The following is a 57,671-nucleotide window of genomic DNA, read 5'->3' on the forward strand; positions in this document are numbered from 1 at the left end:
ACACGCACCGCTTCCCCCTCATCCACCAGACGTGACTTGACCCGCCCGGGCACCTTGAAACTGGCCTCCACGGAAACGACCTCAATGGTGCCGGACACAGCCAACCTGCCAGTGTCGGGCTCTCTTCGCAAGACAAGGTAGCCAATTGCGGCAACAACTACTGCCAGTGCGGCAATCATGGCAATCTTCTTTTTCAAAATGTGCTCCTGAAGAATTTGTGCAATGGTTCGAATTGCTTATGTATATACCACCTATTTTTCGCCTTTGGAATGCTTTGTGCTTTTTCACAGAGGTAGGACAATAATTCAGCAGCCAATACCATGGCAAGGTGGTGATTTCATTGAGAAGTGTTCTGATATGCGACGACGAGCCCGTTGTGAGGATGAGCCTAAAAAATAAGCTGAAGGAACTGGGCTTTGCCGAAATAATGGAATGCAGTGACGGGGAGGCGGCGGTTGCCTCGGCCACGAGCCGCCTGCCTGACATGATCATACTGGATGTTTCCATGCCGAAACTGGACGGCATCAGCGCAGCCAAGACAATACGCAGGAAACTGAAAGTGCCGATCCTGCTCCTGACCGCCTGCCTGGATCAACAGACGGTAACCCGGGCAAAGGAAGCAGGGGTGGCGGGTTTCCTGACCAAGCCGCTCCGCGAGCAGGATCTGTGGCCGACCATCGAACTCGCCTTCGCCCACGCCCACGAGGTGGATGAGCTTAAGGAGCAGGTGGAAGATCTTAAAGAAACCATCGAAAGCAGAAAGGTCATTGAAAAGGCAAAGGGAGTACTCATGCGCAGCCAGGGACTGACCGAGCCGGAGGCCTTTCGCAAGATGCAGAAGCTGGCCATGGACAAGCGAAAGTCGTTGCGCCAGATTGCCGATGCCATCCTCCTGACCGAGTCATGACCGGCACGGCAAGGTGTCACAACCCTTGACATAGCCACATGCTTTGCATATATTTATAGCAATAAAGGGGAGTAGCAATCGGCCGGAAACATGGCCGACCCTCAGTTCGTCAAGACGGCCACCAGGTTGTTGAAACATCGCAATTTTTTTCAACATCCTGCTACAGGCCCGGACCAGGGGCAGCGACTATACGTCAACGCATGCAAGACCTTTATCCAAACGATTCTACACGTCTGGGTAAAGGTCTTTTCTGTTTGGCCCGGACGAAACCAATGGAGGTATCAACATGAACCGATTGAAAACAACCCTGCTTCTGACCTGTCTGACCCTGCTGATGGTCGCCATGGGCAGCGCCATCGGCGGAAGAAGCGGCATGGTCTTCGCCTTCTTCATGGCCTGCGCCATGAACGTCTTCTCCTACTGGTTTTCCGACAAGATCGTCCTTCGCATGTACGGAGCCCAGGAGATCACGGAGATGGACAACCCTACCTTTTACGGTATGGTCCGCCGGTTGGCCATCCAGGCACAATTACCCATGCCCAAGGTGTACATTATTCCGTCCCAGAGCCCAAATGCCTTCGCCACCGGGCGTAACCCCGAACATGCCGCTGTGGCTGCCACTGAAGGAATCCTGCGCATCCTCACCCCCCAGGAACTGGAAGGGGTCATGGCCCATGAGCTGTCCCACGTGAAGAACCGGGACATCCTCATCTCCACCATTGCCGCCACCATTGCCGGCGCCATCTCCATGCTCGGGAACATGCTGCAATGGGCGGCAATCTTCGGCGGCGGACGCCACGACGACGAAGAAGGCGGAGGAGGCGTCATTGGCGGTCTGGCCATGGCCATTCTCGCACCAATTGCGGCAATGCTGATCCAGATGGCCGTTTCCCGCTCTAGGGAATATATGGCCGATGAGTCAGGGGCGAAAATCTGCGGCAATCCCCTCTCCCTGGCCAATGCCCTGCGCAAACTGCAGAGCGCGTCCCAGATGCTTCCCATGGAGGAGGCCCGGCCGGCCACGGCCCACCTCTTCATCGTCAACCCGCTGACCGGCGGAGCGCTGCTCAATCTGTTCTCCACCCATCCCCCCATGGAAGAGCGGATCGCCAAGCTGGAGGCGATGGCCTACCGCCCCAGGTAACCCCAATCGGGGAGAGCCGAAATTGAAGGCTCTCCCCGATCTTCTTCTCAAAACTATCATTTCTGCAAAAGTCAGGAGTTCTTGTGTCCAATCAGACCATTATGTGGGTGGCCTTTGCCGCTGTAATGACCGTGATGTTCGTTCTCGACCTGGGGGTTTTCAGCCGCAAATCCCATGAGGTCAAATTTCGGGAAGCGCTTACCTGGACCCTGGTCTGGGTTTCGCTGGCTATACTGTTCAATGCCGGCATCTACTACTTCATGGGACCGGCCAAGGCGCTTGAGTTCCTGACGGGCTACGTGATCGAAGAATCCTTGTCGGTGGACAATCTCTTCGTCTTCATCATGATATTCTCCTATTTCCATGTGGCAAAACATCATCAACCCAAAATTCTTAAATGGGGCATCCTGGGTGCCCTTGTCATGCGCGCCCTCTTTATCCTTCTGGGGATCGAACTGATCGAGCGGTTCCACTGGATGATCTATGTCTTCGGTATCCTCCTGGTCATCACCGGCATAAAAATGGCCTTCGGCGGCGAGGAGCACATCGAGCCGGAGAAAAACCTGCTGGTGCGCCTGGCAAGAAAATTCGTCCCCATTACCAAGCGGGTCCCCGGCGACCGATTCTTCATTCGTAAATGCGGCAAACTGGCAGCGACCCCCCTGTTCCTCACCCTGCTGGTGGTTGAATCCAGCGACGTCATCTTTGCCGTCGATTCCATCCCCGCGGTACTGGCGGTCACCCACGACCCGTTCATCGTCTATACGTCCAACGTCTTCGCCATCATGGGGCTCAGGTCCCTCTACTATCTCCTTGCCCACGTCATGGGCATGTTCGTCTACCTGAAGCTCGGCGTCTCCTTCATCCTCTGCTTCGTCGGGGCGAAAATGCTCCTTACAGACGTCATCGAAACGCCCATCTACTTTTCACTGGGGGTCATCGTCGGCTCCCTGACCATTGCCATTCTCATCTCGGTAATGGTCGGCAACAAAAGGAAAAGCAGGCACGCCTGAAAAAGAAAGGGGCGCCACCCAGCGCCCCTTCCTCACTCCTCACTCCTCACTCCTCACTCTTGGTCCTTACGATCCTCACCTTGACGATGGAGGTCTTTTTCACCTCTTCGCAAACCAGGGTATATTCGTTCCACACCACCCGCTCCCCTTTTTCGGGGAACCGCCCCAGCTGATCGAGAATCAACCCGGCCAGGGTATCGTAGGGAATATCCTCCGGCAGTTTGATGTCGAGAAGATCCTCCACGTCGTTGATGGATATGAGCGCATCCACCAGGAGACTGCCGTCGGGCATGGTCTGCACCCGTCGAGGCTCGCCTATATCGTGTTCATCCTCGATCTCCCCCACCAGTTCCTCCAGCAGGTCTTCCGTGGTCACCAAACCGCTCAACCCGCCGTATTCGTCAACCACCATGGCCATATGGCTTCTCTTACGCTGCATCTCCTTGAGCAGATCATTGACCATCTTTCCTTCGGGGACAAAAAACGGCGGGCGGATGATCGCTTTGATATCGAAATCAGGTTCGGAGACGATTCTGCCCAGAAAATCCTTGGTGTGAATGACGCCTGAGATGTTTTCCATGTTGCCGTGAAAGACCGGATAGCGGGAATATTCATTCTCCAGGACAAACTCCAGCAGTTCCCGGCGGGAAAGGTCCAGATCCAGAGCAGCCATCCTGGTGCGCGGCACCATTACCTCTCGGACGCTGGTATGGGTAAAGTCGAAGATATTGCGAATATATTCCGTTTCGGCGGCGCTGAACACACCGGTTTCATGCCCTTCGGCGACGATATGCTGCACTTCTTCCCGGGTGATGAAGGCACGCCCTTCCCCCCGGATGCGCATCAGCTTGAATACGGCCTTGCTGGAGATGGTCAGAAAGGATACAGCGACGTTGCTAACCCGTGCCAGGTAGTTGAGTGGCTTTGCGATGTGGAGGGCCATGGTATCGGCATATTGCAGGCCGATGGTTTTGGGCACCAGCTCGCCGATGATCAGGCTCAGATAGGAAACGACGACGACAACGATGGATACGGCAAGAGGCTCCGCCGCATTCCGTACAAACTCGTAAGGCGCCTGCTGCAATAATGGCTTCAGGTGCTCGGCGGCGACTATCCCCCCCACTGCCGAAGCAGTCGAGCCGACCACCGTGACACCGATCTGAACGATGGCCAGCAGGCGGTGAGGGTCCTTCTGCAGATCCTCGATTATTTTTGCCCTTGCATCGCCGGCAGCGACGAGATGGGCAACTCGACTTTTTCTTATGGAGATGATTGCGAATTCAGAACAGGAAAAAAAGCCGTTTATCACAATTAAAACTGCAATTACAATCAATTCCAGTGAAACCGCGTCCAAAAATTCCTCCATTTATAAAATGATTTCTCATTTTCCCTGCAACGAACCGGTTTGTCAACCACCATGTTCGGCAAACATCCCATATAGCGCGGCATTGATAAATACGCATATAAAAAAAGGAGGCATCCGCCCCCTGTCCCCTCTTTTCCCCAGATTAAGCCGCCTAACATGATATTCTTCACCTGGATCGTCTTCGCCAATGCCCCAAACTTTATGTTGACTCCCACGATCCGATGCTTTATCTATACAGAAACAAAGGGGAAGCACGACCGTCGCTGGTGGGCGGCCCGGTCTTCAAAACCGGTGAGGGGGATGAGAAATCTCCCTGGTGAGTTCGATTCTCATGTGCTTCCGCCATTAGCTCTGCGGTACGCCTACTTGCCCCCATTACAGGCTGGAGCGGATTTCTTCACATTCTGCTCCGCCTGCCGGAGCTGCGCATTGATCCTTCCTGCTGAAACAGCCATGGCAACAGCCTGAGCCGCTCCGATCTCTTCATCGGTCACACCTTCCTTCTGCTGTTGCTTCAGGTAATACTCCATGCACGGGACGCAACCAATCGCCATCGCCGCTGCAATGTGAAGCAGATAGGAGGTCTTCGGATCCAGGATGGTGTTCTCCCGAGCTGTATCATAGAAATTTACATAGGCCTTCTGCTGTTTTTCCGGAAGCATCTGATCTCTCCTTTCGCTCTATTTTCATTCCACTACCATCATCCGCAGCATTCTCCGCCCCATCCGCGGATGTTTCGCTCCCGGAGCCATTCATGGATCAAGCCCGATGCACACCCGACACCGGCATCGACTTCTGTGGCCCCGGCAGGGCAATTCCTGGCACACGCGCCACATTCCATGCAGGCATCCAGATTCGCAACGGCTGAAATCCCGTCGGTCAAAGAAAAGACCTGATGTGGGCACACCTCAACGCATCTCCCACATCCTGAGCATAGCTCCCGTTCCAGTTTCAGCGTGGTTACCTTTCGCAGGTACGCAAAATTTTTCATGAATATTCCTCCTTCAGACGAACAGGTTGACGACTAGGAGCAGAAGACTGACGCCGACTGCAGAGCCCATTACCGGCAAAGCGAGCCCCATCTCTTTCTTCACCCCTGAGCGGGAGGTAAAGGTGGTACAGCCGGTGAAATTCAGCGTGTAGAATGCGCTTATGGCAGGCAGCCCCAGCATGATGGCACCTGTGACGAGAGGTGCGCCCTTCGCTACGACAGCGGCAAAAGGGATGGCCCACATGGCGCCGGTGATCGCTCCTTTGATGGAGAAGCTCCGAGCGGGCAACCAGGGAAGAAGGAGCGGGGCAATTGCCAGCCCAGCCAGCACCGCTCCGAAGTAGGCAACCATTGCCACTAGCCCAGCTTGCAGTCCTCCACCGGCAAAACCAAACAAAACACCAAGGACAGCCATGATCATGGCTGTCGGTTTTGCCGCCATAACCAGCTCAACGGGGACAAGAACCAGGCGTTCATAGGTGGTAAAGGTCAACTCCCGCATTGCCCCTGTCGTGATCATTCCGTTGTCGAGAAACTCCGGTAGGTCGGTGGCCCTGATCGTGCCGTACTGGACGGAGAAGCCGGTACGTTTCGCCACTTCGTGGGCGGCAACGCCTGGGGCGCCAAGGATCGGCAGGATCAGGCGCCTATGGGATACAACTTTTGCCAGCCCGGATACCTGTACACGCCGGACCAGCTCATCGGTACCGAAGGTCCCTTTCCCCGCCGCACACCAGACATTGATACCGAAGGTTTCGAGTACGAGGAGCCAGACGTTCCGTGCCGCAAGGTTCTGTCGGACGAGGTCATAGCTCATCTTATAATTGGCTGTAACCACTACCGGGTCGCCGGCGGTCGGAGAACCTATGGCGTACAATCCGGGGGGCACCTTGTAGTTCATCCGCCCGATGCCCCAGCGTGCTTTGCAGGCACCGAGGTGGTCCTGCAGCAAGAACTCGGTCGAGATCCGGGCAATTCGCCCCACAGCCGTGGTTATCCAGCCCTGGAAACCGGGTACGTTCTCATCGATGTCTCCGCCGCCGGCGGAGGTCGGAGGGCCTCAGCAGGGGGGCTTGTCAGGATCGTCCACGGTGGATGAACTGCAGCCACTTTGTGGCGCCTTCAGTTGGGCCGGTTCCAGCTTCCTGATCGACTGGATTTTCATGTCAGCCTCTCCTTATTGCGCACGGTTGTGCCGGTGCCTGAAACATCCGTCTCTGGAACCAGAATGCCACATTGACCAGAGCAATCATGACCGGTACCTCGACAAGAGGGCCGATGACGGCAGCGAACGCGGCACCCGAGTTGAGGCCGTAAACGGCGACGGCGACGGCAATAGCCAGCTCGAAATTGTTACTTGCCGCAGTAAACGCAAGAGTCGTCGTTTTGCCATAATCGGCACCGAGCTTCTTTCCCATGAAGAAGGAAATCAGGAACATGACCACGAAGTAAATGAGAAGCGGAATCGCAATGCGGAGCACATCGAGGGGGATGGTAACGATCAGCTTTCCTTTCAGGCTGAACATGACGACGATGGTGAAAAGCAAGGCGATAAGAGTGAGAGGAGCGATTTTCGGCACGAACTGCTGATGATATCTTTCTTTACCGACGGCCTTTACGCCGATCAAACGGGTAAGAGCGCCGGCAATACAGGGGATGCCGAGATAAATGAAGACGCTTTCAGCAATCTGCCTGATGCTGACGTCGACGGTGCTGCCGGAAAGGCCGACCATGGGGGGAAGAATGGCGATGAATATCCAGGCATAGATGCTGTAGAAAAGGACCTGGAAGACGCTGTTGAAGGCCACGAGCCCTGCGGCGTATTCGGTGTTGCCTTTTGCAAGCTCGTTCCAGACGATGACCATGGCGATGCACCGGGCAAGGCCGATCATGATCAGACCTACCATGTACTCCGGCTTGTCAGGGAGAAACACCACCGCCAGCACGAACATCAACACGGGGCCGATCAGCCAGTTCTGGACAAGGGACAGACCGAGGACCTTCTTGTTGTGGAACACCTCCGGCATCTCCTCGTACTTTACTTTGGCGAATGGAGGATACATCATCAGGATCAGACCGACGGCAATGGGGATATTGGTCGTTCCCGCCTGAAATCGGTTGATGAAGGTCTCGGCACCAGGGAGGAAATACCCGATTCCTACCCCAAGCGCCATCGCGCCGAAGATCCAGAGGGTCAGCCACCGGTCGATGAAAGAAAGATTCTTTGTCACTCCGCTCATTTTATTTCCTCCAGAAAATACACCAACAACAGACGTTAGACGCGCACGAATTGTAGCGCAGGGGGAGAAGGAGTTTTGACAGCTTTTCCTTAAATCCGGATTTACGGATTTAAACATCCAAAAAAAAGATCAGGCGCAGCAGTTCTTTGTGCCAAAGCTTCTCAAGCGCTCCAGATCGGCTCGTGCGTCAGGGCTGTCATGGAGGAAGTGCCTGAGGATCGGCAGCAGCGTCTGCTGGAGCGGATCGAGTTGCTTCACGATCGAGTAATATACCCACAGCCCTACCCGGCGGTCCTGCAACCAGCCGATGTTCTTGAGGTGGGAGAGATGCCGGGAAGCCGTTGACTGGGGCAATTGCAGCACGGCCATAATATCGCAGACGCAGAGCTCCTGTTCATGGAGCAGGAGGGCGAGGATGCGCAGACGGGTTTCTTCGTCAAGGGATTGAAATATCTTGGCTATGTCCTTCATGGCCTTTCTTATATCCTAGAAAGCGGATATAGTCAAGTCAGAATCTTCAGATAGCTGTGAATTGAATCCATGCCGTCCATGCCGCCGCATCTTACTCCTCTTCCGGCGGCACGATCAGTTCTGCTGCCGTCTGCATGCCCGTTGCCACCTCGGGGATGATCCCGAGACGCCGGTATATGGGGCGTACCAGGTTCCTTATGGCCGGCAGCTGGCGGGCGAAATACAGCCCCCCCGCAAAGCAGGCCGCTCCCCCAAACAACAAAGTGTCCTCCACCCCCAGCCGTTCGGCGACCACACCGACCAAAAGGCTTCCGAAGGGGGTCATCCCCATAAACGACATGGTGAAAAAGCTCATGACGCGCCCGCGCTTGTCGTCATCGACGATGGTCTGAAGGATGGTGTTGCTGGAGGCAATGACAACCATGGCGCCGAATCCGCTCAGACAAAGAAAAAGGAGGGAAATCACCATAACGTGGGAAAAGGCAAAGGCCGCGATGCCGGCGCCGAAGATGCAGGCGGCGGTAGCGATGATGCGGCCAAGACCGAGGACGCTCCTGCGGGAAGCAAGAAAGAGGGTGCCGGCCAGGGACCCCACCCCTGCGGCGCCCATAAGAAATCCATAGGTATGGGCGCCACCGTGGAGGATATCCTTGGCAAAGACCGGCAACAGCACCGCATAGGGCATGCCCATGAGACTGATAAGGCTGATGAGCAGGAGGATCGAGCGGATCGGCCCGAAACCAAAGGCATATAGGAATCCCTCTTTCAACTCAAGTATCACGTGTTGCCGCTGTGCCCGGATCTCCATGGGCTGTATCCGCATTGCCCCGATGGCGAATATCACCGCAAGATAACTGGCGCCGTTCAGCAGGAAGCAGAACCCTTCGCCGACGGCGGCGATGAGGAGACCTGCAATGGATGGACCTATTAGCCGGGCGCCGTTGACCATGGAGGAATTAAGGGCGATGGCATTCGGCAGATCGTTCTTATTCTCCACCATCTCAACCACGAAGGACTGCCTGACCGGAATATCGAAGGCGTTGACGATGCCGAGAATTACGCTTAAGAAGATTATCTGCCAGACCTGGATAACGCTGGTAAAAACAAGCAGTGCCAGAGCAATGGCCTGGAGCATGGCAAAGCTCTGGGTCCAGAGGATCAGCCGCCGCCGGTTCAGGCGATCCGCCAGGACGCCGGCCAGAGGGGCCAGGAGAAAGGTGGGAATCTGGCCGGCAAAACCGACGGTTCCCAATAAAACCATGGAACCGGTCAGCCGGTAGACCAGCCAGCTCATGGCCACCTGCTGCATCCAGGTACCGACCAGTGATATGCTCTGGCCGGCAAAGAAAAGGCGGTAATTTCTCGAAGAGAGAGCGCGCAGCAGAAATTGCAGCCGCGCCGCCTTTCCCGAAGAATTGGCCTCGCGTCCCGTGGCATGCCCCTTACTGGACATGAAGGTCCCTTCGGTTCGGGTGCCTGAAGCTGTCCATCACCCTATCAATCATGATTCTCCGCCAGTTGATATACCACGGCCAGCGTACGGTGGCGGTAATAGTGGCAAATGTGACTGAAACCGTAGGGAATGACCAGCTTGTCCAGCTCCTCGTGGGAATAGGTCTTTACGCAGCTGCTGCACTTCATGTAATGGGTACAGTTGCTGCCGCAAGGGACCAGATTCTGGCGGCAGCGCACCTCCACCAGCAGGTATCCGCCCCGGTGCAGGTTCCTGACTGTGTTTTTCAGGTAATGCTGTTTCTCCCGGCCGTCGGGAATGATGTTGAACACATAGTTTGAAATAACCAGGTCCACATTGAGCCGGGTCCGTTCCAATTGAGTAGCCTCGATCAGTCCGGCGAGCCGCCCCACGGCCGGCTCCCCCTTTATCCGTTCGATCTGCTCCGGGAGATCAGCGGCGAATACGTCGAATCCTTCCCCAGAAAGGAAGAGTGCATTCCGCAACTTGCCCGCCCCATAATCCAGGACGGTACTGGCATTTCGCTGCCGGAAAAATTTGTAGTAACGCAAAATGCTTGTTGCTGCCTGCATAACGACCTCCCCCATTGTGCCCCGTAGGCGTGCATTTAATATAAGCATTATACAAGCAAATTAATCAAGAAAAAAACTTATTACACTATGAATTTGATAGACATTACCACTTGCCGATCAATCGCAGTTGGCGGCCGGATGCCGAAAGCCAGAGCTGACCGTTGATCAGTTCGGCAGCAACGGCTCCGGTAACGGCACCGACCCCGTCGGCAAGCAGGTCACCCCAGCCGAACCGGTTTCCCGGCTGGTAGGCGTCTATTATCTCGACAGCAATTCCCGGAATCAGCGCTATTGATGAGGCGATAACGATTCTTTCAGCCGGCCCGGGTCTTTCCGCAAGTTTGTAGAGCCCGGTTCCTGCTGCCAGTCCATATGCCGTACTGGACAAAAAATGAGCCATCTTGTCCGAAGTTATTGCCGTCGCCATATTTAGTGGCGCTAACACCAACGCCACAACAAGAATGAGTTGTTTCATGGCACCCCTGTAAACTTGTTTTTGAAGTTCAGCCCGACCTGTCGCGCTGTTGAAAGCGTCGGGATCGCTGTGGGTTGCATGGTTTTTCAACAGCCTGATAGAATCAATCCTAGCTGATAGGTTTCCATCCGCAACACCTCCTTGTTTTCCTGCATCATGCCTTGACTTTCTTTTCTCCCCATGCATAATGTCGGGCATAAATACCCCTGGTGGTAGACGATAATACTCAACCATCCGCGAGGATGGGGCGGAAAGCCTAAAGGGTCTCAATGAGACAGCCGGGTTGCCGAAATGTCATCGATATTTCTGCCCCGGCTTTTCTTTTTTCGAAAGGCCGGGAACAAGGGGAAATTCGCTACTAGGAGGTTGTCATGCTGAAAAAGGTAAGAAGTTTGTGGGGTTTGGCATTGGCGGTTTTGCTGGCACTGGCGGTTTCGCAGTTGCCGGGCTGTGGCGGTGGTGGCAGTTCCCCCCCCACCGGCACGCTAAAGGTAGGGCTGACTGATGCCCAGAGTGACAATTTTGCTCATGTCTTCATTACCATCAAAGAGGTACGCGTTGTCCCCGCCGGTCTGGAAAGTGCAGAAGATAGCGACCCTCGGCTGCCGGTTATAGCCACCTTCGCCGTTCCACTACAGGTCGACATTCTCCAACTCCGTTTCTTACAGAAGACATTGGGTGAGGCCGTTCTTCCCGCAGGAAACTACAACCAGGTCCGTCTTGTGCTGATACCCAACGAAGGGAACAATCTCGCCAACTATGTGGAACTGAACACTGGTGGGAAATTTGCTCTGGATACCAATAGTGGAGTTAAGTCCGGGCTCAAGGTGGTAGGGAAAATCAATGTGCGGGCCGGGGTCATCAATGCCATCGCCGTTGATTTTGATCCTAATACAGCCATTGTAATAACCGGCAGCACCCCCAGCAACCAAAAGTATATCTTGAAACCAACCGGCATTAGAATCGTGCGGCTGGCAACCCCGCTGCCAGAGCTCGAACTCGGCACCTCAACCAGCTTCGGTTCGTTGACCGGCTACGTCTCGACCCTGGGCAACTGGTCAACGGCTACCGTCTCCGTCGTCCCCCAGGCGAGCAGCACCGCCATCGCCGCCGGCAGTATTTTCGCCAACGCCACAAGCGGCGGTCCCCGGGTACCATTCAGCGCCTTCGTCCCCAGCGGCACCTATCGTGTCCATGTTGACGCAAGCGGTTTCCTCCCTTACTCGACCCCCTTGCAGACGGTTACGGCAGGCAATTCGACTGCCGTAAGCATCATCGATCTCCTGAAGTAGCCTTCTTCCCAGGGGCACCGTGCACCGGTGCCCCTGTCCCCCCTTTGGTTGCCGTTTCTCCCATCCGTTAATGGTAAATAGTTGTTTCCATGCCACACCCAGCTATGCTATTTTCTCGCCATAGCGACCACCACCGAAACAAGCGCCTGTGGAAACTTGGTATGAGAATTGAGACAATCGGCAGGTTCAAAAGGGTTATCCTGGACCCGGGAGAATATCATGCGGCAGCGGACACGACGGTCATCTCGACCCTGCTCGGGTCTTGCATCTCCGCATGTCTGTACGATCCCATCGGCAAGGTAATCGGCATGAATCACTTCCTGCTCAGCAACCGGCGCTATTCCCGGGATCTCCCCCTCTGCGTCACCGAGGCGGGCCGTTATGGCATTCATGCCATGGAACTGCTCATCAACGAAATGCTGAAGAAAGGGGCGCAAAAGCGCTTCCTCAAGGCAAAGGTATTCGGCGGTGCCAATATCATGGTCAGCAAGGGAGCATTGGGTAACTTCGCCTGCGTCAGCGAGGTGAACTGCAGGTTCATCCGGGAGTTCCTCAAGAACGAGAGCATCGATATCGTCGCCGAAGATCTGGGAAAGGACCACGGCCGCGTCATCCATTTTTCCAACGGCGATTTTTCCGTTTATGTGCGGAAGATCGGGCAGAACCAGAGCAGGAATTTGGTAATGAGAGACCGGGACTGCTGGCAGAAGGCCATAGAAATGCAGGAAAAGACTCTGCCTGCCATCGACATCTGGTAACAGGAGAAGAATATATGATTGAAAATATCGGTGCCGACATTTACCGCTCATGGACCGACGAAAAGCGGCGGGAAGAGATCGACAAACTCATCGAAGGATACCGCAACGGCCTGCCTGTGACGATCCTCTGCACCATGGCAACCGCCATTGCCGGCAATGAGCGGGGTGCCCGCAAACACATCATCAAACTGATGCCCCTCAGGGAGCGCAAGGCGCTGGTGGCGAAAGAGGCAGGCAACGACCGCGACCTGCAGGTCCACCTAACCAGGTTCTTCATCTAGAAGTCCCCCCTTGCCCTTAACCGAACATGTAGACCAGTTTTCCCTTCTCATACAGCTGTATCGGCCCATCTTCAGAGACTTTGACGACCTTTCCCAAGAGTGAAGCTGCACTGGCCGCGGTAGTCCTCCCTCCGCCGGTTATCAGATCAGGGGTCATGGAGGTATCGATTATGAGCCCTGTATCCAGCAACTCCCCCCTTTCGTTGAATACCGTCAGGCCGTCGGAAGAAAGAATCCTCACCAGCTGCCCCGAATTTTTCAAGTCGCTCACCTTCATATCCTTCACCTGATTTATGAGCATGCTGCTCAAGGAGTCGTGCCCACCAACCGAGCCCTTCTTCAGGGAGTCCAGAAACCGCTTTTCCCTGTCGCAGACCAGTACCAGAGTACCATGGCGTATCTTGGACAGGGAATAGAGGGTCATGATCAGTAATTCCAATTCCCGCTCATCCATGCTCCCACCGAAAAAATACTTGTAAACATCCGGATCGAACAGGCTCCAGCTCCCCCTGCGCCAGACAAACAGCTTGTCGGGGCAGATCATCACCTCCAGTTCTGAACTGAAGTTGATGTCAACGGCAAAAGCACCCCTGCCTGCCCGTTGCAACAGGTTGAAGGTATTGGCGTGGTACAGGCGCTCGACCGCATCGCAGTGGCCATAGCTGTCGAACTTGATCATGCCCGTGACGCGCATGTTGATGTTGCTGGTAAAGTAGGTGCCCATGCCATCCACCAGCCGGTACGTGAGGGGGGTGGCGAAGAATTCGGGGGTTATGCTCAGGTTGGGCTTGAAGACATTCCAGGAAAAGTCAAGACCGCTGCAGGCATCGCGAAAGACCTGCAGCCGCTTTCTATAGATGACGAAGCCAGTGGTAGCGGGGACCCCTTCGTTGCGGCGGTAAGACAAGTTCTTCAGCAGCTGGATAAGCCGCTGAATGGACCAGAAAGCCCGGTGGTGCTCGTTGCGCAGATAGCGGGCGATGGCGATATCCATCAGGGAAGAAAGCAGGGCTGTCCGGTAATGGGCTTCATGGCCATTTCTCTTGAAACCGTTGTAAAGGACCTGAAAGGCCGAAGCCAATTCCACTCCGAATCGTCTCTCGGCATCGGAAAAAGGAATATCACTCCGTCTGAGAAAAAAGGCGAAATCTCCTCCTTCGGTCCGGATTCTCCTGGCAAAGGTGAACCTTCCGCCTCCTTGTGACCTGGCAAGCTCGTCGTACTTGATGATGCTGGCTGCGGCCCCTCCATAGAAGGCTTCGATGCCGCTCCGTATGGTCTCAAACACCTTCAGAGGCATATCTCTCCCGCCCAGCCCAGGTGTGCTTCTGGTCATCCTTGCACCAAAGAGATTCGTGGTATAATTAAATATACTTCATTTAGGAGGAGGTTTCCACATGCAGCCATTCCATGCAAAATTACCGGTGCTTCTGGTGCTGATGCTGTTTCTCACTTCTTGTGCGGCAACCCATATGGTCGATAGCTGGCATGCGCCAAGCCAGGGTAAAAAATACCAGAAGCTCCTAGTTTCGCGGGTAACCCAAAATCGCAGCAATCAGCAGATATATGAAGACGTGGTAAGCGCGGAACTGAAACAGCGGGGAGTCGATGCGGTGCCCGCTCACCTGTACATGAAAAACGGGGACACTCTGGCAAAAAGACAGGCCCTGGAAAATGCGGTGCGGGAATCGGGAGCCGAGGCAATCCTCTCCATTCAGACCACCGGCATGGAAAAAAGGACCAATGTCCAGCCCGGCTACATGGATAACTATCCCGGCTACTGGTACCCGTCGGCCTTTCCCTACTGGGACATGTACGGCTATTACGGGGGCGCTGCCACCTTTTACGAGCCACCCGTCGTCACCACTTACAACGTTGCCACCATCCAGGTCCACCTCTTCGATACGGCCAGCGGCAAGCTGGTCTGGGCGGCAACCTTTGAGAGTACCGAGCCGGGCAATGCGGTCAGCGTCAGCAAAGATCTGGCGGGTGACATCATCGATTCCCTTTCTCGGGACGGCATGCTGTGACTTTTTCCTTGCTTTATACAATTAAATAAATATAATTAGCACTCTTTTGACAAGCCGGTTTTCTTTGTTAGAGTTTTTACAATATCCGGCAATGCACCGGATAAAATCACATCAACCAGGAGAAAAAAAGTAATGGAAAAAGGCACGGTAAAATGGTTTAACGACAGCAAGGGGTTCGGATTTCTCGAGCAGGAGAACGGTGAAGACGTATTCGTCCATTTTTCTGCCATAACCGGTGATGGATTCAAGTCGCTCACCGAAGGCGATAAGGTAACCTTCGAGGTAACCAGGGGACCCAAGGGGCTCCAGGCAGCAAACGTCACCAGGGTTTAACTCCGACAAATATGAAAATGATAAGCCCTTGGGAAACCGGGGCTTTTTTTATCTTCACCCTTCACCCTTCACCCTTCACCCTTCACCCTTCACCCTTCACAAGCTCTGGCGCATTTTCTAATTAAGGATATACTTCAGGTAGCACAATGAGGCCACACCCGGCACCTGGAGGGAAATACCCATGAAAAGTCCGATCAGTTGGGCAGGAGGCGAACAGGAAAACCGCCGCTGGCTCAAAGAGGAGATGAATCCATATTTTTTCGTTTCCATGAAGGATGAGCCCCATGCTCTTGTCCTGCTGGAAAAAGGACTGGGGACGTTGCGGGAAAATCGCAGGCTGATTCTGTCCGACCGGGAAAAGACCTTCATCATGGCCATGGTGAACGGCCCGGGAACGCTCTACGACTCGCTACGCCGTTTTCAGGAGCGGGACATCTCCTATGCCATGTTCACCCACTCAAACGGGCCGATGCCGGAAATGGAACAGCTTCTGGAGATCCAGCGTTTCGAATTCGACCGCAAGAGCAACGAGGAGATCGCTGCCGGCAAGGATGTGGCGGTACCGGAACCCATCCGCAAAAGGATTGCCACGGAGCTGAAAAAGCGCTTTCCGGACTTCGACCTGAAGGATATGGATCGACTGCTTCACATCCTTTGGTTGAATAACGAAAAATATGTCGGAGTCTCGCCACCCGTACGGGTAGCACGGATTCTACAGCTGTTCCAGCGGGCAAACCGGCAGGGAGGGTTATACCTGGGACTTGAGCAACTGCCGGGGGGGAAGGAATCACGAGTTCTTTTTGCCGTCGGCAATCCTCCGCAGAAGGACTTTCTCTTCCAGGTCATGGAAGTCTTCAAGCGGCTGTCCCTGGCCGTCAACCGCGCCTATTGCCTGACCATCTCCAACGGCGTCCACCCCTATTTCCTCGGGACCTTCTATGTGCTGCACCGGGACGGTGGCTCGCTGGCACAGGAGGATCAGATTTTCACGCGCCTGCAGCAGGAACTTTACAACACCCAGGTATTGTCCACCACATCCCGGCTGTACCGGGACTTCGTCATGAGCAGCCTGCTCAGCGGCGAAGATGCTTCCCTGATCGGCGCTTTCGTCGCCTTCTGCCACACCAACCTCTCCCACAACCAGCCGGACCGGTTCGATGAGGCGGAGGTGGAAAGCGCCTTTAATGCCCACCCGGAGATAGCCCTGCAGCTGGTCAGGCTTTTCCGGGCTCGTTTTGACCCGGCGGAGGCCGCTGGCGCCGGATATGAGACATTGCTCGCCGAAGCAAAACGCGAGGTGGACGAATACAACACCGGCCACAGACACCTGGACGAGGTGCGGCGGACTATCTTCAACTGCTGCCTGTTGCTCATCACCCATACCCTCAAGACCAACTTTTTCGTCCTTGAAAAGCAGGCCCTGGCCTTTCGCCTGGACCCAGCCTACCTGACCGCGCTCGGAACCGAGTTCACCGCCGATCTGCCCCAGGCCATACCTTTTCGTGTCACTTTCTTCTTCAGCCGCTTCGGCTTCGGCTACCACCTGGGCTTTTCCGACATTGCCCGAGGAGGCTGGAGGACCATCATCGCCCGCAATGACGACGATTACCGTGCGGCGGTCAATACCCTCTTACGGGAAACCTTCGTCCTCGCCCATACCCAGCACCTGAAAAACAAGGACATCTATGAGGGGGGCTCAAAGCTGGCAGTGGTCCTGAATGTCTCCGATCTCAACCCGCGGGAGCGGGAGATTGAGACCTGGCGTCTCTACAAGCTGCAATACGGCATCATCAATGCATTTCTCGACATTTTCATCACCGACGGCGGCATTGCCCGCGACAGCCGGGTAGTGGACTACTATCGGGAGGATGAGCCCATCGAGATCGGTCCCGATGAGAACATGCACGACACCATGATCGAGAATATCGCAAAACTCTCGCGGCAGAGGGGTTATCTGCTGGGAATCGGCATCATCTCCAGCAAAAGGGTGGGGATCAACCACAAACAGTACGGCGTCACTTCAACGGGGGTGGTGCGCTTCGCCGAGATCACCATGGAAGAGATCGGCATATCCATGGGGAAAGATCCCTTCAGCGTCAAGTTCACCGGTGGCCCCAACGGCGACGTGGCTGGCAACGCCTTGCGCATCCTGCTCGACCGCTGCCCGCAGATGTCCATCCGCCTCATCCTGGACGGCACGGCGGCCCTCTCCGATCCACAGGGGGCGGACCGGACGGAACTGCGACGGATTCTCCTGAAGGAGGACCTGCATGCCTTCGACCCGGCGGCGTTGCACCCGGGCGGATGCATGCTCTTTCGCAGCGGCAGCCGCAGAGAAGGGCTGAAAGAGCTCTACCGCAAGGTAACGAAAACCGGTTCCGGCTTGGTTGAGGAGTGGATCTCCCTCGATGACTTCCACCGGGAGTTCGACAGCCTACCCTTTTCAGTCGAGGCGGACCTCTTCATCCCGGCGGGGGGTCGGCCGGAAACCATCGACCGGGACACTTGGCAGCAGTATCTTCTGGACGACGGCCGGCCGTCGTCCAGGGTCATCGTCGAGGGGGCCAATTCGTTCCTGACGCCGGAAGCACGCGTCCAGCTGCAGCAAAAAGGGGTCATCATCATGCGTGATGCCTCCGCCAACAAGTGCGGCGTCATCTCCTCCTCCTACGAAATCATCGCCAACCTGCTCCTTTCCGAGCATGAGTTCATGGAGCACAAGGAGCGGTATGTGGCTGACGTGCTGGAGATTCTGGAGAAACGCGCTGCCGATGAAGCCCGGATCATCCTGAAACGGCACCGGGAAGCCCCGCTGTTCCTTTACACCGATATATCCGATGCCCTGAGCGGTGAGATCAACGGTCACTACGCCCGTATCTTCAGGTTTTTCCAGAGCCGGCCCGAGCTGTGCCTGCAGCCCCTGTTCCGCAAGGCAATCCTCAACCACCTTCCCCGCATGCTCCGGGAGGAACCCCGCTACCGGCAGCGGATCGGCAAACTGCCGCAGAAATACCTCTTCGCCATTCTGGCAGCCGAGATCGGATCGTCGCTGGTCTATGAAGGAAGCGGCGATGCGGCCTTCGAGGACATGATCCGGCTGCACCTGATGCGCAAGCTGCAATATAAAAAGGCATCAGAAGACATTTCCTGAAAGACAGTCGTGCATCGGGAGTGAGTGACGAGCTACAGCGGCGAGCGGACACCCGCCGTATGTTGAGCGTAGAGGATCAGTCACTTCAAGCATCGGCGTCATTACAGGGGCGACACCGCAAGGTCCGCAGCTGTGGCGACAGAGCGAATGGACGATGTCACACTGTCTTTTATTGGATTCCCGACGAAAAAAAGCCGGCATCGCAAAGATGGCCGGCTTTTTCGTTTCAGGAAAGTACTAACTCTCGTAATACTAGCTCTTCCGGTAATGGACGAAGTAGATCCGCTTTCCTTCGGCCATGAACTTGAGCATGTACTTGGAGAGGTGGTAGCCGGGCAGGTCGTGCACGTAGAGGTCCGGCGCCAGGCAATTCTCGAACCCCTCCACGCCCGGAAGCATTCCCGCCACATCAATGCCGTAGTCGTCAAAATCGGTGGCAAAATAAAAATCGCCCCCCGGCACCAGATATTCCCGGAGGAACTCCATGAACTGGCGGTTAACCAACCGACGCTTGCGGTGCTTCTTCTTCGGCCACGGGTCAGGACAGTTGATGTAGACCGCAGACAAAGAGCCCTTGGCGATCCGCTCGAAAATAAACTGCCGCGCCTCTTCCCGCAGCACCCGCACGTTGGTTAATTCGTGCTTGTCGATACGGCGGCAGGTCTTGTAGCACCCCTTGTTATAGTAATCGATGGCGATAAAGTTGGTCTCCGGCTTGTCCATGGCCGTTTTCACCATGAAATCGCCGATACCGCAACCAATCTCCAGGGCCAGGGAGCGGTCGTTACCGAAGACGGCCCCCCAGTCCGCAGGGCTGGTCAAATTGTCCGATTTGAGATAGTTGGGTGATTCGATGTGGATGAAGGATTGCACTCGTTACGTCCTTTTTGTTGTTTGGGACGTACCATACCATAGGAAAGAGTATGGGAGAAGGGGCTTTCTATAATCAATCAGCATGGGAACGTTACAGCTCTTGCCGGCATGGCGTTGGATAACAGCCATGGTAACCTGTCACCTTTGACTCATCTCCCGGGTCGGATTTTTATGTTGGAGCCGGTGTCGGGGCCGGAGCCGGTGTCGGGGCTGGAGCCGGTGTAGGCGCTGGACTCGGAACCGGCGCTGGGCTTGGAGCCGACATCGGTATAGGAGTCGAAGTTGGAATCGGTGTCGGCGTTGGGAAAGGTGTCGGTGTTGGGAACGGTGTCAGTGTCGGAAATGGCGTCGGTGTCGGACTTGGCGTCGGTGTCGGACTTGGCGTCGGTGTCGGACTTGACGTCGGTGTCGGACTTGGCGTTGGTGTCGGACTTGACGTCGGTGTAGGTGTCGGCGTCGCACTTGGTGTGGCTGTCGGGGTTGGTGTCGCGACGGGGGTGGGTGTGGCACCAGGAGAAGGTGTCGGACTTGCAGTCGCTACAGGGGTGAGTGTCGGCAGCGGCGTTGTACTAACCGGTGCAGTACTGTTCCCATTACCATTCGACCCGCAGCCGCTTAAAATAAAGAATGCCAATGATGAAAGCACGAGCATCTTCATTGCGTCAGTCTCCGGGAAGACATCCATCGTCACGTGCGGTTGTTCCATGAAACATGCTCTACAAAAAAAGCCTACTATGCAATGCAGCAAACGTCAAACCTCTGATTAACCATAATTTGCACAAATGTTTTATCGTTCCTCCACTTCACCGCTACCCCCAGGCACACAGCAGTCGTTTCCCCAATGACGGCGCACAATTCCGATGAGTCTTCCGTTGTCATTTGCTCGAGGCTATGCTAATGATATCCTCTTGAAATAAGGGAGAAAAGGAACCAAACTATGAAATTCACCGAATTGAACCTGCCGGAAGAGGTGCTGAAGGGCATCGCCGAAACCGGCTTCACCGATTGCACCCCCATCCAGGAAAAGGCCCTGCCGCTGGCGCTTCTGGGAAAAGACGTGGCAGGGCAGGCCCAGACTGGCACCGGCAAAACCGCCGCCTTCCTCATCGCCCTCTTTACCAAGCTTTTGAAGCGGGAAAAGGTCGAAGGGGAACATCACCCCCGGGCACTGATCCTGGCCCCCACCAGAGAACTCGTAGTGCAAATCGAAAAGGATGCCCAGGAACTGGGCAAGTACGCCGGGTTCACCATCCAGGCCATATACGGCGGCGTCGATTACATGAAGCAGAAAAACGCCCTCAAGGAAGGGGTGGACGTCATCATCGGCACCCCGGGGCGGCTCATTGACTACCTGAAGCAGAAGGTCTACAGCCTGAAGCACATCGAGGCGCTGGTCATCGACGAGGCGGACCGCATGTTCGACATGGGCTTCATTGCCGACCTGCGTTTCATCCTGCGCCGCCTTCCCCCCTTCGATGCCAGGCAGAACCTGATGTTTTCCGCCACCCTTAACCAGCGGGTCATGGAGCTGGCCTATGAGTTCATGAATGTCCCGGAAAAGGTGGCGGTCACCCCGAAGCAGATGACTGCAGAGCGGGTGGAGCAGGTCCTTTACCATGTGGCCAGGAAGGAGAAATTCCCGCTGCTTCTCGGTCTTCTCAGGCAAGAGGGAATGGGACGGACGATGATCTTCGTCAATACCAAACGGGAGGCTGAATATCTTTATGACCGGCTCAACGCCAACGATTTTCCGGCCAGGGTCATATCCGGGGATGTTGAGCAGCGCAAACGGATGCGCATCCTGGAGGATTTCAAGAGCGGCAAGCTCCCGGTCATGATCGCCACCGACGTGGCCTCCCGCGGCCTGCATATCGAAGGGGTATCCCATGTGATCAACTACGATCTTCCCCAGGACCCGGAGGATTATGTCCACCGCATCGGCCGTACAGCCCGGGCAGGGGCCGAAGGAAAGGCCATCTCCCTTGCCGACGAAGACGGCGCCTTCCATATCGAAGACATTCACGAGTACATCAAGGAAAAGATCCCGGTGGAATGGGCCGAAGACGAGCTGTTCGTCCACGATTACAAGCGGACCAAGCCGCGGCCGAAGCCGGAACCGAAACCGGCAGGCAAACCGAAGGGAAGAAACCATGGCAAATCGGGAGGGAAGGCCCCTGCCAAGCCGACGGAAAGCGCTGCCGAAAAAGCAGCCGCAGAAGGCGAGGAAATAAAGAAAAAGCGGCGGCGACGCCCAAGACGGAAGAAACCTGCCAGCGAGGGAGGACAGGAGCCGCATGCAGAAGGGTAAGCCGGCAAAGAAGTACTCCCAGGCGGCGCGGCTCCATGACATCATCCGGCTCATCGAGGCGCGCCACGGCATCACCATCGAGGAACTGGCCGAAGAAAGCGGCGTCAACCGCCGCACCATTCACCGCGACCTCAATGCCATCCAGGAGGCGGGCTACCCGCTGGTATCCGACTGGGTCAACGGCTCCAAGGCCTACCGTTTCCTCACCCGCTTTAAGGACGTCCCCCCTGTCAATTTCACCCTCCAGGAGCTGATGACACTTTCCTTTCTCCGCTCCCAGCTGGACTTTCTAAAGGGGACCTCCTTCCATGACGACATGGAGGCCATCTTCCATAAGGTCAACTCGGTCCTCCCCCCCCGCTACGCTGCTCACATGGACCGTATCGCCCGTGTATCCCTGCCGCTCTTACAGGGGGGGCGCGACTACAGCGGCATTGCGGAGCAACTCAAGGACATCCGTGATGCCCTGCTCTACCAATACCGGCTGATCATCAACTATTGGGCACCAGCCAAGAAGTCCGCCGAAGAATACCAGGTCGATCCCTACACCCTCATCTACAACAAGGGAGGGCTTTACCTGCTCGGCTACGCCCACAATCGCCGGGCAATCCGCACCTTCGCCGCCGAACGCATCAAAACTGTCATGGTGACCAGGGAGCGCTTCGAGATGCCCGAGGATTTTCGGCCCGAAGAGCAGTTCAAATCGGCTTTCGGCATGGTGGAAGAAGCACCGATTTCTGTCAGTATCCGCTTTTCCCCCACCATTGCCCACGCCATCAGCGATCGACTCTGGCATCCAACGCAAACCATACGCCGAGAAAAGGACGGCAGCATCATCCTTTCCTTCAGGGCTGGGGGGAGGATGGAAATGGTCGCCTGGATTCTCTCCTATGGACGACATGCGGAGGTCCTGGAACCGGCCGACCTGCGGGAGGAGATGCAGGCGACGGTCGTGGGAATGGCCGCCCTCTATGGAGCCGGTCCGACATCCCCTTGATTCCCGCCGCTCATTGCATTGACAAGCCACAAGCCATGTTTTATAAGTCATTTTTCAGGAGACCCGATGGAAAGCACCACCGATACAGAACTTAAAAATCTGCTCCTCGCCCGGATCGCCAAGGCGGGGCGCCTGACCTTCGCCGATTTCATGGCCGCCTGTCTCTACGAGCCGGGGCTAGGCTATTACACCTCCCCCGGGCGCAAAGTGGGGGCAGAAGGGGATTTCTACACCAGCATGAATGTCCATCTCATGTTCGGCCGCCTCATTACCAGAGAAATCTGCCGCATGTGGGAACTCTTAGGCTCGCCGGCAGATTTTGCCATTGTCGAAGCGGGAGCGGGCGGTGGTCAACTGGCCGCGGATATCCTCGAAACCATCGCCGAAATCAATCGGCCCTTCTATGATGTCCTGACCTATCGCTTGGTGGAAAAGGAACCGACCCTGAAGGCAGCCCAGCAGGAAAAGCTGGCCGGCCATCTTTCCCGTCTCGCCTGGTCCTCGCCGGAGGAGCTGGCCGACGGCAGTCTGCACTTCACCGGCTGCCTCCTCTCAAATGAGCTGATCGATGCCATGCCTGTGCACCTGGTGGAAATGACACCGGCAGGACTCATGGAGGTCTATGTGACCGCCATCGATGGGGAGTTCGGCGAAATGCTCGATGAGCCTTCCACGCCGGCATTGGCCGAATACCTCAAGGAAAGCGACGTGGCGCTTTTGGCGGGGCAGCGGGCAGAGATAAATCTGGCGGCACTCGACTGGCTGCAATCGGTGGCCAATGCGCTGGATCGGGGCTTTATCATGACCATCGATTACGGCTACGAGGCGGACGAGCTCTACGCACCGGTCCGCAAGAACGGTACCCTGCTCTGCTACTACCAGCACACCACCTGCGAAGATCCGTACACACGGGTGGGAAAACAGGATATCACCAGTCACGTCAATTTCACCGCTCTGATCAAGGAAGGGGAGAGATGGGGGCTGCGTAAGGCATGGCTCGGCGAACAGTACCGTTTTCTCCTGGGTGCCGGGCTCATGGAAGAGATGCTCGCCCTGGAAACAAGCGGTGCCACTGAGACGGAGCTCCTCAAGACGCGCCTGGCGCTGAAAAAACTCATGCTACCCGATGGCGGCATGGGGGACACCTTTCGCGTCCTGATTCAGGCAAAAGGGGTCGAAGACCCGCAGCTTCTCTGCATGAGGGACTGGGGAAAACTTTGACAGTGGAGTGTCCGGTTGCTAGACTTTTAGCGTTAATCACGGAGCAAAATCAGCTGATGCCGGCAAAAACCGGCAGATGCGCGACCTAGCAGGTTGTGAAAACGTCCGCAACACTTTTTCAATAACCTCTAAGAAAGGAAGCCTCTCCCGTGCAAAGCGACATCAAAGCCCTGATCTTCGACCTGGACGGCACCCTCTATGTGAACAACGACCTGGGGATGGAAATATCCCGTGCCGCCTGCAGATACGTCTCCGATTTGAAAAATATTTCCGCCGAGGAGGCCGCCGAGCTCATAAACCAGACACGGCGCGACCTCTCACAGGCAACTGGCCTGGATTCCACCCTGAGCCACACCATTCTCGCCCTGGGTGGCGATCTGCGCACCCTGCACACCCGCTTTGCCGATGAAATCAGACCCGCCGACTTCCTCTCCCGCGACCGCAGAGTTCCAGAGATGCTCAAGGGGCTGGCCGACAAGTACGAAATGTATATCTACACAAACAACAATCTGCGGCTCTCCAACAGCATCATGGAGTTGATCGGCGTCAAGGGGCTGTTTGCCAGGATCTTCACCATCGAAGACAACTGGCGGCCGAAACCCGATGCTGAAGCCATCGGCACCATCTACAGGCTGATCGGCAGAGACCCCACGGAATGCCTCTTCATCGGCGACCGGTACGACGTCGACCTGCGCATCCCCGCCGAAAGGGGAAGCGCCGTCTTTCTCGCCAACAATGTCATCGAACTGCTCTCCCTGGCCCAATTTCTGGCCAGGGAAAAGATATAACGTCGGAGTTGACGTTCGAGTAAGGACAAAGCCCATGTCATACCGCCAGGAAAAAGATACCCTCGGCCCCGTCCAGGTCCCCGCCGGGGCATACTACGGGGCACAGACGGCCCGTGCCGTGGCCAACTTTCCCATATCGGGACTAAAGCCCCACCCGGCCCTGGTCTGGGGAACGCTGATCATCAAGAAATGCGCAGCAAAGGCAAACATGGCCACCGGCCGACTGGACAAGGATATTGCCGCCGCCATCATCCGGGCTGCCGACGAGGCCCTGGCCGGCACCTACGATGGCCATTTCGTCGTCGATCCCTTTCAGGCAGGGGCCGGTACCTCCCACAACATGAACGTCAACGAAGTCCTGGCCAACCGGGCCAACGAGCTGCTCGGCAGCCCGCTCGGCAGCTATGACAGGGTCAATGCCAACGACCATGTGAACATGGCCCAGTCCACCAACGATGTCTTCCCCACTGCCATGCGCCTCTCTTCCCTGCGTATGGCCATTCTCCTGGGAGAAGAACTGGACAGGCTGCGCGATGCCTTGCGCAACAAGGGACGGGAATTCGACCACATTCTCAAGTCGGGGCGCACCCACCTGCAGGATGCAGTGCCGATCCGCCTCGGCCAGGAGTTCGAAGCCTATGCCCTCGCCATGGAGAAAAACCGGGCCTGCCTCGACCGTTGTCTGCCGGGCCTCTGCGAGATTGGTTTGGGGGGAACCGCCGTGGGGACCGGACTCAATGCCGAACCGGCGTACATCAAGTTCGTCGTCGAGGAACTTGCCGCTGACACCCTCCTGCCACTGAAGAACGCGGCCAACCTCATCGAGACGACCCAAAACATGGATCCATTCGTGGCCCTCAGTTCCGCCCTCAAGGGACTTGCCGTGAACCTGATCAGAATCGCCAACGACCTGCGCCTGCTTTCCTCCGGGCCAAGGACCGGCTTCAACGAGATAAATCTTCCCGCGCTGCAGCCGGGCTCTTCAATCATGCCCGGCAAGGTCAACCCGGTCATGGCCGAAGTAACCGACATGGTCTGCTTCCAGGTGATCGGGGCCGATACGACCATTACCCTTGCCGCCCAGGCAGGTCAGATGGAACTGAACGTCATGATGCCCCTTATCGCTCACAACCTCCTCTTTTCCCTGGAGATCCTGAAAAACACCATTCGCCAGTTCAGGGAAACCTGCATCGCGGGGATCACGGCCAACGAGGACCGTTGCCGCCGGTTCCTGGAAGAGTCGGTAGGACTGGCAACCGTCCTTGCCCCTTACGTGGGCTATGCAGCAGCAGCAGAAGTGGCCAGGGAATCAACCGCAACGGGACGAAGCATCAAAGAGGTCATCCTTGCCCGAAACCTCCTGTCACCGGAAGAACTGTCCAGGATCCTCGACCCATATCCCCTCACCAATCCGGGCGTGCCCGGAAAGGCTTGATGAATGGCACCAATACGGTCTATAATAGCCGGCAACGTACATTAAAAGGAGAACCCCATGATCGAAGAAGTCAAAAAAGTATTGGATATGATCCGCCCCAGCCTACAGGCTGACGGCGGCGATGTTGAGCTGGTGGATGTCAGCGACGACGGCAAGGTCAGGGTCAAGCTGGTCGGCGCATGCGGCCACTGCCCCATGTCCACCATGACACTGAAGATGGGTATAGAGAAAACCCTGAAAGAAAAGGTACCGGGAGTTACGGAAGTAATTTCCGTCTGATCGCATCCAGACAAGGAGGCGCGGCTCAAGGCCGCGCCTTTACTTTTCCCGGAGAGCGAATATATAATCCCCAAAGACGTTCATCTCACCTGTAACGGCTGATTCCCATGTCCCTTTTGCGGCGGAAAAGAAAATATCGCATCTTTCGCACCCCCCGCTTCTTCAACCTGTTCAGAAGGAACACCGAAGCCGCTGCCTCCAGGGGAAACCGGGTGGAGCTCTTCAGGCATGGGGAAGAATTCTTCTTGGCCCTCTTCCAGGCATTCGACCGGGCAGAACTGGTCATCTGCCTTGAATTTTACCTGATCCGCGACGACAATACCGGCCGTGCCCTGGCCGATGCCATCATTCGCGCCGCCGCACGAGGCGTGAAAGTTTATCTCCTCTACGACTACATCGGCTGCTTCGATACCCCCAGTGCCTATTTCCGCAGACTTGAAAAAGGGGGAGTCGTCTGCTGCCCGTTCAATCCCCCCGCCTTCAACAAGAGCATCGGCTGGTTCGATAAGCGAGACCACCGCAAAATCGCCGTCATAGACGGCAGAATGGCCTTTACTGGCGGACTGAACATCGGCGATGAATATGGAGGCTCCGGCGAAAATTTCGACCGCTGGCGTGATTTGGGCGTTCGCCTGGAGGGCCCGGCAGTACCCGAACTGAACCGGCTGTTCCGGGAAAATTGGCACAGGGAGCGGGCAACCATACCCGAAGGCTGCGCGGACCCTTATGTGGTGGCCAATGCGGGAGAGGACGAAGTACTTATTGTCAATGGAGGCCCCCACCACAATCGGTCTTTCATTCGCAGCGCCTTCCGCATGGCCATTGCCGGCGCCTCCGAGAGCATCATCATCGCCAATCCCTACTTTGTCCCGGGACCGCGGGTAATCAGGTCGCTGCTTCGCGCCGTCGGCCGAGGGGTGCAGGTACGCCTCATCCTCCCCGCAAAAAGCGACGTCCCCATCGTCAGACTGGTCAGCAGAACCTACTATGCCTCCCTGCTGAAAAGCGGCATCGAAATCTACGAGCGGCAGGGCACCATCCTTCATGCCAAGGTCATGCTCATCGACAACTGCTGGTCGGTCATCGGATCGGCCAACCTGGACCAGCGCAGCTTTCATCGCAACTATGAAGTCAACGTCATTGTCGACAGCCCATCTTTCGGCGCCCAAGTCTCCCAGATGCTCATGGCAGACCTGGCACGATCGAGGAGGATCGTCCTTGCCGAGCACGAACGGCGCGGCTGGCTGGTGCGGATGATGGAGCGGGTCTGCGCCCCGGTCAGCTGGTTTCTGTAGATTTATGACGAAGTTATAATTTTTAATGCTATTATCAATGCACTTCCCCTATGGAGTCGTTCCATGTTGACCCTGAAAGAATCGATGGATTGTATTGAAGCGGCGGAATCTGACATCGTAGATCTCCATAAATCCCTATCCGCAGTTGTCATCACCCCGGAAGGGCTTCCCAAACAGCGATACGATGCCTTCATCTGCACCGTCAAAGAAGAAGATGCGCAACAGGTTTATGTTACCCTGGTTGCCGTCAACAGCAAGAAAGCACTGGTTTATACGGCTGCAGACGAGGCAGCCGTCCTGGCGGGGCCGGAGATAGTACTGGAGGAGGCCCTGGATTTCCTTAAAGAAATGGGTTTCCAGATGGAGCATGTGCCCCTCAATTACAGCACGGCCCTGAGAGAAGTGGTATTCCGTGGCGTCCGCGTTATCCGGCCGCTCAGTGCCGGACGGTCGGCGGCGAAAAAGCAGGCGGCGGCAGAAAAGACAGCGGCCAAAGAAGCCGAAGAGGCACAGGAAGCCGCGCGGAAAACTGCGGAAGATGCTGCAAAGGCAAAGGCTGAAAAGGAACGCAAAGCAGCAGAAGAAGCCGCACGCATCAAGGCCGAAAAGGAACGCAAGGCTGCCGAAGAGGCGGCACGCATCAAGGCCGAGGAGGAACAAAAGGCTGCCGAGGAGGCTGCACGCATCAAGGCCGAGGAGGAACAAAAGGCTGCCGAGGAGGCTGCACGCATCAAGGCCGAGGAGGAACGCAAGGCCGCCGAGGAAGCTGCTCGCATCAAGGCCGAGGAGGAACGCAAGGCCGCCGAGGAAGCCGCTCGCATCAAGGCCGAAGAGGAACGCAAGGCCGCCGAGGAAGCCGCTCGCATCAAGGCCGAGGAGGAACGCAAGGCCACCGAGGAAGCCGCTCGCATCAAGGCCGAGGAGGAACGCAAGGCTGCCGAGGAAGCCGCTCGCATCAAGGCCGAGGAGGAACGCAAGGCTGCCGAGGAAGCCGCTCGCATCAAGGCCGAGGAGGAACGCAAGGCTGCCGAGGAAGCCGCTCGCATCAGGGCCGAGGAGACCCGCCGCTTGGCAGAGCTCGCCACGGAGGAACGGCAGGAAGCGGAAAAGATGGTGGCGGAAAAAGCCGACGCGGCGCGCTCGCTCCAGGAAAAACTTGAAGCAGAAAAACTTGCCGCAGAACAGCTCATTGCCACATTGACGGAAAAGGAAGACAATGCGGCACGGGTGATCGCGGAAGAGCGGGAATCTGCCGAAAAAGCCCGAGCCGAGAAAATTGCCGCTGAGGAAAAACTGGCCAAGCTGCTTGAGGAAGAGCATCTCTCGGAACAAAGAGCCGCTGCAGCACAGGAGCGCCATGCAACTGCCACTGCAGCACGCACGGAAGCAGAGCAGATATTGCTCCAAAAAACCGAGGAAGAGAATGCTGCCCGCAGACAGGCGGAGGCCGAGGCCCGCACTGCCAAAAAAAACCACGAGGAACGGACTGCTGCCGAAGAAACGGTAGAGGTCATCGGCCAGTTCGAGCAGCGTGCCCTGGATCGCTCGGTCAGTGCAGAAAAAGAAGCGGACGCTGCTGCCGCAGAAAAGACAGCAGTCCAGGAGTTATTGACGGCAAAAACCGAAGAGCTGCGGAGCGCATTGGAAGCCGCCGAAGCAGAGCGGGCCATGATCGAGAAAATTCTCGAGAAAAAGATCCTCGCCGAAAAAGCTGCCTATCAGAAGGGAGACATCGCTCCGGAAGACCTTGAAATTCTCCCGGATGAACCGGTGGAAGCCGCCGGCGAGCCCATCCTCTCTCCCCCGGGGGATAAGGCCGAGGCTCCGGAAACAGTACCGGCAGGCGCACAAAAGGAAGATGAATCTGTTGGCGTCGATGTCAGCCTGCATAGGGCGGAAATAGAGCGACTGCGCGAGGAAAAAGCGAAGGCGGAAGCCGAATGGAAGGCTGCAGCAGAAGAAGCGGCACGCCTCAAAGCGGAAACGGACCGCCTGATGTCCCTGAGGCTCAAAGCAGAAGAGGAACGGCTGAAAATCGAAGCCCTCCACAGGGATGCAGCGGCTTTCCCCGTCCCTGATGATGGAAAAGACAGGCCAAAGGAGAAACCCTATGGCCGCAAAACAGCACCCTCAGGCGAATTGAACGTTTCCGTCTCATCAATGGGTGCCTGGAAAAGGGCAGCCATGACCGCTTCGAATCCCATCGATTACGGCGGCCCACCAGTAGCGGCAGGGAGCGAACCCCTCAACTTCGACAACGACAATGACGGCTCCTTCTTCTGCAACAATTCCACTGCGGAGGGAAGCGGCAGTACCTTCACCTTTGCCCCCGACATTAAGAACGTTGAGTATTCCGGCGAAGACGAGATAATTGAAGTGCATGCATCGTCCAACCTGGCACGAGTGGCGCTGGAAGGACATCCGACCCAGAATTGCAAAGGCTACGTCTGCGCCCTGAAACGGAGAGAACGGTTCCTTGTATATGTGGCAATCGTCCTTACGGAAAACGACAAGATGCTCGTTTACAGCACCGACAACCAGCCGTCCACTGCAGATCACTGCCCCGGAGTGATCGCCGATGCATTGCAATTCCTGGAGCTGATAGGCTTCATGACGGGCATGACCAAACTGGGCGCGGATAAAGCAACCAGAGAAGCGGCACTGGCAAAAATCCCCATCCTGCATCGCGTCCCGGAGAAACAATGATCAAAAAGGATTCCCTGCACCTGCTTGAATTCGAAAAGATCCTTTCCTTCATTGCCGGCTTCGCCAACAGCACCCCTTCCCGCACCGCCATCACGCACATCCGCCCATTTCCAGACAGAGACCTCCTGGAACAGCAGTTCGGCCGCATCGGGGAAATCAGGCGACTGGTCCAAATCCGGGTTCCCCTGCGTCTATCCCCCTTTGAGGACATAACACCGCTCCTGGAGGCGGTGCGCCCCGAAGGGGCCGTGCTCGACCACCACGACCTGGCCATCCTTACCCCATTTTTCCAGGTGCTCTCGGCCCTGGCGAAACAGCTCGCCTACCGCAACGACATACCGCTCCTCAAGGAGCTGGCGGGAAATCTCACCGGTTTTCCTCACCTCCTCGACCGGCTTGAGATGACCCTGGATTTCGAGGGAAACATCCTGGACTCGGCCTCACCGCTGCTTATGGAGCTACGGGGCAAAAAGCGGAACCTGACGGCCCGGATCAGGAAGCGGCTGGAGGAGATCATCCGCGAGCCGAAGATCGCCCTTTTTCTCCAGGACGAGTTCGTCACCCAGCGCAGTGGGAGATGGGTCATTCCCGTACGCATGGATTCCAAGGGGATGGTGGCGGGAGTTGTCCACGATGTCTCCAACACCGGTGAAACCGCCTTCATGGAGCCTCTGGAAATAATCGGCCTCGCCAACGAGCTGGAAAATCTGGGTGCAGAGATCAAAGGAGAGGAGATCCGAATCATCCGGGCCATCTGCGGCGAGATCCGCCAGGCAGCTGATGCCATTCACGATGAGTTCCAGGTCCTGGTCCGGCTGGATACCCTGAACAGCATCGCCCGTTTCGCCGAGGAGCTTGGAGCGCACGCACCGGTCATCAACGACGGGAACGAGATCAGCCTGCGGGAGGCCCGCCATCCACTGCTGATGCTTCTGCGGAACAAGGGCAACGGCCGCGACCCGGTGCCGCTGCACATCAGCCTCGGTACGCCACCGGACGCCGACAACGTCATGGTCGTCACCGGGCCCAACGCCGGGGGAAAAACCATCGCCCTGAAGACGGTAGGGCTGCTTCTGTCCATGGCCCTGTCCGGGATACCGATCCCGGCCGATCCTTCATCGACCATTCCCCTGATCGACAGACTGCTCGTGGACATGGGGGACGACCAGTCCATCGAAAGCAGCCTCTCCACCTTCTCGGCCCACGTGGCAAACATGGCTGAGATCCTGGGAAAGACCGGGAGACGAAGCGTCGTGCTGCTGGACGAGCTGGGAACCGGCACCGAACCGGGACAGGGAGCCGCCATCTCCTGCGGAGTGCTGAAGGAGCTCCAGGAAAAGGGGGCGCTGGTCATTGCCACCACCCACCTGACCGATATCGTCGCCTTCGTCCATCGGACACCGGGCATGACCAATGCTTCCATGGAATTCGACCATGCCACCCTTACTCCACTTTATCGGCTGCAAAGTGGCGAGCCGGGGCAATCCCACGCCATCGACATCGCCAGACGTTACGGCATGCCGGCAACGGTCATCGACTTTGCCGAGCGAATGATCGGCAGCCGTGAGGCTGAGTTCCATGCACTGCTGGCAGAGCTCAAGGAAAAGCGGCAGCGATATGCAGCGCTCACTGCCGACCTGGAAAACAGGGAGCAGCGGCTCGACGAGCGGGAGAGGCTTCTTTCCCGGCGATTGGCAGAGGCTGAGGAGGCAAAACGGGAAGCCATGGGCAAAGCCTTTGCCGAGGCCAGAGATGTGGTTATCGCTGTGCGCCGCGAGACACGGGCAATTCTGGACGAGGCTCGCCGGGAAAAATCCCGGGAGTCCCTGAAAAAACTGGATCAGGTCGGTGCTGAAGTTGATCGCAAACTGCAGGAATACCTGAGGGATGAGAAACCATCATTGGCAGAACTTTCCGCTGGAGATACCGTCTTTGTCAAATCCCTCGGTTTTGATGCGATCATTGTCCGCATCGACGAGAAGCAACAGCGGTTGCGGCTGAAGGTGGGGCAGCGGGAGGTGGAGGTATCGGCCGGCGACGTGGCGGTAAAACGGGGGGTGAAAATCAAGGAACCTCCACTGCGCCGTAAATTCACCGAGGAGCCCGAAGCACCCCACCAGCTCAGGCTACTGGGCCTGCGGGTGGATGAGGCACTGTCGCAACTGGAGACATTCCTCAACAGGGCTTCCGCAGCAGGATTGGGCGAGGTGAAGATCATCCACGGCACCGGCACCGGCGCCTTGATGAGAGGAGTGCGCGATCACCTGGACGGCCATCCGCTGGTGCGGGAATTCCGCGTCGGCGAGCAGCACGAGGGGGGAAACGGCGTCACAATGGTCACCATGCGTTGATGTGGCTAATGTTATGATCATATCCCTTATAGCCGCCATGGCAGAAAACCGGGTAATCGGCAGTCATAACGCCCTTCCGTGGGACCTCCCTGCCGACAGGAAACGGTTCAAAGCCCTGACCCTGGGACACCCGGTGATCATGGGGCGAAAAACCTATGAAAGCATCGGCCGACCACTCCCGGGACGGAAAAACATCGTCGTCACCGGGCAGAGGGGCTATCGAGCGGAGGGGTGCCTCATCGCCCACTCGTTGGCCGAAGCGATTGACTTGGCAGGCGATGGGGATGAAGCATTCATCTGCGGGGGTGGTGACCTTTATCGCCAGGCACTCCCCCTGGCGGACCGGATCTACCTGACCGTCATCCACCGGGACTATGAAGGGGATGTATTTTTCCCTCAAATACCGGAAGCATTCGCCAAAGTGGAAAGTGTGACTGTAGATAATGTTCCTTCTTATACATTCCTGCTGCTGGTCAGATGAAGCTGATGCAATACATGGCAATGAGCAACGGTCCAGGGACAACCAAAGGAACGATTCCGTAAGAGGTGTGGCAATGATATCGAAAGAAGCCGAAGAACTGCATGACAAGGGACTTGAAGCGCTTGACCATGATCACGATTATCTTGCCCGAACCTGTTTCGAGCAGGCAGCAACCCTGGAGCGAACACCCGAAAATCTGTCCTGCCTGGCGCTCTGCCTGGCAAAAACGCGGAAGCAGCCGACCGAAGCCATAGGCATGGCGAGAGAAGCCCTGGCGGCGGATCCGGCCAACCCCCTTCTGCACCTCAACCTGGGGAAGATTTACTGGCTGGCCGGAGAGAAGGAAAAGGCGCTGGAGACCCTGCGCAACGGCATGCAGTACGATACAGGCAACATGATCAGCCATGAACTGACCCGCTATGGCAAAAGAAGGCCGCCGCTCTTCCCCTCCCTGAAGCGAAGCCACCCCCTGAACAGATATCTCGGTCTGCTCCTCTCCCGTCTGGGCCTACGGTAGTTTCTCCTATTTAAAAGGTCTTCAGAAATTTCCCAGATGAATTTTAAAAAAAAGGGCACCCCCAGCAGGGGCGCCCTTTTTCACTGCTGCTTCACCGTATCGATCAGAAAACGAAGCCGAGCGTTACCTGAAACTTATCGTTATCCAGGGCTTTCTCCCCCGCCTTCCGGTGGTCGTCGTAGATCTGGTAATCTGCCTTCACTGACACGGTGGTGGTCGGCTTGAAGACGATGCCGAAGTTGGTGTAATTACGGTCATACCTGCCGCTCGCCTTGCTCGGGTCGCCGATGGTGCCCTGCTGGGTATCGAACTCCGAGTAACGGGCGAAGACCAGGGCATCGGCATCGGCAAGCTTGCCCTTCTTCAGGCTCTTGGGCAGCACATGGTAGGCCCCTTCAACCCAGTAACCGGACATGTTGTGGCCGATGTCGGTTACCCCCAGTGCACCAGGATTTTCCTGGTACACATGGACGTATTCCCCAGCCACGTCAAAATCCCCGATGCTGTACTTGCCGTCAAATGCAGCGATGGTGGTGTAGGCGGTGCCTACCTTTGCCGAATTGGCGGTGTAGAAAGAGAAGTTGGTGTAGAGGTTGGTGACGGGACGGATTTCAAGCCTGCCGGTAATGGCCTTGTTCCTGTTCATATCCGTATTCAGGTTCTGTTTCCCTTCCCGGATGCCGTTCTTTGCCGAAAACTCCGTGCCATCCAGCCCGCTCATCACCAGCAGTTGGTAATCCACCTTGTCACCCAAAGAACCGTAGACACCCGCACCCATCTCCGACCAGGTCGAAGGAATCAGATACCGGTCCAACTGCGGCCGTTCGCTGGAATTGAAGTTGGTAGGCTCATGGTAGAGGTTGATTGCCCCCAGCGGCACCAGCATGATACCTGCCTTGAAATTCAGCGGCCGCGCCAGTTTGAACTGGAGGAACGCCTGTTCCACCGCCGCCTCGCCGGAAAGTTCCCCCTCGTCGGTCAACTCATCCTTGACCCCGCCGTGCTCCCATTCCAGTTCCGTGTTGAGGGTAATCCAGTCGGTAAGATCGGAATTAACGTAAAGGACTATGCGGTGCGGATCGAAACGATTACTCCCCTTACCGTTGCCGTTTTCCCTGGTCACGGCGTAGTCCAGTTCCCCATAGCCGCCGAACCGCGTCCTGTCCCAGACCTTCTTCAGGTAGCCCTCTCCGCCGTCCTCCTGGACCGCCGGTGCAGGGGCCTTGATGGCTTTAACCTGGCTCTTCAGCTCATCCACCTGCTGCTGCAGTTCCTCCACTGTTGCGGCCCTGGCCATGGAGGCCATGGAAGCCAGAATGATTACGGCCGCCATGATCACAAACGACTTTTTCATACTTTTTCTCTCCTTTATTGAGGTGCTTTTCACACGCGGCAGCCCGGCCACCACTGATTGTGATTTTCACTTTCTAACATTTGACATTACAATACCGTCTTGCAATAGCCGCAATTATCGACTACAACGTACTTACCATCTGATAATTTTAAAACTGAAAGTAAATTTCAAATACCATATTGCAGGTTTTCCTGTCAATCGGTCTTATCATTATTTTTCTCTTAACCGAGCAAGATTGACTGCCGGCTGGACAAGGTGATAACGTGTGCCCATGCAAAGCATAGAGTTGGATGCCGTGGTACTCGGCGTGATGGATTACGGGGAAGCGGATAAAATCGTCACCCTCTTTGCACTGGAGCAGGGCAAACTGAAGGGGCTGGCCAGAAATGCGAAAAAAAGCCGCAAGAGATTCGGCGGTGCCTTGGAGCCATTCGCCAGGCTGCGCCTGCAGGTGACGCTGAAAGATGGCCTTTCCACTCTGAACGGGGCTGATGTGATCAACGTCTTCCCCCATATCCGAACAGAGCTGGGAAAGATCTCCCATGCTGCCTATGCCTGCGAACTGGTGGAACAGCTTGTCGCCGAGGGGGAGACCAATACCCGTCTCTTCCGCCTGCTTACCGCATACCTGGAACACCTGGATCGCGTCCCCCAGGATGCCTCGGACCGCCGCTTCTTTGAGGCGAACCTGCTGAAGGTGCTAGGTTATCAGCCGGAACTTGCCCGCTGCGCTTGCTGCGATGGCGAACTGGCAGCGATGCAGCAACTCCGTCTGGCGCCGTCAGGTACCGGCATCCTCTGCGGCTCATGCGCCCGAACCGGTCGCCCCGTCTCCAGCGACACCATCTCCCTCCTCATCCGCTCCCTCTCGACCGGCAGGTTCGGCCTGGTCCGTTTCCCCCCGGAAGGGTTGGCAGAGGCAGGAGCCATTCTCGACGCAGCAATCGCCTGCCACCTGACCCGCCCCCTCAAATCCCTGGCCTTCATGGAACAGGTTTCCTGTTGACCCCTTAACGGCGGCGGGGTATATTGACCCCTTCATTTTCACAAGCAGTTTCATGGCACGGATATGCAGATGCAGACAACAGATATGAGAAAAATGCCACCCCAGAGCCTGGAAGCGGAGATGTCCATTCTCGGCGGCATTCTCGTGGATAACGAGGCGATCAACCGGGCACTGGAGATCATCACCCCCGACGATCTCTACCGGGAATCCCATCGCAAGATCCTGCGGGCAATGATCGAACTCAACAACCGCAACGAGCCTTGCGACCTCATCACCCTTACCTCGATCCTGAAAAAACGGGGAGAACTGGAGGAATCCGGCGGCGGCGCCTACCTGGCCACCCTTGTGGATTACGTTCCCATGGCGGCCAACATCGCCTATTACTGCAAGATTGTTAAGGAAAAAGGGATCACCCGCAAGCTGATCAGTGCCGCCACCGAGATCGTCAGCCAGGGCTACGAGGACCAGGTCGATGTGGAAGAGCTGCTGGACAGCGCCCAGAAGGTTATCTTCGAGATATCCGAGAACAAGCTCCGCCCCGCCTTCTACCCGGTCGGAGCCATCCTCAAGGACACCATCAAGAACCTGGAGCAGCTCTACGAGAAAAAGGAGCACGTCACCGGCGTTCCCACCGGCTTTGTCGATCTGGACACCATGACCGCCGGTTTTCAACGTGGGGATCTGATCATCATTGCCGGCCGCCCGTCCATGGGCAAGACCGCCTTTGCTCTCAATATCGCCCAGCATGCCGCCATTCACGGGGAGCCCAAGTGCCCGGCCGCCGTTTTCTCCCTGGAGATGAGCAAGGAACAGCTTGTCACCCGTCTCCTCTGCTCCGAGTCAAGGGTTGATGCCAGCAGGGTGCGCACCGGCCATTTTCAGGATACGGACTGGCCGAAGCTGATCAAGGCGGCAGGTTCCCTCCACGAGGCAAAGATCTTCATCGACGACACCCCCGCCATTTCGGTGCTGGAGATGCGCTCCAAATGCCGGCGAATGAAGGCGGAGCACGACATCGGTCTCATCGTCGTCGACTACCTGCAACTCATGCGCGGCAGCTCCAATCCGGAATCCCGCCAGCAGGAGATCTCGGAAATATCCAGATCGCTCAAGGCGCTCGCCAAGGAACTGGACGTGCCTGTTGTTGCCCTCTCCCAGCTGAACCGCGGTCTGGAAAGCCGGACCGATAAACGGCCCATGATGAGCGACCTCCGCGAATCGGGCGCCATCGAGCAGGACGCCGACGTCATCATGTTCGTCTACCGGGAGTCGGTCTACTGCGAGAAATGCAAGAACAAGGAAATGACCTGCGAGGAGAGCCACGTGGGCAAGGCGGAGATCATCATCGGCAAACAGAGGAACGGCCCCATCGGTATCGTCGATCTGGCCTTCCTCGGCGAGCATACCAGGTTCGAGAACCTGAGCAAGCGGGACGATTTCTGATCTCGCATCAGCACTGAATCATGAAAGGAATATTGCAGACATGACCACTTATCATGCACTCCGTCAGCTTCCGCCGGCGGCACAATACCAAAAAGGAGATGTCCTGGTCCTCTGCGGCGAGCTTTTCGGCAGGGGCTACGCCAACGGCATCGTCGATGAGGCACGCCGGGCCGGTATGACCATCATCGGCACAACAGTGGGGAGGCGGAATGCCGACGGCACCCTGCGCCCGTTGACCGGCGAGGAGCTGACCGAAGCAGAAGCGAATATCGGTGGCAAGATCATCAATATCCCACTGGAAGCGGGCTTCGATATGGAACCATGCGGTGCCGACGGCCGTTCCGTGGCCGACCAGCTCAAGGGGGTAAAACCGGACGAGTGGGACAAAGTTGCCTTCAATTGGGATGAGGTGGAGCAGGCGCGCCGCCAGGGTGCCGCACGCTTCAAGGCCAACCTCGGCCTCGTTGCCGACGAGCTTGCCTTGCTGCTCCCCCCGGAGGCCAAGGTCATCTTCGCTCATTCCATGGCAGGGGGCATCCCGCGGGCGCGCATCTTCATGCCTCTTCTGAACCGCGTCTTCAAGGGACAGGGGGAGCGTTTCCTCTCTTCGGAAGCCTTCTGGAACTCGGATCTGGGTAAGCTGTGCCAGATAAGCTTCGACGAAGTCACTGCCGACACCTTCCGCTACCTGATCGATGCCACCGCCGGCCTCAGGGACAAGGTCGATGCCCGCTACACGGCTTACGGCTACCATGGCTGCGAAGTGCTCATCGACGGCGCCTACACCTGGCAGTCCTACACCCCATATCTACAGGGCTGGGCGAAAATACGGCTGGAAGAGATTGCCGAGGCGGCATGGAAGGAGGGTATCAGGGCTACCGTCTTCAACTGTCCGGAGATCCTCACCAACTCAAGCGCACTTTTCCTCGGGGTGGAGAACTCCCTCTACATGCTTCTGGCTGCATTGGAGAAAGAGGCCCCCGGACACACCACCGATGAAGTCAAGGACAAATGCCGTGCGCTCCTGGCTGACGGCATCGGCATTGACGATCTGCTCGCCACTGCCCGTGACTATCTCACCGCCCCTCTAACCCTCGCCGGCCGGGACCTGGCCGGCTGGCCGCAGCACAACAGCCTCCCCCTGCAGGAGCTGATGCTCAACAGCTCCGCCAAGTTGATCGCCATGAACAGGAACCCCAAGGAGATCGTCTGTGCCGTGCTTTCCCAGGAGGTTTTCCGCGGTGTGGGCAGGCTGATGTTCGATTTTTCCTGGATGCCCGATGCACCCGTTGTCTGGTTGAACCACGATATCATTGCCAAGCGACTGGTGACGGCTTAAACGGGAGAAACCCATGGCAAAGGTCCTGCTGGTGGATGATGTGAATATGTTCCTGGAAATCCAGAAGGGTTTCCTGAAACGCTCGACCGTCACCATTCTGACGGCGAAAGACGGGGCGGAAGCCCTTGCTGTCATCCGCGCCAAGCGTCCCGATCTGGTTTTCATGGACCTGCATATGCCGAACATGGGGGGTGCCGAGTGCTGCTCAGCTATCAAGGCCGATCCCGGCCTGAAATCCACCACCGTTATCCTAATCACCACTGCAGGAAAGGCTGACGACGAAGCAGCCTGTCGAAAGGCAGGCTGCGACGGCTTCATTACCAAGCCCCTGGACCGCAACATCTATCTGGAACTGGCCCGCCACTACCTGCCGGTGATCGATCGCCGCGAAGAACGCCTGCACTGCAGCACGAAAGTGCGCTTCACCATTTTCAGCGTCAGCCTCTCAGGCGAGATCTGCGACATCAGCAACCACGGCGCCTACATTGCCGCCGATTACACCATAGAAATCAATGCAGTGGTCAACGTCATCTTTGCCCTGCCCGGCAACGGAGCCATCATTCAGGCGAAGGGCCGGGTGGCCTGGCTTAACACCTCCGAAACACGGAGAAAGAAGAGCCTCCCGGAAGGTTTCGGCATCGAATTCCTCGATCTCCCCCTCGAAGCAAAGGCAGCCCTGAACGAATTCATTGCCGCCGCGCAGTGATCCCCCATTCTTTTCTCTCCCGGACGCCCTCACCTCCCATTGAGTTCCCCGCCTCCTCGCCTTAGCACGACCTGTCCCCGTCATTTTACCGAATTTTTTCTAATTTAAGCTCTCCAACTTTCATTAATACCGCATATAGTAATACCTGAAATTATTGTTTCCATTTTATTAGCTAAGCACATGAAAAATCGTTTTAATTATTTTAAGTATATATGCAATTTTTTGCATTAGGTCGTGAAATTTTTTCCACTCCGTCTGCTAAAAAGGAGCAGTTTGTGCTAATGGACACAGTGTTCTCTCCTTGGACGCATGATGGCGAGGTTAATGAAGATGAGACGGACGAGCAGGATTCTCATAGTTGAAGATGAAAAGCTGATTGCCCTTTCCCTGTCACTGATGCTCGGCAAGAGAGGGTTTACGGTGGAGACTGCAGACACGGTTGCCGCAGCGTTGGAGACAATCGGGTGGTTTCAGCCGGGCATGGTGCTGCTCGACCTTTGGCTTCCCGATGGAAACGGTCTGGATCTGCTGAAGCGGATTAAATCAGATTGCAATGATCTGCCGGTGATAGTCATGAGTGCCAACGGCGATGCAGATTCTGCCGTCAAGGCACTGAAAATGGGAGCAGAGGATTTCCTCGGCAAGCCATTCACCATGGAGGTGCTGCTCCATTCCCTTGATAACGCCCTGGATAAATGTAGAGGCCACAGAACGACGGGTTATTCCCGGCAGGAACTGCGCAAGAAAACCGAGGACGAGAAACTGGTGGGAACCAGCACGGCAATGGTCGAGCTGTTCAAGATGATCAAGGTCTGTTCCGAGACCGATGCAAAAACCATCCTTCTGCTGGGCGAAAGCGGCACCGGCAAAGAGCTGGTAGCCCGTGCCGTACACACCCACAGCGCCCGGGCCAGTGCACCTTTCATAGAAATCAACTGCGCAGCGATCCCGGAAAACCTTCTGGAAAGCGAACTGTTCGGACATGAAAAAGGGGCATATACCGATGCGGGCAAAACAAGAAAGGGGGTCTTCGAACTCGCCGAAGGGGGGACGGTCTTTCTCGACGAAATCGGTGACATGCCCCTGTCCATGCAGGCAAAGGTCCTGAAGATCATCGAAACCAAGCGCTTTCGCCGCCTCGGCAGCGAACAGGACATCCAGGCCGATGTGCGTATTATCGCCGCCACTCACCAAGATCTCCCGGGCATGGTGAAGAATCGCACCTTCAGAGGAGATCTCTTTTACCGCCTCAACGTCATGTCGATCTGCCTGCCGCCATTGCGGGAGCGGAAAGAAGATATTTCCCTGCTGGCCAACTACTTCGTCCGCACATTAAACGCCGAATATGGAAAGAAGATCGAAGGAATATCTGATGAGACCCTCGTCCACCTCACCGCCTATGACAGGCCTGGCAATGTCCGCGAGCTGCGCAATGCCATCGAGCGCAGCGTCGTACTGGAACAGTCTGCCACCATCTCGCCACACTATCTGAATCTTGAAATCAAACAGCCTCTGAGACAGGTAGAACAGCCGTCGATTCTGTTCACGCCTGAAATGAAGAGCGGCAATAGCAGCGACCTCAACCGCTGCGGAGTCTCCATGAACGAGCTTGAGCGGCATATGATCCGGCAGGGTCTTGAAATCTCCGGCGGAAATCAGACTAAGGCGGCGGAATACCTCTGCATCAGCCGCGACACATTGCGCTACAGGATGAAGAAGTTTGGCCTGAGCAGCGGCGGCAGGGCTATCAAAGCAGGAAACACCCTAATTAAAGGGTGAAAAACGGGTGAACAGTGGGGCAAATGCCCCCAATACCGCAAATCGTCATCTCGCATTTGGAAAGTAACAACAGCAAAAAAAGCTGCAAAGCCAGCTAGTTATTCACAGAGCAGCATTTCATTACTGTTTTCAAATAATGGCACTAACATTGCTCTCAGGAATCCCGTTCTTGATCCTTTGGGGGAAGGGTCGAGACATCCGGCTACGGCCAGATACGATGAGGGAAGCCAAACGGAAAGAAAGGGACCAAAGTTGGTAAATCTTACAACAAGGAACCATTATGAAACGTATATTTCGAACAGGCATAGCCGCCGCCCTGCTGGTGGGAAGCACGACGCTTGCGCATGCAGGCTTGGTCGACTACACCGCTGGGACAGGCATTGCAACCTCTCCCCACAATATGAACCTCTATCTCCCCATTGCCAGTAGCGGCACAAACACGGGAGACCCCGGCCACCAGATCTGCAAATTCTGCCATACGCCACACAACGCCGTAGCAACCGGCCAGAGCGGGTACAACCCCCTCTGGAACCGAAACCAGGTCACCCAGAATTTCCTTCCCTACAACGGCTTGCTCGCGGCTGACTACATGACCGACCCCACCTTTCTGGAAAAATCCGAGACCCTGCAAGCTGTTATCGACCCTGCGGACATGATGGATGGCCCATCACGTCTCTGCATGAGCTGTCATGACGGTACCACGGCAATCGATTCGTACAGCGACAAAATGGGCTCTTTCACCCCAACGTCATCAAGGGTCGTGCTCGCGCCAACGGGCGTCTCTCCTGCGGGAGACACCGGGGGCAATCTCATGGACGACCATCCCATCGGCTTCGACTACAACCTCGTTGCCGCACAGGATTCGAAAATTCACTCGGCAAACGTTAATATCGGCTGGATTCCCGCATCGGACAGGAAATGCACCCAGATTTCCGAGCTCCTTTACAAGGGGAATAAGCTCACCTGCGCATCCTGCCACGACGTCCACAATACGGCAGCAAAAACAGCAGACAAGCCCTTGCTGCGGGTCAAGGCCGAGGGGTCCAAGCTCTGCCTGACCTGCCACGACAAGTAGCACTCGTATCCGCAACCGGACGCAGACCGATGCCACGGTCTGCGTCTTTCTCTTGCCATGTACCTATGGCCGCAGCACTTCCGGGAGACACTCATGAACTGCAGAATACCCTGTTTTTGTGGCGCCATGCCTCGGCTCTTCATCACCCTGTTTCTATTGACCTTCCTTTCCGCTTGTGCTGCTGCACCGCAAACCACGACGATATTCTTTCCCCCTGCGCCCGACGCACCACATGTCCAGTACCTGACCAGCATATCCACCGTCAGGGACATCCGGTCATCCCTGTTCGCCGGTGAGCCCGGACCGGGAGAGAAAATCGCCAAACCATATGGCATCGCCGTAACAGCCGGGAAAATTTATATCTCCGATGTTCCGTTCGCACGGGTCAGCATTGTCGACCTGGTTGAAAAGGAGTTCAAGCAGCTGCCGCAGGGCATACTGAAAACACCAATAAACATCGCTTTTGATGAAAAAGGCGCGGTGTATGTGGCCGACCCCGGCACCAAGGGGATTGTCCGCTTCACATACGATGACCAGATAACCCATTTTCCCACCGGCGAGATCAAACCGACCGACATGGCTGCCAGGGGCAAGGAACTCTACGTGGTGGATTACCGCAGCAGCAGTATCAAAATTTTCGACATCGAAAGCGGCACCCTCCTTGACACGCTAGGCAGGGACAGCAGCAAGGGAGAGGTCCTTTCCTTGCCGACCAATATGGCAATTGACAAGGAGGGCAATATCTACGTCACCAACCTAGGCACCTGCAGGGTGATCAAGATGGACCGCAGCGGCAAGCTCCTCAAGGCCTTCGGGGAGTTGGGAGACCGCCCGGGACAATTCACCCGGCCAAAAGGCATCGCCGTGGACGACAACGGACTGATCTATGTGGTGGATGCAGGGAGCCAGGTAGTGCAGATCTTTGACCAGAACGGCCAGGTGTTGATGTTCTTCGGCGAGCAGGGCTCGAAGGGAGGAACGCTCAACATACCGGCCGACATCGCCGTCACCAGGGAAAATCTGGATTATTTCAGGAAATTTGCCGATCCATCCTTTGAGGTGGAGCACCTCATTTTCGTGACCAATCAGTCGGGACCGAGAAAAATCAGCGTCTACGGCTTCGGCCACACCAAACCGATTATTGCCGCTAACAAGACCGCCCAAAAGTAACTCCCCCAATGTGGGTCATGTGCCCCAACTTCACCCCCACTGATGGGGCCATGTGACCCACCCCACCCAAAATCTCCATGGGCATTCCATGGATAAAGCGCCTCTTTTACGAACTCCATGCAGACAGAAACAATATTTATTCTATTATTTGAATAAGGGCATACATAGTGCATTCTAATAAAAGCCCTTTCAGCAAGAACCGTTTGGCCGTTACTGCAGCAGGTCCGCTCCGGCCCCCACCGGAGCGGGTAGGCAAAAGCGCCGTCTTTGTCAAGACTGCGAAACAAACGCAAAGAGAGGAAGGTAACATGAACAAGCGACACAAAGGCTTACTGCCTTTGGCAGCCGCAGTCGGCGTCACATTCACCGGCCTGTGGCTTACAATGGGCACTGGTCTCGCAGCTCATCCACCCATCGAGCTGAAGACCTATGACGAAGTGGCAGTTCAATATGGTGTGCCATACACCACCGATGCAAAAGGCAACAAGGTTCCCACGGGCCCCATGCCGGTCATTGTCGGCGGCAATCCCCAGAACCCGATGCAGGGCTTTCCGTACAGCCCCAAGGCCACCTGTGGCTCCTGCCACAACGGCACGACCGTAGCACCCTCTACCGGTAAGGTTCTCAAAAGCTATGAAGCGCTGGCCGACCATGCTTTCCACTCGGCCCTCGGCGCCAATGAATGGAATGATTCCCCCACCGGCGGCTTCGATACCACCGTCAACCGACAGAAACCATGGAACCAGACCAAGGCCATGTGGGGCAAGTGGTGAAGCCCCTCTCTTCGCCAGGTGGCGAACTTAATGCGGCAAACTGATGGTAAGGATCTTACCTACCCCAATTCTGATCTTTTCTTGTATGGCGATGTAGCAGGCAGCAAGTACACGAAAGTTGACCTCTCAGTGTGGGATATGGCCACCAACTGCGGCAGCTGCCATGTGGGGGGCGGCCTTGTTGAAAAGGACCGTGCAGGTCTGCGCCTCTCCCAGAGAGCTTTGGCCGACAACAGTATCACTCCTTTCCTTAATACCGTATACGAATCATGGGATCCCAAGACAGGCGCACCAGCAAGCAGCGTCACCCGTGCTCCTTGGGCCTATCCGGCAACCACTGACAACAAGGCCCCGGCACTGGGCGGTGCAAATGCCATGCTCGCTCCCAATGGCTGGGGCAGTGTTGCCATGAACGAGGGCGGAACAGCAAATGGCGCGCCCTACATCCAGAACGGCCAGTTGATGATGCCCAACGTGCGTGAGATGGACTGCCTCTTCTGCCACTTCCAGGGCTACAACAACCTGATGAGCTCGGTCTTCGCCCAGATGGGTATTCTCAATGCCGCACCTATGGCTGGTGCAGGATTGATGGATATGATGCCCGGCAGCCCGACTCAGGGTGGTTACAATGCTGCCATGGTCGATCTGGGGCCGAAGGATGGCAATGGCATGCAGACGGTCAGCCTCAAGCAGTCGGTGGTGGACAACATCAAGCGTCTCCCCCCCAGTGCCAACTGCCAGCAGTGCCACAGCCCGAACACACTGAAGAACCTGCCGGAAATGATGGCGGGCTTCCTCTCTTCAGCACCGATGATCCTCAACTCCAATCCAAACAACCCCATGGTCGGGCCGACCGGTCTGGTCATGCCGGCATATGACATGAATGCTCCATGGGTGGACCCTGCAGCCACATCGCCGCTCATCGATGCGACCAATCTGTACAGCTACATGTCCCTGGGCATGCTTCAGGCTCAGGGCGGCACCATTTACAACAGGGGATTGATCAACGGCATGACTACCTTTGGTGGCAGCAACAAAGGTGGCACAGGTCCCATGTACTATGAGGCACTTGTTGCCGATCTCGGCCTGTCCCCCGACTTTCCCGAGCAGCAGGACCAGAACTCCCTCAAGAAATCGACCGTACCGTTCCCGCGTGCTGACTGGTTCAAACGTGGCGATGCATGGCAGGCCGGGCAGGATATCCATGGCAGCATTGGCTGCGCAGGATGTCACATGGATACCAACAGCACCAATCCAGACAAGAATCAGTGCGACCCTGGCCGTGGTTTCGACGGTTCCGGCACTATTGAGGACGGCTCACAGATAGGAACCAAGGTCGATACGCGAAATACGGTCAAGCGGTGCGAAAGCTGCCATGTCTCCGGCACCAATCCCGATGGCAATGCGGTCAACAACTACAATGCACCTGACCCCACAGTGGCACACCAGAAAGCAGGCCTGACCGCCATGATTACTAAGGCCATGGGCCCCGACGGCAGCGGCGGGCAGAAACTCATCCCCGGCAATCACATGGATGTCCTTGACTGCACTGTCTGTCACGTGAAAAAAGTCAGCATGGCAGTCCGTGCGCTGGATTGCACCAGCGGTAACCGTTATCCGACCATGGTCGGTTTCGATTATAGCAAAGGTATGATGGGCATGTTCGAGGATCCCGCACCCGAAGATAACAATATCGCCGCCAGAGCCATGTACAACGGCATGAACCAGACCATCAATGACAGATGCGGTTACACCTCAACCGACGGCCCCGGCACCATCTGCGCTGTTACCCAGCAGCCAGGACCCGGCTACCAGGCCGAAATACCTTCTGGCCATGTCATCGGTGGCGCACTCCAGGAGTGGTTCCCGCTGAGAACCTGGTCCAAGGTCGGCAATGGCCTGAAAACCAGCCCGAATTTCAGACGTAAAATCTACCTGACCAACACCATTGTTTCGGCTCTCTTCAACAACGACGCAAACACATCCGTGGACGCCAATGGTGACGGCGTCAATGGCCAGGTCCTTACCGTCGGTAATGCCAACTCTACCCAGGGCTTCGGCGAACCGATCTTCGACCCGTGGATTCAGCGCGACCTGAAGGCTGGGATGAATTTTGCCCCGGGCGGCTTCGCTCCGATCCCGGTAGGCTTTGGCTCTGGGGCCTACAGAAGCGCCTACGACCTGTATGGCAAGTTTACGGGTGCCTGGAAATATGTCGGCGTATACGGCGGCAACGCCATCTTCACCACCCCAGATGAAATCAGAGAATACAAGAACTACCGGACCAGCATCAAGGATCAGCCTGGACAGTCGGGTAAGTCCTGGGATGGAACCAGACTTGATTACATCGGCGGCCTCTATCAGGTAACCCACGGGGTCAAGCCTGTTAGCCAACAGGCCATCGGCAGGCCGAAAGCATATGATGCTTCCGGCAAGGTTATTGTCTATGGCTGCAGCGACTGTCATGCAGGAAGCAAGGAATTCTTTGACGGCGGCTTCAACATGACCGGTACAGCCATTCCTGCCGATGCCCAGTGGACGCCGGCGCCCGGCATCATTGATCCATCCCCGTCAACCATGATGCAAAGGCCTGCAGTATTCATCCCGACCATCAAGGCATACAAGGGCGACCTGCGGACCGGTACCGAGCTCTTCAACAAGCTCGGCCAGCCAAGAAGCGTTGCTTTCGAAGAAGAGGTGGAAGAAGCCGGCGTCATGTATACCAAGACCACCGATCTGGATCGCGGCAAAGTGCTCTACCCTGATGCTGATGGTTATTTCAAGGCCGACGGTACCGCTCCTGGCGGAACTGGGGCAAATGGTTCCTTCACCCGCGACCAATGGCTGAGCTACTTGCTCGGCATCGGTGACAATGTTGCGGCGTACGGCATCGGTGCCGACCCGATCGCCCAGTTCTCAGCCACCTTCCCCGATGCCGATCCCAACACCGCGGGGAATCAGCTGCTGGTCAACACCCCGTACACGTTGGCGGCCGATACGAGCGTCAACAGCAATGGATCGTTTACCTACAGCTTGTCCATCATCGACGGCACCACGGTCAATGCTCCTTCCCTCAGCAAAACCTTCACCGCTACCGGCACCTATGCCGTCACCTTAAAGGTCACCGATGAGGAAGGAAAAACTGCTACGGCAACAAAATCCATCTACGTGGTCAATCCCCCTTCTACCGGCATGACCATTGGCCCCACCACCGCCATCCGTAATGTTGCCAGCACCTTTACCTTCGGCAACCTGAAAGACCACGACAGCCTGAAGATCTACTGGGCTGACGGCACCTCCACCACACTGGCCAATGTGGGCGCGGCAGGCAGTTCCGCTCAGGCAGCGCATACCTATACCACTACCGGCACGAAGAAACTGACGGTGCTGGTCTACAAAAACGGCGTGCAAGTGGACAGCAAGTACAACTATGCAACTGTCGGACTATAGCATGTAACCTCAGGCAGTATGCAAAAGCCCGGAAGAAGATCTTCCGGGCTTTTCTGCCGTTTTAGGGTTAGCGGGCGTCGTGGCCCTGCCCCTCCCTCCGGACGAACTGGTGTTCATCTCGTCACCGGCACTGAAAATGCCGGCGGAGGTCTGCCTTGAGGCCCTTCTGCAGCAGCGGCTGATCGCCCGCCGCGAAGGGTGCAGTTCCCGGCACCTGCTGCAGAAGAATCTCGCGGAGCATGGCAGAAGCATCGATGATTTCAAGGGGATCATCATGCACGACGACCTGCATCTGACCATTCAGACGGTTCTCGCTGGAAGCGGCATCGCCTTCGTCTCCAGGAGCCTGATCAATGAATACATCGGCGAAGGAAAACTGGCCGAACACTCCGTCACCGGCTTCTCCTGCTCGCGCCTGCGCACCATCGTCTACAAGCGGCGCCACAGCGAAAACCCCACCCTCACAAACTTCATCGACAATATCCACCTGGTCTTCGGTCTTCCCACCGTACCGTCACCTTAGCTCCGGATTACCACCACAGAGTAGTTACAGCAGCACCAGGCCCAACACCCCGGTAATGATCGAGACAATCCCGGCCAGAATGGAAAACGCCGCAGCATAGTCATTGCCTTCTTCCGTGGAAAAGACAAAGAATCGCCTAAAGAAGCGCGCCAAACGGGGGTTTTCGAGAAACCAGGGCCAGCGATAGGAGCCGGCAAGGATATGGATGACGCCATAGGCGATAAGAATGACGAAGAAGAGAGGAGGGATCTGCCCATTGGAATGTACGCTACCCGGCATCCGCTGACCTCAAGTCCCACCAATCACAATAACCGGTAAATGGCTTGAGCAACATCGTTATCTCTTCTTTCGCCGAGACGACACCTTCATACGTTAACACCATTCTTTTTGTTATTTCCACATATCCATCAGATTCTTCGTCAGGTTCAACGATTGCGCAAGGACCATACAACTTTTCCAGAAATTGGAGAGCTTGCGGGGGCGGAGGCCATCTTTCAAAATTGATCTGGAAATCAACCTGATGCACCGCATCGAAGTTGAAGCCATCTTTTTCCAGTTCTCTCAGCAGATCACCATCGTCGTCATTGGGCCACGTTCCCATTTTTTCTCCTGATTGCAGCTCTTTTGGGTTTTCATAATTGATGGTCAACGGGGCAGCGGAGCAAAGCGGAGATCGCTTGCCGCCGCGGGTTGAACCATTTATTTCATTTCAATTTGGCTACGTCATCCATCGAACAGAGTAGGTTGAGTCGCTGCAACTCCTGTAAGTCATTTTTTTCTGTGAATGCACGAAATGTTTGTTTAAGGGCTTGGATGGTCGCGAAGACTGCAATTGTCGGAAGGCTAATTCGTGCCAAACCACAGTTTGTAAGATCATCTATTGCTAAGGTTCCAATGTTGTTGGGGAGCCCAGCGGCAATACTTAAAGGGCCGGGGATTTCTTTCGCTAAAGTTTTCGCTTCGTCCAATGTGACAACTGAAGTAACAAAAACCAAATCAGCCCCAGACTCCAGGTATCGAGTGGCTCGATCGATCGCGTCTCTAAGGCCGCTCTTTCGGTCCGTTGCCACAGCTAAAGCATCGGTTCTGCCATTGATGACGAGATCGGACATTTCACGTTCTTCGGCAGCCTTGCGGGCTACAATGATCTTTTCAACCATTAAATCAGTATCAATCACACCTTTATGCCCGCTTGACCTGAGGATCTGGTCTTCGAGATTAATTCCTGATGCACCGATGTTCACAAACGCTTTAACGGTTGCGGCCACTTTCTCAGGAGGGCCAAAGCCATCTTCTCCGTCGGCCATTACCGGGACACTAACCGCACGTATGATATCCTGGGTTATCTGCAAGTTCCGTTCTAAGCTCAAATCATCTTCTGTTTTGCAGCCTACAGCCAAAGCCATACTGAATCCTGAACATTGTACGGCCTTGAATCCTGCATTTTCTATCATTCGAGCGCTCATAGCATCATATGCGTCAGGCATTAAAAGGGGGCGTTCCGATTTAAGAAGTGCCCGCAATAGTTGGCATTGCATCATTCTTGTTTCTCCTATTCCATTTTTGTTGTTCAACGGGGCCGGCCTTGACCCGCCCGCCCAGGTTTTTCGGGCGGTCGGCGTCCAAGGACGTGGTTATAGAATCACTTTCACAGGGTAATTCTCGGAGTAACTACGATTCGCCTCTGTGACGCTGGCAATGGTCTCTTTCGATTTACTTACAGCTACAAACATGAGTGAGTGCCAGTAAATCGCGGTTGCATGGCAGTCGCCAAGGCGCTCCTTGATTCTTTCAAAGTCAGTTGTGAAGCGAATGCGGCGAAAATGGTGAAACACCGAAATAACCGCTTCGTTCGGCAACTGGCAAAGAAGATTATGGATGTCCTTATATGAGACGTGCTTCTCTCCGCATGATTTCTCAGGTTCAAAGCCGTTGTCAGGGTCGAGAAAAAACAATTTTCCGGCATTGCAAGGGACAGCCCCAAAATACTCTCTTCTGTTCTGGTGGGTGAAATGTTCTTCTTTTCTATGGATTCTTACTCGATATTTCGCTTTGGTGAATTGCGGCAGCAATTTCACTTTTTCGACGCTTCGAGAGCTGCGAACTTCATGACAGAAGTCAATGATGGCTCGTCTTGCTGGGAATAATGATGGATGGGTCTTGCCGTCGTCTCCACCGTCATCAGGCGTCATCATGAAAAGCACGTCAAGAGAAGGCACTTTCAGCGTGTCGGCCAGAAAGTCATGATAGTCCCATTTGAAGCTATCCTTCGAGTCTCCGAGGTATTGTAGTTTCATTTTTCTCTTTCTCTATAACTACTTATTGACCAGTTAGAGTGAAGCATCTACAGCTAGATGCAAGCATCTATGGGTATATGCTTTTATCTAAATATAGATACAAATCCAGTATCTACCGGTAGATGCAAATGGTCGTTTTGCTGCTTATCCGCTGCATCTACATGTATATGCTTTTTCTCACTCCCCACCTTGCATCTGCCGGTCGCCTGCAGCGCATGCTAATCACTACACCAAATATGTGCCCAGCTCAATGGGAAAAATTAAAAAGAACCGCAATAGGCCGAGCAGCCAGCGGCAATTGATCTCAAAGCCCCTCCCCACACAGCACACAAATAAAGAGCCATCCAACTATTGATCTCCACAAAATAAAAGTTATAAAGATAATTAACTAAACCCAGCTATAAATGACATGAGGAGGGGGAACATGACAGGATCGATGAGAAGGCTGTGGGTAATGATGGTAACGGTTTGCCTGGTTGTCGCTGCAGTACCGCTTTGTGCAGCGGGTGCCACAACGTGTTACTTCAAAGGCGAATGTGGACCGGGCAACTATTGTTCCAAACCTGTGGGGATCTGCGGTGGCCAAGGGACATGTGCGGCAATGCCGCAAATGTGCATTACCCTCTGGAATCCGGTATGCGGTTGCGACAATCGCACCTATGGGAACAGTTGTGAAGCAAGCCGTGCCGGTGTTGCGGTGGCGGGTGAAAACGAATGCAGCATGTACGAACTTTACGCCAACGCCCCGGAGGGCGGCACTGTTTATATGCGCAACGTCGATTACGGCGAGACCTTCACTGCCGATCTTCCCAAATCTGTTACTTTGGTGGGAGGTTTCGATACCGGTTCCCAGACCGTGACTGGGGCTTCAACCTTTTATGCCATGGTTGTCTCTGACGGCACTCTGGACGTAAGGAATATTACACTGCAGTAGGGTCTGGAACTCACAAATATAGCGTTCAGGAGCTGAAAAAGCCCGGGAAACCATTGTCTCCAGGGCTTTTCTCATACCAATTACTCGAACAGCGCCTACCGCACCAGCTTGGAGAGCTTCTTGAAAGCGTCGGTGCCGGCCACCCGCAACAACTGGAAGAGCACGGCCTCGGTGGAGGTGATGACTGCGCCGGCGGCAGCTGCAGCATCCACACCCACCTGCCAGTTGTCCTTCTTGCGGCTCATGACCGCATCCTTCACCAGGTGGACGTAATACCCGGCATCCAGGAGTTCCAGCACCGTCTGCAGGACGCAGACGTGGGTCTCCATGCCGACGATGATGATCTGCTTGCGGCCGGTCTTTTTGATCGCATCGGTGAAATTATGGTCGCCGCAGCAACTGAAGGTCATCTTCTCCAATGCCGGTGAGCAGAGCTTCTCCTTCAGCTCGGGCAGGGTTTCCCCAAGCCCCTTCACGTACTGCTCAGTGGCCAGGACCGGAAGATTAAGCTCGGCCGCAGCTTCCTGCAATATGGAGACATTGGTACAAAGCTTGGCCAGCACCTTGTCGTCCATGGCCTTGCACAGCTTCTCCTGCACATCGATCACCACCAGTACCGCATTGCCGCTGTCGAGAAAAAACTTTTCCTTCACCCCCATACGCCCCCCTTTGCCTGATCTTTATTGAATGTCACCAATCACCAATCACTGCTTTAAGTCACCAATCACCAAAGTTCAGTCCTTCTTCACCTCGACCCCCAATTCGGTGATCTTCTTGCGCAGGGTATTGCGGTTGATGCCGAGGATGTCCGCGGCCCGCACCTGGTTGCCCCGGGTCTTCTCCAGAACGAAGCGGATCAGCGGCCGTTCAACCTGCTCCAGGACCATGGTATAGACATCGCCGCTCTCCATCTTCTCCATGTTGGTGAAGGAGCCGCGCAGCTTGAGGTCGACGATCCCCTCCAAGGAGAGGTCTTCGCTCTGGAGCTGTTCGGCACCCCTCTGGACTTTGAGGGTGGAGAAGTCGGCAGCGGTCAACAGCGGATCGCCGGAAAGGATCACGGCGCGCTTGATGGTGTTTTCCAGTTCCCTGACGTTACCAGGCCAAGTATAGGTGGTGAGCAGGCGAATGGCGTCGGGAGAGCAGGTCTTGACGGGGACCTCCAGTTCGGCACAGACCTTGGCCAGGAAGTAGTCCACCAGGAGCGGAATATCCTCGCTCCGCTCACGGAGCGGCACCAGGTGCAGGGGTATGACGTTGAGCCGGTAGAAGAGGTCTTCCCGGAACTGCTTCTTCCGCACCATCTCCTCCAGGTCCTGATTGGTGGCCGCCACAACCCGCACATCCACGGGTATCACCTGGCTGCCGCCGGTCCTGGTCACTTCCTTTTCCTGGAGCACGCGCAGGATCTTGGACTGCAGGTCGAGGGGCATGTCGCCGATCTCATCGAGAAAGATGGTGCCGTTGTTGGCCTGCTCGAACTTGCCCAGCTTTCGCTCGGTGGCACCGGTAAAGGCCCCCTTTTCGAAGCCGAAGAGTTCGCTCTCCAGCAGTTCCTTGGGAATTGCGGCGCAGTTCAGGGCAACGAAGGGCTTGCCCAGGCGCTTGGAATTAAAATGGATGGCCCTGGCGATGAGCTCCTTGCCGGTCCCGGATTCTCCCTGGACGAGGACGGTGACGTCGCTGGGAGCCACCTTGCCGATGGTCTTGTAGACCTCCCGCATGGCCGGGGAATTGCCGATGATGGTCTTTTCCAGCTGATAGCGGTCCTTGAGCTCCTCTTTGAGCAGGGTCACCTGGGTGGTCATCTCCCGAGCCCGGTTGACCTTTTCGATGATGGCGTCGATGACGTCCAGATCGAAGGGCTTGGTCAGGTAGTCGTAGGCGCCCCGCTTCATGGCCTCCACGGCGTTTTTCATGCTCGCTTCGGCGGTCATGATCACCACCAGTAGGTCGCTTTTCAGCTCCCGCACCCGGTCCAGGAGTTCGAGACCGGACAGGCCGGGCATCTTGATGTCCAGAATGGCCAGATCGTAGCTGTGCAGCTTGATATGGCGCAGGGCCTCCTCCCCGTCCTTGGCCAGGTCCACGTTGAAACCTTTTTTCTTCAGGGCCTTTGACAGGACCCAGCGCATGCTCTCTTCGTCGTCGGCGACGAGAATGTTGTTGATCGGCATATAAAAACCTCAAGTTCGATGTTCGATGTTCGATGTTCGATGTGCGAAGTTCGAAGTTCAGGGGCTTTTCAGGTTTTCAACCTCGAACCTCGAACCCCGGACCTCGAACGATTTTAAATTAACGGCAGCATCACCGTGAAAGCCGTCCCCTTGCCCGCTTCCGAATCGACCCTGATCATTCCCCGGTGTTCGGCAACGATCTTCTGACAGATGGCAAGCCCCAGGCCGGTTCCCTTGGTCTTGGTGGTGTAAAAGGGGGTGAAGAGATGATCCACTTCATCCTTGGGTATGCCGGGACCGTCGTCGCTCACTTCGATAGCCACCAGCCGGGAGCGGCTTTCCCCCTTGGGGGTCATGCTGTAGTCGGAAAGGATGCGGCTCTTCACCCGCACCTGCCCCCCGTCCCCCACCGCCTCCACGGCATTCTTGATCAGGTTGAGAAAAAGCTGCGTCAGAAGCGATTCATCGCCCAGTATGGGGGGAATACTGGGGTCGAACTGCTGGATGAAGGTGATGCTGCGCCCCTCCACCGTCCTCTTCTGCAGAAGGAGAATATCGCCGAGTATCCTGTGCAGATTGACCTTGGTCAGCGCCAGCTTGCGGGGGGAAGCCAGGGCCAGCAGGTCCTCGACGATGCGGTTGACCCGCTGCACTTCCTTGAGCATCACCCGGGTGTAGTCCCGGAGCTCGGCGTTGTCGGGCAGCTCCATCTCCAGAAGCTGCGCCGCCCCTTTTATCCCACCGAGGGGGTTCTTGATCTCGTGGGCAAGCCCTGCAGCCAGCGCACCGAGTGATGATAGCCGGTCGGCCTGGCGGACGGCCTCCTCCAGTTCGCGGATATTGGTCAGGTCCCGCAGGATGAGGATGGTACCGATCCGGTCTCCATCAGCCTTCATCAGCGGAGAGGTGGTGGCGCTGACCGGGATCAGCCGGCCGCTCTTCTTCAGGACAATGTTCTCATGATCGGAGATGGTCATCCCGGTCTGGGCGGTCTTCTGTACCATGTCCAGCAGGATTTCCTCGCCCCGGAACAGGTCGGAAAAGTGGATCTTCCGTGCCTGGCGCACGGAGATGCCGATCATCTCCTCGGCCGCCGGATTGAGCAGGGTGACCACCCCCTGGCCGTCCAGGACCACCACTCCGTCGCCGACGCTGTCGATGACGTTGGCGTAATACTCTTCCAGGTGCTCAATGGGCATGGTCCGGCTCCGAAAAAAACTCATCGATGGCGGCAATCATGGCCGCCTTGGTTTCGATCCTGTTGATCCCGGCCCGGAATTGGGAAGCGCCGGGCACCCCCTTGGCATACCAGGACAGGTGCTTGCGCATTTCCCGGACCGCCACGTGTTCGCTGGCATTCTCCAGGAAGAGCTCCATGTGGCGCAGGGCCGTCAGCCGTTTCTCCGCGGCAGTAGGTGGTACCGGCTCTTCACCTGCCATAAGGGCTAGTGCTTCCCGAAAGAGCCAGGGATTACCCAAACCGCCACGGGCAACCATGACGCCATCGCAGCCGGTTTGACCGATCATGCCAACCACGTCGGCGGCGGTGAAGATGTCGCCGCTGCCGATCACCGGAATGGCCAGCACGTCTTTCAGCTCTTCGATCCGCGACCAGTCCGCATGGCCCTCGAACATCTGGGCCCGGCTGCGGGGATGCAGGGTCACGGCATCTGCCCCTTCAGCCTCGGCGATGCGGCCGATCTCAAGAAAGGTATGCTCGGTAGTCCCCCAGCCAGTACGGATCTTGATGGTCAGGGGCAGCGTCGTCGCCTTGCGTACCGCCCGGACAATGGCAGCCACTTTTGCCGGCTCACGCAACAGGGCGCTGCCGGCACCGCTCCCCACTACTTTGCGCACCGGACAGCCCATGTTGATGTCGATCAACTCGCCGTGGGGCTCCACCAGCCGCGCCCCTTCAGCCAAAAGCTCCGGATCGTCGCCGAAGATCTGAACCCCCATGGGACGGTCGCCGGGATGGCGACGCAAAAGGTCGAAGGTTTTCTTCCCATCCCGGACCAGTCCGTTGACGCTGACCATCTCGGTAAAAGTCAGCGCTGCCCCCGCTTCCCGGGCGAGAATGCGCATGGGAAGATTGGTCAAGCCGGCCATGGGAGCGAGGATAAGGTTATTTTCCAGCTGCAGTGAGCCGATAGAAAGCACAGTATTCAAATGATTTTCGGGGATGAAACCGGATTGACTGCCTAAATTTTGGGCATTTTAACATAGGGGGTGGAAAAGGCAAGATTATTTTGGCAGCCGAATAGCATGAAGAAATAGAAGAAAGTCGATTCTTTCCAGGGAAAATGTAGGCGTTTGATTCAGTGGAACGTCCTGTTTCAAGTGGTCCCCCGGCAATCAACCTGGAAAGACGGGATGCCGATCACCCATTTTCCGTCCCCAGCTGCCCTTTCTCAAGACCTGAGGATTTCACTTCACAATCAGGGCGAGAGGCAACGATGGAATATCTTCCCTTAAGACGCAGAAAGGTCCGCTCGTAAAAATGGTACAACACCATGGAGACAACAATGGTCGCGAGAAGGGATGATCCGACATAGATCATCCACCCGGAAAGCCCCGGCATCTTCGGTAAGATTGTTCGCCGCGCTATCAGCCCTATGGTCTGATGGGTGAGGTACAAGCCGTAGGAAATCTGGCCCAGGTAGACGACGACACGATTTGAGAAAAAGGCAGCCATGACTTGCGACCGACTGGCCACCACCACATTGACGAGCAGGAGAAATGCAGTTGCCACCATCAGGTACAGCCAGACCACATGGATACTCTGGTGTTCTACATTTCCGGGAAGGAGCGTCACTGCATACAACAATCCCAGGCCCAGCACTCCCTTGAGCTTCAGATAGTTGTCACTGCACCAAAGCGCCAGGATGATGCCGAGCATGATCGGGTCAAGCCTCGTTACAGTGAGAGCCCAGATCATTGGATGCGCTGTCCGGCTGTAGAGCAGTAAACGCATCAGCACTGAGAAGACCAGCCCACACATGGCAAAGATAAGGATCTTCCGCCGAGAATGGGCTAACGACCGCAGGATGAACGGCCAGATGATATAAAACTGCTCCTCGATGCTGATTGACCACATCAGCCCGATGCCGATCATGGGAGCGCCCCAAATGGCATGGGAAATGTTCCCCAGAAACACCGAGTAAAACCCCAGGTAGCTCCGAACCAGGTCCCACATGCGCTCGGTATCGGGCGAAAGGGAGAAGGACGGAATGAAAAATTCGGTGGGTGTAACCTGGAGGCGGGTCGCGATGAAAAACCCAAACAACAGCATCAGGTAGTAGAGCGGCCAAATCCTCAGACAGCGCCTGATGATGAAGGACTTGATGGAGATAGACCCGGTATAGTCGTACTCCAAGAGCAGCAGCCTGGTTATGAGAAATGCACTCAAAACAAAAAAGAGATCGACACCCATCCAGCCGTAGGCATGAACTTTCTGAAGCACTCCGTTCAGTATGGGGTAAGCCCCCAATGGCTTCGTATGATGAATGAATACCAGCAGAAAGGCGTAAAACCTGATGCCGTCCAATTGCCGTACGTAAAAACGCGGTGCACCTGCCATAGATCGTACCGTCTCCTTTACCAAATCATGAAAACTGCCTCGGAATGCCGAGAAGATTACAGGTTGTGCTCTATGCCCTCTAAACCTGCCAATGCCTCACAGGGCAAGGCCAAGTTGGGGGGGATCAACCTGCGGCTCGCGGGGGTTGATCCGGATCAGCGTCGCGTTTTTCCGGCAACCCAGCCGCTCGCTCAGGTGACGAATGGTGGAGATGGCGGTTCCAGCCCCCATCTCAATGATCACCAGCCGCTTGCCACGGATTGAGTCCAGAAATTCCTCGAAGCGCCCTTCCTGACGATCGGTACGGGCGCTAATC

The 57,671-nt window shown here is 56.1% G+C and carries 54 protein-coding genes, 1 tRNA gene and 1 riboswitch (2 of these 56 cut by a window edge); of the genes, 32 read left to right on the forward strand and 23 right to left on the reverse strand.

Going from position 1 to position 57,671, the window contains the following annotated elements; translation table 11 throughout:
* Positions 1–197, reverse strand: partial view of an HlyD family efflux transporter periplasmic adaptor subunit gene (locus ML541_RS09115; RefSeq protein ID WP_243372450.1) — the 5' portion only. 799 nt of this gene lie to the left of the window's left edge; 197 of the gene's 996 nt are visible here — the first part of the coding sequence; its start codon is at positions 195–197; its stop codon lies off the left edge, out of view.
* A 143-nt stretch (positions 198–340) separates the two neighbouring features.
* On the opposite strand from ML541_RS09115, the gene ML541_RS09120 reads away from it, so the two are divergent.
* The 3 genes from ML541_RS09120 (at position 341) to ML541_RS09130 (ending at position 3,064) form a co-directional block, all read left to right on the forward strand.
* Positions 341–907, forward strand: coding sequence for a response regulator (locus ML541_RS09120; protein WP_243372451.1), 567 nt, complete (start codon positions 341–343; stop codon positions 905–907).
* A gap of 286 nt (positions 908–1,193) precedes the next feature.
* Entirely contained in the window at positions 1,194–2,051 is an 858-nt protein-coding gene (gene htpX, locus ML541_RS09125; protein ID WP_243372453.1) for a zinc metalloprotease HtpX, read from the forward strand.
* Between the two features lie 83 nt (positions 2,052–2,134).
* Positions 2,135–3,064: a TerC family protein gene (locus ML541_RS09130; protein WP_243372454.1), complete on the forward strand. Its 930-nt coding sequence runs from the start codon at positions 2,135–2,137 to the stop codon at positions 3,062–3,064.
* Between the two features lie 46 nt (positions 3,065–3,110).
* On the opposite strand, the gene ML541_RS09135 is transcribed toward ML541_RS09130, so the two are convergent.
* A complete protein-coding gene (locus ML541_RS09135) occupies positions 3,111–4,418 on the reverse strand; it encodes a hemolysin family protein (protein ID WP_243372455.1) in 1,308 nt (435 codons plus the stop codon).
* Between the two features lie 259 nt (positions 4,419–4,677).
* On the opposite strand from ML541_RS09135, the gene ML541_RS09140 reads away from it, so the two are divergent.
* Positions 4,678–4,775, forward strand: a tRNA-Sec gene (locus tag ML541_RS09140).
* A 17-nt stretch (positions 4,776–4,792) separates the two neighbouring features.
* Here the strand turns inward: ML541_RS09140 and ML541_RS09145 are convergent.
* From ML541_RS09145 to ML541_RS09180, 8 genes are all read right to left on the reverse strand, one after another.
* The gene (locus ML541_RS09145; protein WP_243372456.1) at positions 4,793–5,092 is read right to left on the reverse strand and encodes a carboxymuconolactone decarboxylase family protein; all 300 of its coding nucleotides are present in this window, start codon (positions 5,090–5,092) and stop codon (positions 4,793–4,795) included.
* Between the two features lie 38 nt (positions 5,093–5,130).
* Positions 5,131–5,421 carry a mercury methylation ferredoxin HgcB gene (hgcB, locus tag ML541_RS09150; protein WP_243372457.1) on the reverse strand — a complete coding sequence of 97 codons (291 nt, stop codon included), beginning with the start codon at positions 5,419–5,421 and terminating at the stop codon, positions 5,131–5,133.
* Positions 5,422–5,434: 13 nt separating this feature from the next.
* Entirely contained in the window at positions 5,435–6,586 is a 1,152-nt protein-coding gene (hgcA, locus tag ML541_RS09155) for a mercury methylation corrinoid protein HgcA (protein ID WP_264175403.1), read from the reverse strand.
* A 1-nt stretch (position 6,587) separates the two neighbouring features.
* Positions 6,588–7,661, reverse strand: coding sequence for an ACR3 family arsenite efflux transporter (arsB, locus tag ML541_RS09160; RefSeq protein WP_243372458.1), 1,074 nt, complete (start codon positions 7,659–7,661; stop codon positions 6,588–6,590).
* A 129-nt stretch (positions 7,662–7,790) separates the two neighbouring features.
* Entirely contained in the window at positions 7,791–8,132 is a 342-nt protein-coding gene (locus ML541_RS09165) for a metalloregulator ArsR/SmtB family transcription factor (RefSeq protein ID WP_243372459.1), read from the reverse strand.
* 91 nt (positions 8,133–8,223) lie between these two features.
* Positions 8,224–9,585, reverse strand: coding sequence for an MFS transporter (locus ML541_RS09170; RefSeq protein WP_243372460.1), 1,362 nt, complete (start codon positions 9,583–9,585; stop codon positions 8,224–8,226).
* 44 nt (positions 9,586–9,629) lie between these two features.
* Complete coding sequence (locus tag ML541_RS09175) at positions 9,630–10,178, reverse strand: methyltransferase domain-containing protein (protein ID WP_243372461.1); 549 nt, start codon at positions 10,176–10,178, stop codon at positions 9,630–9,632.
* Positions 10,179–10,281: 103 nt separating this feature from the next.
* The gene (locus ML541_RS09180; RefSeq protein WP_243372463.1) at positions 10,282–10,653 is read right to left on the reverse strand and encodes a hypothetical protein; all 372 of its coding nucleotides are present in this window, start codon (positions 10,651–10,653) and stop codon (positions 10,282–10,284) included.
* Positions 10,654–10,867: 214 nt separating this feature from the next.
* Positions 10,868–10,944: riboswitch (cyclic di-GMP riboswitch) on the forward strand.
* Between the two features lie 80 nt (positions 10,945–11,024).
* Between ML541_RS09180 and ML541_RS09185 the strand changes: the two genes are divergently transcribed.
* The 3 genes from ML541_RS09185 (at position 11,025) to ML541_RS09195 (ending at position 12,984) form a co-directional block, all read left to right on the forward strand.
* The gene (locus ML541_RS09185) at positions 11,025–11,945 is read left to right on the forward strand and encodes a DUF4382 domain-containing protein (RefSeq protein WP_243372466.1); all 921 of its coding nucleotides are present in this window, start codon (positions 11,025–11,027) and stop codon (positions 11,943–11,945) included.
* 161 nt (positions 11,946–12,106) lie between these two features.
* Entirely contained in the window at positions 12,107–12,703 is a 597-nt protein-coding gene (locus tag ML541_RS09190) for a chemotaxis protein CheD (RefSeq protein WP_243372467.1), read from the forward strand.
* Positions 12,704–12,717: 14 nt separating this feature from the next.
* Positions 12,718–12,984, forward strand: coding sequence for a hypothetical protein (locus ML541_RS09195; RefSeq protein ID WP_243372468.1), 267 nt, complete (start codon positions 12,718–12,720; stop codon positions 12,982–12,984).
* A 16-nt stretch (positions 12,985–13,000) separates the two neighbouring features.
* Here the strand turns inward: ML541_RS09195 and ML541_RS09200 are convergent, their stop codons facing one another.
* Complete coding sequence (locus ML541_RS09200) at positions 13,001–14,284, reverse strand: hypothetical protein (protein ID WP_243372469.1); 1,284 nt, start codon at positions 14,282–14,284, stop codon at positions 13,001–13,003.
* 97 nt (positions 14,285–14,381) lie between these two features.
* Here ML541_RS09200 and ML541_RS09205 point away from each other — a divergent pair, with 97 nt between their 5' ends.
* The 3 genes from ML541_RS09205 to ML541_RS09215 all read left to right on the forward strand — a co-directional run bounded on the left by ML541_RS09205 (position 14,382) and on the right by ML541_RS09215 (position 18,498).
* On the forward strand, positions 14,382–15,014 hold the full coding sequence (locus tag ML541_RS09205) for a DUF4136 domain-containing protein (RefSeq protein ID WP_243372470.1): 633 nt from the start codon (positions 14,382–14,384) through the stop codon (positions 15,012–15,014).
* A 132-nt stretch (positions 15,015–15,146) separates the two neighbouring features.
* Positions 15,147–15,347, forward strand: a complete 201-nt coding sequence (locus tag ML541_RS09210; protein WP_243372471.1) for a cold-shock protein — start codon at positions 15,147–15,149, stop codon at positions 15,345–15,347.
* Between the two features lie 181 nt (positions 15,348–15,528).
* On the forward strand, positions 15,529–18,498 hold the full coding sequence (locus ML541_RS09215; RefSeq protein ID WP_243372472.1) for an NAD-glutamate dehydrogenase domain-containing protein: 2,970 nt from the start codon (positions 15,529–15,531) through the stop codon (positions 18,496–18,498).
* A gap of 252 nt (positions 18,499–18,750) precedes the next feature.
* Here the strand turns inward: ML541_RS09215 and trmB are convergent, their stop codons facing one another.
* Positions 18,751–19,371, reverse strand: a complete 621-nt coding sequence (trmB, locus tag ML541_RS09220) for a tRNA (guanosine(46)-N7)-methyltransferase TrmB (protein ID WP_243372473.1) — start codon at positions 19,369–19,371, stop codon at positions 18,751–18,753.
* A gap of 937 nt (positions 19,372–20,308) precedes the next feature.
* On the opposite strand from trmB, the gene ML541_RS09225 reads away from it, so the two are divergent.
* The 11 genes from ML541_RS09225 to ML541_RS09275 all read left to right on the forward strand — a co-directional run bounded on the left by ML541_RS09225 (position 20,309) and on the right by ML541_RS09275 (position 33,749).
* Entirely contained in the window at positions 20,309–21,679 is a 1,371-nt protein-coding gene (locus ML541_RS09225; protein ID WP_243372474.1) for a DEAD/DEAH box helicase, read from the forward strand.
* Positions 21,666–22,676, forward strand: coding sequence for a transcriptional regulator (locus ML541_RS09230; RefSeq protein WP_243372475.1), 1,011 nt, complete (start codon positions 21,666–21,668; stop codon positions 22,674–22,676). The genes ML541_RS09225 and ML541_RS09230 overlap by 14 nt, the downstream gene beginning before the upstream one ends.
* Positions 22,677–22,742: 66 nt before the next feature.
* Complete coding sequence (locus tag ML541_RS09235; protein WP_243372478.1) at positions 22,743–23,897, forward strand: SAM-dependent methyltransferase; 1,155 nt, start codon at positions 22,743–22,745, stop codon at positions 23,895–23,897.
* Between the two features lie 149 nt (positions 23,898–24,046).
* A complete protein-coding gene (locus ML541_RS09240) occupies positions 24,047–24,685 on the forward strand; it encodes an HAD family hydrolase (protein WP_243372480.1) in 639 nt (212 codons plus the stop codon).
* Between the two features lie 34 nt (positions 24,686–24,719).
* Complete coding sequence (locus tag ML541_RS09245; RefSeq protein ID WP_243372482.1) at positions 24,720–26,120, forward strand: aspartate ammonia-lyase; 1,401 nt, start codon at positions 24,720–24,722, stop codon at positions 26,118–26,120.
* Between the two features lie 57 nt (positions 26,121–26,177).
* A complete protein-coding gene (locus ML541_RS09250; protein ID WP_243372484.1) occupies positions 26,178–26,399 on the forward strand; it encodes a NifU family protein in 222 nt (73 codons plus the stop codon).
* Between the two features lie 107 nt (positions 26,400–26,506).
* The gene (locus ML541_RS09255) at positions 26,507–27,694 is read left to right on the forward strand and encodes a phospholipase D-like domain-containing protein (RefSeq protein WP_243372486.1); all 1,188 of its coding nucleotides are present in this window, start codon (positions 26,507–26,509) and stop codon (positions 27,692–27,694) included.
* Positions 27,695–27,757: 63 nt separating this feature from the next.
* A complete protein-coding gene (locus ML541_RS09260) occupies positions 27,758–30,400 on the forward strand; it encodes a hypothetical protein (protein ID WP_243372487.1) in 2,643 nt (880 codons plus the stop codon).
* On the forward strand, positions 30,397–32,751 hold the full coding sequence (locus ML541_RS09265) for an endonuclease MutS2 (protein WP_243372488.1): 2,355 nt from the start codon (positions 30,397–30,399) through the stop codon (positions 32,749–32,751). The genes ML541_RS09260 and ML541_RS09265 overlap by 4 nt, the downstream gene beginning before the upstream one ends.
* Positions 32,752–32,764: 13 nt before the next feature.
* Positions 32,765–33,232: a dihydrofolate reductase gene (locus tag ML541_RS09270; RefSeq protein ID WP_243372489.1), complete on the forward strand. Its 468-nt coding sequence runs from the start codon at positions 32,765–32,767 to the stop codon at positions 33,230–33,232.
* A gap of 73 nt (positions 33,233–33,305) precedes the next feature.
* The gene (locus tag ML541_RS09275; protein WP_243372490.1) at positions 33,306–33,749 is read left to right on the forward strand and encodes a tetratricopeptide repeat protein; all 444 of its coding nucleotides are present in this window, start codon (positions 33,306–33,308) and stop codon (positions 33,747–33,749) included.
* Between the two features lie 103 nt (positions 33,750–33,852).
* Here the strand turns inward: ML541_RS09275 and ML541_RS09280 are convergent, their stop codons facing one another.
* The gene (locus ML541_RS09280; RefSeq protein WP_243372491.1) at positions 33,853–35,103 is read right to left on the reverse strand and encodes a porin; all 1,251 of its coding nucleotides are present in this window, start codon (positions 35,101–35,103) and stop codon (positions 33,853–33,855) included.
* Between the two features lie 271 nt (positions 35,104–35,374).
* Between ML541_RS09280 and recO the strand changes: the two genes are divergently transcribed.
* From recO to ML541_RS09330, 10 genes are all read left to right on the forward strand, one after another.
* Positions 35,375–36,109: a DNA repair protein RecO gene (gene recO / locus ML541_RS09285; protein ID WP_243372637.1), complete on the forward strand. Its 735-nt coding sequence runs from the start codon at positions 35,375–35,377 to the stop codon at positions 36,107–36,109.
* A gap of 69 nt (positions 36,110–36,178) precedes the next feature.
* A complete protein-coding gene (gene dnaB, locus ML541_RS09290; protein ID WP_243372492.1) occupies positions 36,179–37,552 on the forward strand; it encodes a replicative DNA helicase in 1,374 nt (457 codons plus the stop codon).
* 40 nt (positions 37,553–37,592) lie between these two features.
* The gene (locus tag ML541_RS09295; protein WP_243372493.1) at positions 37,593–38,891 is read left to right on the forward strand and encodes a hypothetical protein; all 1,299 of its coding nucleotides are present in this window, start codon (positions 37,593–37,595) and stop codon (positions 38,889–38,891) included.
* A gap of 13 nt (positions 38,892–38,904) precedes the next feature.
* Positions 38,905–39,597, forward strand: coding sequence for a response regulator (locus ML541_RS09300; RefSeq protein ID WP_243372494.1), 693 nt, complete (start codon positions 38,905–38,907; stop codon positions 39,595–39,597).
* Between the two features lie 330 nt (positions 39,598–39,927).
* Positions 39,928–41,376, forward strand: a complete 1,449-nt coding sequence (locus tag ML541_RS09305) for a sigma-54 dependent transcriptional regulator (RefSeq protein ID WP_243372495.1) — start codon at positions 39,928–39,930, stop codon at positions 41,374–41,376.
* A gap of 280 nt (positions 41,377–41,656) precedes the next feature.
* A complete protein-coding gene (locus ML541_RS09310; protein WP_243372496.1) occupies positions 41,657–42,451 on the forward strand; it encodes a cytochrome c3 family protein in 795 nt (264 codons plus the stop codon).
* A gap of 93 nt (positions 42,452–42,544) precedes the next feature.
* Positions 42,545–43,621, forward strand: coding sequence for a hypothetical protein (locus ML541_RS09315; RefSeq protein ID WP_243372497.1), 1,077 nt, complete (start codon positions 42,545–42,547; stop codon positions 43,619–43,621).
* Between the two features lie 308 nt (positions 43,622–43,929).
* Positions 43,930–44,394 carry a hypothetical protein gene (locus tag ML541_RS09320; protein WP_243372498.1) on the forward strand — a complete coding sequence of 155 codons (465 nt, stop codon included), beginning with the start codon at positions 43,930–43,932 and terminating at the stop codon, positions 44,392–44,394.
* Between the two features lie 30 nt (positions 44,395–44,424).
* Entirely contained in the window at positions 44,425–47,844 is a 3,420-nt protein-coding gene (locus tag ML541_RS09325; RefSeq protein ID WP_243372499.1) for a PKD domain-containing protein, read from the forward strand.
* A 79-nt stretch (positions 47,845–47,923) separates the two neighbouring features.
* Positions 47,924–48,367: a LysR substrate-binding domain-containing protein gene (locus tag ML541_RS09330; RefSeq protein WP_243372500.1), complete on the forward strand. Its 444-nt coding sequence runs from the start codon at positions 47,924–47,926 to the stop codon at positions 48,365–48,367.
* Positions 48,368–48,391: 24 nt separating this feature from the next.
* Here the strand turns inward: ML541_RS09330 and ML541_RS09335 are convergent, their stop codons facing one another.
* The 4 genes from ML541_RS09335 to ML541_RS09350 all read right to left on the reverse strand — a co-directional run bounded on the left by ML541_RS09335 (position 48,392) and on the right by ML541_RS09350 (position 50,664).
* Positions 48,392–48,646: a hypothetical protein gene (locus tag ML541_RS09335; RefSeq protein ID WP_243372501.1), complete on the reverse strand. Its 255-nt coding sequence runs from the start codon at positions 48,644–48,646 to the stop codon at positions 48,392–48,394.
* Positions 48,636–48,968: a ribonuclease E inhibitor RraB gene (locus ML541_RS09340; protein WP_243372503.1), complete on the reverse strand. Its 333-nt coding sequence runs from the start codon at positions 48,966–48,968 to the stop codon at positions 48,636–48,638. The genes ML541_RS09335 and ML541_RS09340 overlap by 11 nt, the downstream gene beginning before the upstream one ends.
* 103 nt (positions 48,969–49,071) lie before the next feature.
* On the reverse strand, positions 49,072–49,908 hold the full coding sequence (locus tag ML541_RS09345; RefSeq protein ID WP_243372506.1) for an isocitrate lyase/PEP mutase family protein: 837 nt from the start codon (positions 49,906–49,908) through the stop codon (positions 49,072–49,074).
* Between the two features lie 93 nt (positions 49,909–50,001).
* Positions 50,002–50,664: a hypothetical protein gene (locus tag ML541_RS09350; protein WP_243372507.1), complete on the reverse strand. Its 663-nt coding sequence runs from the start codon at positions 50,662–50,664 to the stop codon at positions 50,002–50,004.
* Between the two features lie 424 nt (positions 50,665–51,088).
* Here ML541_RS09350 and ML541_RS09355 point away from each other — a divergent pair, with 424 nt between their 5' ends.
* A complete protein-coding gene (locus tag ML541_RS09355) occupies positions 51,089–51,598 on the forward strand; it encodes a hypothetical protein (RefSeq protein ID WP_243372508.1) in 510 nt (169 codons plus the stop codon).
* A 95-nt stretch (positions 51,599–51,693) separates the two neighbouring features.
* Here ML541_RS09355 and ML541_RS09360 read toward each other — a convergent pair whose 3' ends face one another.
* From ML541_RS09360 to ML541_RS09385, 6 genes are all read right to left on the reverse strand, one after another.
* Positions 51,694–52,257: an isochorismatase family protein gene (locus ML541_RS09360; protein ID WP_243372509.1), complete on the reverse strand. Its 564-nt coding sequence runs from the start codon at positions 52,255–52,257 to the stop codon at positions 51,694–51,696.
* A gap of 75 nt (positions 52,258–52,332) precedes the next feature.
* A complete protein-coding gene (locus ML541_RS09365; RefSeq protein WP_243372510.1) occupies positions 52,333–53,775 on the reverse strand; it encodes a sigma-54 dependent transcriptional regulator in 1,443 nt (480 codons plus the stop codon).
* A gap of 113 nt (positions 53,776–53,888) precedes the next feature.
* Positions 53,889–54,974 carry an ATP-binding protein gene (locus ML541_RS09370; RefSeq protein ID WP_243372511.1) on the reverse strand — a complete coding sequence of 362 codons (1,086 nt, stop codon included), beginning with the start codon at positions 54,972–54,974 and terminating at the stop codon, positions 53,889–53,891.
* Positions 54,964–55,944 carry a tRNA dihydrouridine synthase DusB gene (gene dusB / locus ML541_RS09375; RefSeq protein ID WP_243372512.1) on the reverse strand — a complete coding sequence of 327 codons (981 nt, stop codon included), beginning with the start codon at positions 55,942–55,944 and terminating at the stop codon, positions 54,964–54,966. Before dusB ends, ML541_RS09370 begins: the two co-directional genes overlap by 11 nt.
* Before the next feature lie 211 nt (positions 55,945–56,155).
* The gene (locus ML541_RS09380) at positions 56,156–57,355 is read right to left on the reverse strand and encodes an acyltransferase (protein ID WP_243372513.1); all 1,200 of its coding nucleotides are present in this window, start codon (positions 57,353–57,355) and stop codon (positions 56,156–56,158) included.
* Between the two features lie 96 nt (positions 57,356–57,451).
* A protein-coding gene (locus ML541_RS09385; RefSeq protein ID WP_243372514.1) for a Sir2 family NAD-dependent protein deacetylase crosses the window boundary here: on the reverse strand, positions 57,452–57,671 show its final stretch. 560 nt of this gene lie beyond the right edge of the window; the window shows 220 of its 780 coding nt (coding positions 561–780); its start codon lies off the right edge, out of view — the gene reads right to left on this strand; it ends in the stop codon at positions 57,452–57,454.

The sequence above is a fragment of the Geotalea sp. SG265 genome (genome assembly GCF_022808985.1).
In the GTDB taxonomy this organism is placed as follows: Bacteria; Desulfobacterota; Desulfuromonadia; order Geobacterales; family Geobacteraceae; genus Geotalea.

Coding starts and splice junctions, on each gene's coding strand:
- ML541_RS09260 (WP_243372487.1), top strand. CDS start 27,758: ATGTTGACCCTGAAAGAATCGATGGATTGTATTGAAGCGGCGGAATCT.
- ML541_RS09315 (WP_243372497.1), top strand. CDS start 42,545: ATGAACTGCAGAATACCCTGTTTTTGTGGCGCCATGCCTCGGCTCTTC.
- ML541_RS09350 (WP_243372507.1), bottom strand. CDS start 50,664: ATGAAACTACAATACCTCGGAGACTCGAAGGATAGCTTCAAATGGGAC.
- ML541_RS09170 (WP_243372460.1), bottom strand. CDS start 9,585: ATGTCCAGTAAGGGGCATGCCACGGGACGCGAGGCCAATTCTTCGGGA.
- ML541_RS09145 (WP_243372456.1), bottom strand. CDS start 5,092: ATGCTTCCGGAAAAACAGCAGAAGGCCTATGTAAATTTCTATGATACA.
- ML541_RS09300 (WP_243372494.1), top strand. CDS start 38,905: ATGGCAAAGGTCCTGCTGGTGGATGATGTGAATATGTTCCTGGAAATC.
- ML541_RS09325 (WP_243372499.1), top strand. CDS start 44,425: ATGCGGCAAACTGATGGTAAGGATCTTACCTACCCCAATTCTGATCTT.
- ML541_RS09355 (WP_243372508.1), top strand. CDS start 51,089: ATGACAGGATCGATGAGAAGGCTGTGGGTAATGATGGTAACGGTTTGC.
- ML541_RS09310 (WP_243372496.1), top strand. CDS start 41,657: ATGAAACGTATATTTCGAACAGGCATAGCCGCCGCCCTGCTGGTGGGA.
- ML541_RS09205 (WP_243372470.1), top strand. CDS start 14,382: ATGCAGCCATTCCATGCAAAATTACCGGTGCTTCTGGTGCTGATGCTG.
- ML541_RS09365 (WP_243372510.1), bottom strand. CDS start 53,775: ATGCCGATCAACAACATTCTCGTCGCCGACGACGAAGAGAGCATGCGC.
- ML541_RS09190 (WP_243372467.1), top strand. CDS start 12,107: ATGAGAATTGAGACAATCGGCAGGTTCAAAAGGGTTATCCTGGACCCG.
- ML541_RS09265 (WP_243372488.1), top strand. CDS start 30,397: ATGATCAAAAAGGATTCCCTGCACCTGCTTGAATTCGAAAAGATCCTT.
- ML541_RS09180 (WP_243372463.1), bottom strand. CDS start 10,653: ATGAAACAACTCATTCTTGTTGTGGCGTTGGTGTTAGCGCCACTAAAT.
- ML541_RS09360 (WP_243372509.1), bottom strand. CDS start 52,257: ATGGGGGTGAAGGAAAAGTTTTTTCTCGACAGCGGCAATGCGGTACTG.
- ML541_RS09320 (WP_243372498.1), top strand. CDS start 43,930: ATGAACAAGCGACACAAAGGCTTACTGCCTTTGGCAGCCGCAGTCGGC.
- ML541_RS09215 (WP_243372472.1), top strand. CDS start 15,529: ATGAAAAGTCCGATCAGTTGGGCAGGAGGCGAACAGGAAAACCGCCGC.
- ML541_RS09305 (WP_243372495.1), top strand. CDS start 39,928: ATGAGACGGACGAGCAGGATTCTCATAGTTGAAGATGAAAAGCTGATT.
- ML541_RS09225 (WP_243372474.1), top strand. CDS start 20,309: ATGAAATTCACCGAATTGAACCTGCCGGAAGAGGTGCTGAAGGGCATC.
- ML541_RS09280 (WP_243372491.1), bottom strand. CDS start 35,103: ATGAAAAAGTCGTTTGTGATCATGGCGGCCGTAATCATTCTGGCTTCC.
- ML541_RS09270 (WP_243372489.1), top strand. CDS start 32,765: ATGATCATATCCCTTATAGCCGCCATGGCAGAAAACCGGGTAATCGGC.
- ML541_RS09250 (WP_243372484.1), top strand. CDS start 26,178: ATGATCGAAGAAGTCAAAAAAGTATTGGATATGATCCGCCCCAGCCTA.
- htpX (WP_243372453.1), top strand. CDS start 1,194: ATGAACCGATTGAAAACAACCCTGCTTCTGACCTGTCTGACCCTGCTG.
- ML541_RS09235 (WP_243372478.1), top strand. CDS start 22,743: ATGGAAAGCACCACCGATACAGAACTTAAAAATCTGCTCCTCGCCCGG.
- ML541_RS09345 (WP_243372506.1), bottom strand. CDS start 49,908: ATGATGCAATGCCAACTATTGCGGGCACTTCTTAAATCGGAACGCCCC.
- ML541_RS09195 (WP_243372468.1), top strand. CDS start 12,718: ATGATTGAAAATATCGGTGCCGACATTTACCGCTCATGGACCGACGAA.
- ML541_RS09230 (WP_243372475.1), top strand. CDS start 21,666: ATGCAGAAGGGTAAGCCGGCAAAGAAGTACTCCCAGGCGGCGCGGCTC.
- ML541_RS09210 (WP_243372471.1), top strand. CDS start 15,147: ATGGAAAAAGGCACGGTAAAATGGTTTAACGACAGCAAGGGGTTCGGA.
- recO (WP_243372637.1), top strand. CDS start 35,375: ATGCAAAGCATAGAGTTGGATGCCGTGGTACTCGGCGTGATGGATTAC.
- ML541_RS09185 (WP_243372466.1), top strand. CDS start 11,025: ATGCTGAAAAAGGTAAGAAGTTTGTGGGGTTTGGCATTGGCGGTTTTG.
- dnaB (WP_243372492.1), top strand. CDS start 36,179: ATGCAGACAACAGATATGAGAAAAATGCCACCCCAGAGCCTGGAAGCG.
- ML541_RS09335 (WP_243372501.1), bottom strand. CDS start 48,646: ATGCCGGGTAGCGTACATTCCAATGGGCAGATCCCTCCTCTCTTCTTC.
- ML541_RS09255 (WP_243372486.1), top strand. CDS start 26,507: ATGTCCCTTTTGCGGCGGAAAAGAAAATATCGCATCTTTCGCACCCCC.
- arsB (WP_243372458.1), bottom strand. CDS start 7,661: ATGAGCGGAGTGACAAAGAATCTTTCTTTCATCGACCGGTGGCTGACC.
- ML541_RS09380 (WP_243372513.1), bottom strand. CDS start 57,355: ATGGCAGGTGCACCGCGTTTTTACGTACGGCAATTGGACGGCATCAGG.
- ML541_RS09370 (WP_243372511.1), bottom strand. CDS start 54,974: ATGCCCATTGAGCACCTGGAAGAGTATTACGCCAACGTCATCGACAGC.
- ML541_RS09295 (WP_243372493.1), top strand. CDS start 37,593: ATGACCACTTATCATGCACTCCGTCAGCTTCCGCCGGCGGCACAATAC.
- ML541_RS09165 (WP_243372459.1), bottom strand. CDS start 8,132: ATGAAGGACATAGCCAAGATATTTCAATCCCTTGACGAAGAAACCCGT.
- hgcB (WP_243372457.1), bottom strand. CDS start 5,421: ATGAAAAATTTTGCGTACCTGCGAAAGGTAACCACGCTGAAACTGGAA.
- ML541_RS09200 (WP_243372469.1), bottom strand. CDS start 14,284: ATGCCTCTGAAGGTGTTTGAGACCATACGGAGCGGCATCGAAGCCTTC.
- ML541_RS09245 (WP_243372482.1), top strand. CDS start 24,720: ATGTCATACCGCCAGGAAAAAGATACCCTCGGCCCCGTCCAGGTCCCC.
- ML541_RS09275 (WP_243372490.1), top strand. CDS start 33,306: ATGATATCGAAAGAAGCCGAAGAACTGCATGACAAGGGACTTGAAGCG.
- ML541_RS09340 (WP_243372503.1), bottom strand. CDS start 48,968: ATGGGAACGTGGCCCAATGACGACGATGGTGATCTGCTGAGAGAACTG.
- ML541_RS09175 (WP_243372461.1), bottom strand. CDS start 10,178: ATGCAGGCAGCAACAAGCATTTTGCGTTACTACAAATTTTTCCGGCAG.